We start from the raw sequence: 56,095 nt of genomic DNA on the forward strand, positions 1-56,095 counted from the left end.
GTGCGGACCCGTCGCGCTGCCTGGTGATCGAGGATTCCACCCATGGCATTCATGCGGCGCGCGCCGCCGGCATGCGGGTGATCGGCTTCACCGGTGGTTCACACACCTACCCGACACATGCCGACCGCCTGACCGATGCCGGCGCCGAAACGGTTATCTCGCGCATGGTGGAACTGCCGCAGATGGTCGAGGCTTTGAAGAATTGGCGCGAGCTCGCCTGAGGTTTACGCTTCAGGCCCGCTTCGTCAGCGGGAAACGTTCTTTCAGCAATCGCAGCACGGAATCGGCGCCGATCGGCGGTCCGAAATAATAGCTCTGGCCATATTGGCAGCCCATCTCGCCGAGCTTGATTGCGTCCTCTTCGCTCTCGATGCCCTCGGCGACCAGGGTCATGCCGAGTTCATTGGCCATGGAGACGATGGCCTTCAGAAGCACGTCGCGCTTTTCGCTCTGGTCCCGAACCAGCGTTCGGTCGATCTTCAGCGTATCGAACGGAAAACGCGTGATATAGCCGAGCGAGGAGAAACCAGAGCCGAAATCGTCGAGCGCCAGGCCGATGCCGATCTCGCGCAGCTTTTCCAGCACCAGCCGCGACTGTTCCGGATTTTCCATCACCAGTGTCTCGGTAAGTTCGAGCTTGAAGCGTTCCGGGTCGCAGGCGGAGCGGTCGAGCGCCCGGCGAATGTCGTCGGTCAGGCTCGAATTGATCAGTTGCGCGCTCGACAGGTTGACCGAGACGAAGAACGGCACCTCGCCCGTCTGACCCAGCCATGAAGACAGGTCGGCCGTGGCACGCTCGAAGGCGAAGATACCGAGCTCACTGATGAAATTGGCGCTTTCGGCCAGCGGAATGAATTCAGACGGCGGCACGCTGCCGCGCCTCGGGTGATCCCAGCGCATCAGCGCCTCGAAACCGGCGATCTCCGCATCGTCCAGCCGCACGATCGGCTGGTAGACCATCGACAGTTCCTTGCGCTCGATGGCACGACGCAGATCGCTTTCGAGCTGCAGCCGGTCGGATACGGCCATGCGGAAGGCGGGCTGGAACGGTTCGACGCGATCGCCGCCGCTCTTCTTGGCACGGTACATGGCAAGTTCCGCGTCGTTGAGCAGACCTTCGGCGGTGGTTGCCGGATCCGTCCAGGAGACGACGCCGATCGAGGCTGTGAGGATGATCTCCTCATTGGCAAAGTTGATCGGCACGGAAATGGCCTTGGCCACGGCCTCGGCAAAATCGGCGATCCGAGCGGGATCGCTTTCGGAGACCAGAATGATGCCGAACTCATCACCCGCGAGCCGGCCGAGCGTATCCTGGGGCTGCAACAAGCGGCGCAGGCGGCGGGTGAGCGCGATCAGGATATTGTCGCCGGCGGCGATGCCGAGCGCGTCGTTGACCTGCTTGTAGCGGTCGATGTCGATGCTGAGTACGGTGGGCCGCATTTCGGCTTCCCGCGAAGCCAGCGCCAATAGCGACTGCAGGCGATCGAGGAAGAGCTGGCGGTTGGGCAGACCAGTCAGATTGTCGTTGAGCGCGTCGTTGAGCAGCCGTTCGACAATGTTCTTCTGTTCCGTCACGTCTTCGACAATGCCGACACAGCGCGAAATCTCGCCATTGCCTGACAGAACCGGCCGGGCGCGGATCGAAAGCCAATGATATTGGCCGTCCTCGGCGCGGACGCGAAAATCGTGGCAAAGCCGGCCGCGCTTTTGCGCCAGCAGGATGTCGAGCGTGGCGCGGAAGCGGTCGCGATCATCGGGATGCAGCCGCGGCAACCAGTTGCGCGCCGGTCCGTGCAGTGATCCCGGCAGTGCACCGAGCTTGACGGCGATGTCGGGAATAGTGGTGACGCGATCGCGCGACACATCCCAGTCCCAGATCGTCTCGCCGGAACCGGTCAGCGCCAGCGACTGACGTTCGAGATCGGAGAACAGGCCTTGCTGATAAGCGCCGCCGGCAAAGGCATGCTGCATGACGGTGAAGCCGATGAGCAGCACGATCAGCACGAGGCCGAAGGCCAGCGCCGGTTGGACGATGTCGTTGTCGAGTTCGCCGGTTATCGTCAGCCAACCGCCGAACAGCCAGGCGAGCACCACCAGCCAGGACGGGATCAGCAGGATGGCGCGATCATAGCGATGGAAGCCCAAGAAGATGATCAGCACGCTGCCGACAACTGCCGTCAGCGCGAAGGAGAGCCGGGCAATGCCGGAGGCAATCGACGGATCATAGATCGCCACGCCGAACAGCGTGCCAAGGCCGAGCACCCAGGCAAGCGTGGCATAGGCAAGATTGGCATGCCAGCGACTGAGATTGAGATAGGTGAAAAGGAAGATCACCAGCCCCGAGGCGACCGCAACTTCGGCGCCGGCGCGCCATATCCGCTCGTCGAGCGTGCGGTCGCCGAAGAGCTGTTCGAGGAAGCCGAAATCGACGCAGACATAGGCGAGCACCGCCCAGGCAAGTGCCGCCGTCGCCGGCAGCATCGACGTACCCTTGATGACGAATAGATTGGTCAGGAACACCGCGAGCAGGCCGGCAATGCCGAGCACGATGCCGCGATAGAGCGTAAACGCGTTGACCGTATCCTTGTAGGCCTCGGGTTCCCAGAGATAGAGCTGCGGCAGCTTCGGCGAGGTGATCTCGGCGACGAAGGTGATCACCGAGCCGGGATTGAGCGTGATCGAGAAGACATCGGCATCATTGTTCTGCACCCGGTCGAGCGCAAAGCCTTCACTCGGGGTGATCGCCAGGATGCGGTCGGAACCGAGGTCCGGCCAGAAAATCTTGGAATTGACCAGGCGGTAATGCGGCGCAACGATCAGCCGTTCGAGCTGCTCATCGGAGACATTGGCAAGCGCGAACACCGCCCAGTCGCCATTGTGATGCTTGGACGTGGCGCGCACTTCGATGCGGCGGACGATACCGTCGGTGCCGGCCGCCGTCGATACCTGCAGTGCCTCGCCCTGATTGGCGTAGATTTCGGCCACGCTCGTCAGGTCGAGCGCCTTGTCTTCACGTGAAATCTTCACCGGTTCCAAAGCGAAGGCGGAAAAAGGCAGAATCAGAACGACCAGAAACAACAGTGCAGCAAGGCACCCGCCCGTGCCGGGGGCGCTCGGCTTTTTTGCAGTTATGGTCAAACTATTCCGGCCCCGTACCTGGTGTTCTTATTGGCGATCAGCGCATAGAGAAGATGATCGCGCCATTCGCCTCTTATTTTCAGATAGTCCTGCATGTATCCTTCGCGCTGGAATCCGGCTTTTTCAAGCAGGCGGATGGAGCGTTCGTTTTCCGGAATACAGGCAGCCTCGATCCTGTGCAAGTTCAGTCGTTGGAAGATGTGCTGGACAGTGACGTTAACGGCGGCGCTCATGTGCCCCCGCCCGGCATACCGCTCGCCCATCCAATAGCCGATCATGCAGGATTGCGAGGCGCCGCGGCGGATATGGCCAATGGTCAGGCCACCGAGCAGGTCATCGGTGCGGCGTGAGAAAAGCAGGAGCGGCAGTGCAATGCCCGAGGCGAATTCCTGGTTGGAGCGGATGACGCGATTGCGGAACGCCGCCTCCGTCAAGGCATCCGATTCCCAGGCCGGCTCCCAGCGCTCGAGAAAGGAACGGCTCTCGCTGCGCAGCGCATACCAAGCCTTGTAGTCTGAATTGCGTGGCAGCCGGAAATAGTGTTCCGGGCCTGCAATCTCCTCCGCCGTTGTTTGCCTGGACAGGAAGCCGAACACCGATCGCGCCATCCCTGACCTACCGAGGGCCTATTCCGCAGCGGTCTTGTGCGCCGATGCACCGCCGAGCACATGGGTAAGGTCGCTATAGGACGTCAGGTGTGCGACTGGCCCGATGGCCGAAAGCGTTGGCGTGGTGTTGAAGAACAGACGACCGGCGAGGTCGGTCAGGCGATCAGGCGTAATGTCGGCAAGTCGCTGCATCAGTTCATAGTTCGGGATCGGTCGGCCATAGAGCATCATCTGTCGGGCAATCTGGCCAGCGCGGGCGGCCGGGCTTTCCTGGCCCATAAGCAGTTGAGCACGGATCTGGGCACGAGCGCGGTCGATCTCTTCCTGCCTGATGTTCTCGGCCGATTTGCGGAGCTCCTCGACGAGGACCGGCGTGAGTTCCGGCAGATTCTCGCTGCCGGTTGCCGCGTGGATGCCAAAAATGCCGGTATCGGAGAAACCCCAATGAAAGGCGTAGACCGAATAACAGAGGCCGCGGATTTCGCGCACTTCCTGGAACAGGCGAGACGACATGCCGCCGCCGAGGATATTGGCGAGGATTTGCGAACAGTAGAAGTCGCGCTGATGATAGGCCTTGCCCTCGAAGCCGAGCAGCACCTGCGCATCCATCAGGTCGCGATCCTCGCGAACTTCGCCGCCGAGATAGCGTGCCGGCTCGATGATGAAGGGCGCGGTCGGCTTGGTCGGCAGGTTTTCGAAGCGCTTTTCGACTTCCGCCACCATGTGTTCATGGCGGACGGCGCCGGCGGCGACGACGAACATGCGGTCGGCGACATAATTGCGCCCTAGATAGCGGCGAATCTCATCCGACTTGAAAGCCATCACGGAGCCGGGCGTGCCGAGGATCGGACGACCGATGGTCTGGCCGCGGAAGGYGGTTTCGGAGAATTTATCGAAGACGATGTCATCCGGCGTGTCGTTGGCGGCGCCGATCTCCTGCAGGATGACATTCTTCTCGCGCTCGAGTTCCTCCTCGTCGAAGACCGAATTGGTCAGAATATCGGCGAGGATGTCGACGGCGAGCGGCACATCGTCGCTCAGCACGCGGGCATAATAGGAGGTGGATTCAGTGGACGTGGCAGCGTTGACTTCGCCGCCGACATTCTCGATCTCCTCGGCGATCTGACGCGCGCTACGGCGTGTCGTGCCCTTGAAGGCCATGTGTTCGAGGAGGTGGGCCAGGCCGTGCTCGTCCGCAGCCTCGTTGCGCGCCCCGGATTTCACCCAAACGCCGAGAGCGACGCTATCGAGATTACGCATCTCTTCAGTGACGACGGTCAGGCCTGAAGGAAGCGTAGTGGACTTTACATTCATGAGCAATTACGGCGCCGGTCAGTTCCCGATCCGGGCATGCTCGGCGATGAAATTTTCCACCGTCTTTATGTCCGCATTGAGCACGTCGAAGCGCTCCTCCCTAATCATGAGGTCATCGAGCCACGATGGCAGTGCGGGACTAATACCGCAAGCTTTTTCTACAGCCAAGGGAAATTTTGCCGGGTGCGCCGTGGCCAGCGTCACCATAGGGGAGTTGATTTTCTCGGTCTTCTTGGCGGCAGAATAGCCGATCGCCGAATGTGGATCGAGCACGTAGCCGATCTCTTCATTGACCTTGCGGATGGTGCGGTTCACCTTCGCTTCAACTACACTCACCGCCTTGAAATCCTTGCGGATGGCCTCGAGCGCCGTCTCTTCTATGGTGAACGAGCCCGACTGCTTGAGCCCATCCATTGCCGCCCGCACCTTGGCTGGGTCGCGGTCAAAAGCCTCGAACAGCAGGCGCTCGAAATTGGAAGAGATCTGGATGTCCATCGACGGCGAGGTCGTCGCCTTGACTCCCTTCATCTCGTAGCGGCCGCTTTCCAGCGTGCGATCGAGAATGTCGTTCTCATTGGTGGCGATGACCAGCTTGCCGATCGGCAGGCCCATGCGCTTGGCGGCATAGCCGGCAAAGATATCGCCGAAATTGCCTGTTGGTACCGTGTACGAAATCCTGCGGTCCGGGCCGCCGAGTGAAATCGCCGAGGTGAAATAGTAGACGATCTGGGCCATGATCCGCGCCCAGTTGATCGAATTGACGCCGGCAAGCTGCATGCGGTCGCGGAACGGCGTGTCGTTGAACATCTCTTTGACGAGGTTCTGGCAGTCGTCGAACGTGCCCTTGACCGCGATGGCATGCACATTGGCGTGCTTCGTCGTGGTCATCTGCCGCTGCTGCACCGGCGAGACCTTTCCTTCCGGGAAGAGGATGAAGATATCGGTGCGCTCGCGGCCACCAAAAGCGTCGATCGCCGCACCGCCTGTGTCGCCCGAGGTCGCGCCGACAATGGTGGCGCGCTGGTCACGCTTGGTGAGCGCCCAGTCCATCAGGCGGGCGAGCAACTGCATCGCGACGTCCTTGAAGGCCAGGGTCGTGCCATGGAAGAGTTCGAGGATGAAGGAATTCGGGCCGGTCTGCACCAGCGGCGTGACGGCCGGATGGCGAAAGGTGGCATAGGCCTCGTCGATCATCTTCCTGAGATCGGCAGCCTCGATCTCGCCGCCGACGAACGGCGTCAGCACGGCTTCGGCGATCTCCTGATAGGTCTTGCCGCGCCAATCGCGAATTTCCTTTTTGGAGAAATGCGGCCATTCTTCAGGTATATAGAGCCCGCCGTCGCGTGCCAGCCCCGTCAGCAGGGCATCCGAGAATCCGAGCACCGGGGCCTGGCCCCTGGTCGAAACATACCGCACCTATCCACCTCGTCCGTCCGTTGTATCAGCCGCCGCGGAAGCTATCAGCAAGGCCACGGGTCGACTGTTCCCTTTGCGCCCGCGATGGCCCCGAAAATGGCTGAATCTTTGTTGTGGCCAATCGATTTTTTATTTTGCCGCTGATATAGACCAAACCTGCAGGCCATGAAAAGGTCTGATTGCACAAGATAAAAAGCGGCGACAATCCGTCGATTTCGTGAATTCAACAAGGGGGGCGCCAGTGTCCGGCAAATACCTCAGGATGCTTTCTTCGCTGACGGCCGTCGCGCTCGCAGCAAGTTGCTCAACAACCGAAACATTCAGTTTCAGCAAGAAGAAGGACGAGGCGCCGGCGCCGACCGATTCCAAAACGCCGGTCGTGGTGCAGGGCCAGTGCCCGTTCGTCTATCTGCGCGAGGGCACCGCGGTCTACGCCCAATATGCCAACCAGCCGAAGAAGCGCATCAAGAAGAAGAAAGACGAACCTGCGCCTCCGCCACAGGCCAACGATCCCAATTCGCTGGTCATGCAGGCGACGCTCGACCAGACGACACGCCAGTGCTTCCAGACCGCAAATGGGCTGACGGCAACCGTCGTCGTGCATGGCCGCCTCGTCATCGGCCCCGCTGGCAAGCCGGGCTCGGCCTTCACGCTGCCGATTCGCGTCGCCGCCACGGATGGCGAAAACACCGTCTTTTCCGAGCTCACGCAATTCCCCGTGCAACTGCCCCCGGGCCAGAGCACGATGCAGTTCGTGTTCACCAAGGAAAACGTCTCACTCAAGGAAGTCGACCCGGGTGGCTTGACGCGCATGTTTGCCGGGATCGACGAAGGGCCGTACAATACCAAGTGAGATGTAGAGCGGAGGAGGCTGGCTCCTCTTCTTAGCCGTGCCCGGCTTCCATGGACAGCATGGCGGGCTGGATGCCCATCAGCGCCAGCGCGCGATTGTATTTGCCTTCGAGACTGCGTTCGAAGATCAGGTCCTCGTCGGCGGGGCAGGAGAGCCAGCCATTGTTGCCGATCTCGGCCTCGAGCTGGCCGGCGCCCCAGCCCGCATAGCCGAGCATCAGCGTCGCCTTGCTCGGTCCCTTGCCGCGGGACATGGCGCGAATGATGTCCACTGTCGCGGTCAGGCAGATTTCGTCGCTTACCGGGATCGAGGACTGCGTCAGGTAATCATCGCTGTGCAGCACGAAGCCGCGGCCGGTTTCCACCGGGCCGCCCTTTTGGATCGGGATATCGCGGGTCGAATCCGGCAGCAGGATCGCATCCTCATCGGCAATCACCTTGAGGTGCAGCAGGATGTCGACGAAGGAGAGCTGCTGCGGCTGGTTGATGATGAAGCCCATGGCGCCTTCGCTCGAATGGGCGCAGATATAGACCACGGCTTTGGAAAAATTGCTGTCGCCAATCCCCGGCATGGCGATCAGGAACTGACCGTCAAGAAAACCACGCTCGCCTTTGTTCTTCAGCGTCTTGATATCAACCATGCGGACAGCCTATCAATTCACGGTGAAATGAAAAGGACGAAGATGCATTTGGGGCCTTTTTTTCGTAAACACGGAGACGTAAAAGACAGACCTTGAAATGCATGGATCGAGGATGCGCATGAAAAGCATTGCGGCATATGGGGTTGCGCTTGTCGCCCTGCTGACAGCCTCCACCGCGCTTGCCGCCATCAGCGATTGGGCGACATCGGAAGGCGGACGCATGCGGCTTTCGGCGCTCAGCGATGACGGCAACGGAAGACTGACCGCGCTGCTCGAAATCCAGCCGGCGCCCGGCTGGAAAACCTATTGGCGCAATCCCGGCGATGCCGGTGTGCCGCCGCAGATCGATCTCTCCGGCGCGGAGAACCTCAAACTGGTAAAGGTCGATTATCCGACGCCGGAGATCGGCATGGACGAGGCTGGCCGCTTCATCGGCTATCATGCGCCTGTTGGCATCGTGCTCGAACTCGAAAAGCCCAAGCCCGCCGAACCGTCAAAACTCTCCGCGGATGTGTTGGTCGGTCTATGCAGCAATATCTGCCTGCCGTTTCAGTCGCATTTCGATCTGTCGCTTACCGATTCCAGCCGGCCTCAAGCTGACGAATTCATGAACATTCAGATGGCCAAGGCGGCGCTACCCGAACTGCCATCCGCCGATTTCGAGATCATCAAGTCCGGGCTCACGGCAGGCGGCGCCTCGTTCGAAGCGACCCTGACCATTCCCGGCAAGGAGATGCCGGATGTCGCCATAGCGCCCTCCGAAGGGCTGCTGTTGGGCAGGCCCACTGTCATCGTCGATGCCGGCAAGGCCACGGTGCGCTATCCGGTCAACCGGCTGCCGAAGGAACTCGCCGGTGCGACCGTGACATTGCTCGTCAAATCTGCGGGGCGGGCGATGGAAGCCACGCTCGCCCTGAAATAACCCACCACCAAGCCAAGCCATCCACCAACCGAACCGAGGAGAGAATCCGGTGACCATTGCAATCGGAGACAAAGTCCCTGCCGTCACGCTCAAGGAAAAGACTGCCGATGGTGTCAAGGATATCGGCATCGCCAGTCTGCTCGCCGGCAAGACTGTCGTACTGTTCGGCGTGCCGGGTGCCTTCACGCCCACCTGCTCGCTCAATCACCTCCCCGGTTTCCTCGAAAACCGCGATGCCTTCTTCGCCAAGGGCGCCGACGAGATCGCCGTCGTTTCCGTCAACGACCATCACGTGATGAATGCCTGGGCCAAGGCCTCCGGCGGCGAAGGCAAGATCCGCTTCCTTGCCGACGGCAATGCCGTGTTCACCAAGGAGCTTGGACTTGAAGTGGATCTTTCCGGCGGTGGGCTTGGCCTGCGCTCGAAGCGCTACTCGATGCTGATCAAGGACGGCACGGTGGTGCAGCTCAATGTCGAGGAGAAGACGGGCGAAGCGGAGATCTCAGGCGCTGCAACGCTGCTGGGCCAGATCTGAAGTCAGCTTCCCTTCCAGGCGGTCCTCGCTCCTGTTCGGGTGCCGCCGCCATTTCGCTGATTGAACATCCATTCAATATGTGAAAACATGCCGCAATCATTTCTGTCACTTGCGGAGACTTCATCATGGCGCGGCACGATGTGATCGTTATCGGCGGCGGCTTTACCGGGCTGTCGGCAGCGACGGCACTTTGCCAGGCCGGCCGTGATGTGCTGCTGATCGAGGCACGCGACCGCGTCGGCGGCCGTGTCGAATCCCGTATACTGGCCGATGGAACGCGTATCGACACCGGCGGGCAGTTTCTGTGCGAGGATATGCCTGAGGTGACGGCGCTCGCCAAGGCGCATGGCAAGACCTTCGTCAGACCCCACTTCGACGGCGACATCGTCTTCCAGCCGCCGATGTCGCTGGAAAGAGGTTATGCGGCGCTCGCAGGGGTCGATGCGCTACGCGAGCGGATGCGGGCCTGGGATCTCGCCGACCCCGCCGTCCAAACAATGACGGTGGCGGAATGGGTTGCGCGCCAGGATGTCGACGACGACGTCAGAAACGGCTTCCTCAGGCTGGTGGACGGGTTGTGGTGCCGCTCGGCTTCGGAAATCTCCTTTCTCTATCTTGCATCGAGCGACCGGCGCATCACCAACGAAATTTTCGAACTGGAATTCTTCCTCGCCGAAACCATGCATGCGCTGGCCGAGGACCTTGCAGCGACGCTGAGCGACCGGCTTCTCCTGGGTTCGCCGGTGACGCGCATCCGCCATCACGGCGATGGCGTCGAAATCTTTTGCGGCGATCGCTGTTTCGAGGCTGCATGCGCCATCATCGCCGTGCCGCCGGTGATGGCGCGGCGGATCGTTTTCGAACCCGCCCTCCCCGCTCGTCTGGCAGGCGCACTCAAAGCCTGGGGCAGCGGCGCCGTCGTCAAGATTCTCATCCGTTACCCACGGCCGTTCTGGCGGAAACGTGGCCAGAGCGGCTCGATCATGTGGCGCGAGCCGAGAGGCTTCTTTGCCTGCGATGTCTCACGCGGCGATGGGGAAGGTGCGATCGTGGTTTTCATCGGCGGCCCCGCGGCTAGCCGATGGCATGAAGAGGGCGAAGCCGCATTGCGCGCCTTTCTTATCGATCAATTGACGGTGGCGTTGGGTGAGGAAGCGAGCAGACCCAGCGAGATCGAATTGCGCGATTGGGTGGATGATGCCTGGACCGGCGGCGCCTATAGCGACGTGATCGTCGACCTGCATTCGGCCGATGCTGAAGATGTCCTGCGGGAAGGACTGCCAAACCTGCAATTCGCCGCATCGGAATTGGCCTTGTCTTTTCCTGGCTATATCGAAGGCGCTATCGTCGCCGGCAAGGAAATCGTGCGTAAGTTGCAGTCATTCCAATGACCGGCTGAATCCTTCACGGCTCGAGATAAGTGTCTGGCAAACATCAAAGATTATTCATTAATCATACAAGATGCCTACGCTGCTGCTTAATTATATTTCAATAATAAATCCCGACATTGAGGCCTGTCAGGCATTCCATACGGTCGTATTTCCTCATGATTTCTGTTATAAATTGCATCGTCGAGCAGCACAATATCTGGCTCGTGCTCGTAGCCGCCGTGGTCTGTGTGGCCGGCTGCTGGGCTGTTGTCAGGCTACATCGACGCGGCAGCGGCACGAGCGGTGCGGAGGCCATCGGATGGCAGTTCCTGGCGGCGACAGCGGCGGGTGCCTCGATCTGGGCAACGCATTTCATCGCCATCATCGCCTATGAGCCAGGCACGCCGGTCTCGTTCGACCCCGTTCTGACGATCATCTCGCTCATGGTTGCCCTGATCGGCTCGTTTGCAGGTCTGATGGTGGCCGGCATGATCCATACCCGTTGGGCGCCTGCCGCGGGTGGCGCGATGGTCGGCTTTTCGGTCGCCACCATGCACTATACCGGCATGATGGCCTATGTGGCAGAAGGCGTGGTCGAATGGGACATTCGATATCTGGTCGCTTCCATTGTGCTTGCCGCGGTCATCACCGCATGTGCGGTGCATGTGGCGAGCCGCCGCGACCATAAACTCGACAGCAATTTGGCCGCCGTCGGCCTGCTGACGCTTGCGATCGTCAGCCTGCATTTCACCGGCATGACAGCCTTCCGGCTGACGCCGCTGGTGATCTACAAGGACTATACCAATCCGGCAGCAATGCAGGCTATGGCGCTTTCCGTCGCGCTGGTCAGCCTGATGATTGTCGGCGCCGTGCTGGCGAGCTATCTCATCGATGGCCAGACCCGGGCGCATTCGCTGAGCCAGCTCAAGCACATGGCAATGAGCGACCCGCTGACCGGGCTCGCCAACCGCGCCTCCTATAACGAGCATCTCGACGCCCGCATCAAGCTCGCCGCCAATGGTGGACAGAGATTTGCGCTTGCCGCAATCGATCTCGACCGCTTCAAGGAAATCAATGATTTGCGCGGCCATTCCGCTGGCGACGAGACGCTGAAAATCCTGGCGCAACGCATGCGCGACTTCAACGACGGCAGCCTGTTCATCGCCCGTATCGGCGGCGACGAATTTTCGATCATCATGCCGGTCGGCGACCGCAACACATTGCGCAAGACGCTGATGAAACTGCGCGCCCAGCTGCTGCAACCCTTCACCATCGACGACTGCGAGCTCATGGTCGGCGCCAGTATTGGCATCTGCATCTATCCCGATGACGCCAATGACACGACGCTGGTCAACAATACCGACCTAGCGCTCTATCGTGCCAAAACCGAGATCGCCGACAAGATCTGCTTCTTCGACAATGTGATGGACGAAGCCGTCCGCACGAGGCGCGAGCTCGCCGCCGAACTTCGCCACGCGCTCGAACACGATCAGCTCGAAGTCTTCTACCAGGTACAGACCTCGGTGTCGGAAAAGCAGATCACCGGATATGAAGCGCTGTTGCGCTGGCAGCATCCGCAACGCGGCTATATCCCGCCGTCTGAATTCATTCCGCTGGCCGAGGAAAGCGGCCTCATCCTGCAACTCGGCGAATGGGTGCTACGCACCGCCTGCACCGAATTTGCGGCGCTCGACCTGCGCGTCGCCGTCAACCTGTCGCCGATCCAGTTCCTGCATCCCAACCTGCCTGGGCTCGTCGCCGACATTCTTGCCGAGACCGGTATGAAAGCGGTGAAGCTGGAGCTGGAACTGACGGAATCAGCGATCATCCACGACAAGGAACGCACGTTGATGCAGTTGCAGGAGATCCGCAAGCTTGGCGTCACGATTGCACTCGACGATTTCGGCACCGGCTATTCTTCACTCGACACGTTGCGCGCCTTCCCCTTCGACAAGATCAAGCTCGACCGCACCTTCATGGAGGAGCTGGAGACCAGCGAGCAGGCGCGCTCGATCATCCGCGCCGTGCTGGCGCTCGGCAAGAGCCTGGCCATCCCGGTTCTGGCGGAAGGCATCGAAACCCGCGACCAGCTGGCGATCCTGCGCGCCGAAGGCTGCGACTCCGCCCAGGGTTATTATCTCGGCCGGCCGGCACCGCTTGCGACAATCTTTCCGGACCTGGAAGACGCCAATATCGGGCGGTTGCGTGCCGCAGTCGCGGACCTGAGTGACGAAGGGGATGCCGAAGACAAGGCTGTGGCCTGACATCGAGAAAGCGAGTATTGCAACAAGGGCAGACTGCCGGTCGAACATAGCGGAGAGCGTTGGATGGATAGGACGACAGCCATCGACACGCCGAAAGAGCACGAACAGGCGATCGACGTGATCGGCCGTATCATGGCGCTTCAAACACCCGACGATGCCGATCTTGCCATGCTGGAGACACTGGCTATTCGCGTCGCGCGCTACGAAGAAACCATGTTTCCTTTGGGGCAGCCGACGGTATTGGAAGCCATCCGCTTCCGCATGGATCAGATGGATCTCAACCAGGCCGGGCTTGCGGAATTGATCGGGTTTCCCAAATCGCGGATTTCCGACCTCTTGAGTGGGCGGCCGCCGCTGTCGCTGGAGATGATCCGTGCCGTGCATGAGAAGCTTGGCATTCCCACAGATATCCTGATCGGCAAATCGAAAGCCGCTAACGCCTCTTGAACGGCTCCATCCCCTTGCGGGCCAGTTCATCGGCACGTTCATTCTCCGGGTGCCCAGCATGGCCCTTGACCCAGTGCAGCGTCACCTTGTGCTTGTGCTGTGCCTCTTCCAATGCCTGCCAGAGTTCGACATTCTTCACCGGCTTCTTGTCAGCGGTCTTCCAACCGTTCTTTTTCCAGCCAAAAATCCATTTTGTGATGCCGTCCTTGACATAGGCGCTGTCAGTATAGAGGTCGATCTCGCAGGGCACTTTCAGCGCCTGGAGCGCCGAAATGGCGGCCATCAGTTCCATGCGGTTGTTGGTAGTCTCGGCCTCGCCACCGAACAATTCCTTCTCGACATCGCCGTAGCGCAGGATGGCGCCCCAGCCGCCCGGGCCAGGATTGCCGGAACAAGCGCCGTCGGTGAACACATCGACATGCTTCATGCGGTCACCGGCAGAACAAGGCCGTATTCGGCGGCGTTTTTCACATGCTGGTGAAAGCGCAGCTTGCGCATATATTCCATAGGGTCTTTCTTGGTCACCAGTGCGCCGGCCGGCGTCATGATCCAGTCGTAGAGGCGAGTGAGGAAGAAGCGCAGCGCCGAGCCACGGCAAAGCAGCGGCAGTGCCGCGATCTCGGCTTCGGAGAGCCGGCGGGCCGACTGGTAGCCTTCGATCAGCGCCATGCCCTTGGTCATGTTGTAGGACCAGTCCTTCTCGAAGCACCAGGCGTTGAGGCAGACCGACAGGTCATAGGCGAAGAAGTCGTTGCAGGCAAAATAGAAGTCGATGAGCCCTGATAGATGATCATCCAGGAAGAAGACATTGTCCGGGAACAGGTCGGCATGGATCACGCCGGCAGGCAGACCGGAAGGCCAATGGTTTTCGAGGAAGGCGAGTTCAGTGCGGATTTCGGAAATCAATCCGGGTTCGATCTCATCAGCGCGCGGCTCGGATTTCTCCCAGAGCGGCCGCCAGCCGGAAACGCCGAGCGCATTTGGCCGTGGGATCGTAAACCCCTCCCCCGCCAGATGCATCTGGGCAAGAGCCGCACCAACTTCGCGGCAATGCCGCGCCTCAGGCTTTCTCAGCCACATGCCTTCAAGGAAGGAGATCAAGGCCGCCGGCCGGCCAGCGAGCGCTCCGAGCAATTTTCCGTCACGGCGCGCCACCGGCAGAGGGCAGGACAAGCCGCGATCGGCAAGATGCTGCATCAGGCCGAGGAAAAACGGCAGGTCGGCCGGATCGACACGCTTCTCATAAAGCGTCAGGATATAGGGAGCCGTGCTGGTATGCAGAAGGAAGTTGGAATTTTCGACACCCTCAGCGATGCCCTTGTAGGACATCAGCGCGCCTGCTTCGTAGTCGGACAGGAATTTTGCGAGTTCGTCCTCGGTGATATCGGTGTAGACGGCCAAGTTCTCGTTCCTGTTCCAGTTCTTGAGACGTTGAGCTCAACATTGCATGCGGGATGGTCGGTCTGATCTACCCCGTGAACTTTCTTCGTTAAAGCCATAAATGCGACGCCAACGAGGAATGAAGCAGCGTAGATCGAGGCGTGGATGGCCAGTCGCTTTTTCTGTTCAGCAAGCCTCGGATCAAGCCATGCCTTACCGCGAACCTCATAGGACCTTGATAGCCTCTGGGCGCCCTTCAGCGGTTCGTCGGTAGAAAGCTGCCGTGTCTGTTTATTTACGCTCGAAATTATCCGAGCCAGAGAAATCCACGCGATAAAGAACGATCGCACCAATATAATGAACCAAGCGACCACCACGACGAAAAAAATGACACCAATTATTTTACCCAGGATTTCCAAGGAGGTGGTGTCCGTGATCGTCAGCCATTAACCCACGCCATGTCCGCATGGGTCAGCTCGATGTTGCGCAGTTCGCGGTTGACGAGGAAATGCTCGTTCTCCTCGGCCATTTCCGCCAGCTCGACCGTGGTGTCGTAACGGGCGCGGAAGGCGTCGATGATTTCGTTGACTATCACTTCGGGCGCGGATGCGCCGGCCGACAGCCCCACCGTAGCGAGCGTGCCGTAGGCGTCCCAATCGATCTCGGACGCGCGCTGGACGAGCGCCGCATGTTTAGCGCCGGACTTCAGCGCCACCTCCACCAGTCGCTTGGAGTTGGAGGAATTCGGGGCGCCGACGATCAGGAAGAGGTCGCAGCCGGGTGCGGCGAGTTTGACCGCCTCCTGGCGGTTGGTGGTGGCATAGCAGATCGAATCGGCAGCCGGCTCCTGCAAGGCCGGGAAACGCTCCTTGAGCTTGGCGATCACGCCTTCGGTGTCATCGACCGAGAGTGTCGTCTGGGTGACGAAGCCGAGCTTTTCGGGGTCTGCCGGCTGGTAGCGCTCGGCATCTTCGACGGTTTCGAGCAGCGACACAGCGCCATCCGGAAGCTGGCCCATTGTGCCAATCACTTCCGGATGGCCGGCATGGCCGATCAGGATCACGTGTCGGCCAAGACGCTGGTGACGTAGCGCCTGCTTGTGCACCTTCGACACGAGCGGACATGTCGCATCGAGATAGAAGAGATTGCGTGCCCTGGCGTCGGCAGGCACGGATTTCGGTACGCCATGCGCCGAGAAGACCACCGGTTGAGCGCGATGGGCTTCAGGAATCTCACCGAGTTCCTCGACGAAGATCGCACCCTTGGCCTCCAAACCTTCGACGACATAGCGATTGTGGACGATCTCGTGGCGGACATAGACGGGCGCGCCATAGGCTTTCAGCGCCAGCACGACGATCTGGATGGCGCGGTCGACGCCTGCGCAAAAGCCGCGCGGAGCGCAAAGGCGGATGGTGAGCGGATTGTTCGTTTCGATCATCTGAGCTGTTTCATCGTGGATTGAGCGGTCTGCGGCTTGCCGCAGCAGTCCGTCATATCAAAATAGGGATTGTCGAAGCCGACGGTAATAACCAGCGCAACAAGTGCCGGCAAGCCCTGGACATAGAGGATGCGCCGCGACACGGTCGCGGCGCCGAACAATGCGGCGATCACAACGCAAGCGAGAAAGAACATCTTGATATAGAATTCGAAAATACGGCTTGGTTCCATGAGCGACCAGAAGAGGCCAGCAGCGAGAAAGCCGTTGTAAAGGCCCTGGTTGGCTGCCAGGACCTTGGTTATTTCGGCACGTTCCGGCGTATTGCGAAAGATTTTCAGGCCTGTTGGCCTCGTCCACAGGAACATTTCGAGATAGAGAAAATAGAGGTGCAGCAGCGCGACCGCCGCCACAAGCAAATCTGAGAGAATGTCCATGACCTGCCTTCCGCTCACTCTTTCATTCTGATCTAGCGCCCCTTGCGGCGCATGGCCAGCGCCGAGATCACCACAAGCGCCGCCGCAAGCCCATACCACGTGACGGCATAACTGAGATGATTGTTGGGCAGGTCGATCTGAGTGACGCCACCGAGCGGAAGGCCGCCGGGATTCGGCGCTGAGCCAGCGTCGACGAAGAAGGGCAGTACCTTGGTGCCGTCAAGACCGGCGCTTGCGGCCATCGCGGCCATGTCCTTCCAGAAGAACAGGTTCTTGGCAGGCTCGTTGTCCGGCACCATGAAGGACGGCTTGACCGTCAGCTTGACACGCGCAAGCCCATTCACCGTGACGTCGCCTTCGATCTCGCCCGCCTTGCGTTTTGCCGGATCCTTCAACTCGTCTGGCACGAAGCCGCGGTTGATGAAGACAATGCGGCCATCGGCGAGCGTCAGCGGCGTATAGACGTAGAAGCCCGGCGCGCCGTCGCTCGTGGCGAGGAAATAACGTTCCTTGGCATGGTCGAAGCGGCCGGTGAGTGCAATCGCGCGATAGTCAATGTCGACACCCTTGGCGATGTCCGCAAGCGCCTGATCGGCCGCGATTGGTGCAGCGGTGCGACGCGCATCGATCTCGGCAATCAGGCCTTCCTTCCACTGCAACCGCTCGACCTGCCAGGTGCCGAGCGAGATGAGGATAAGGAAAGCCACGCCGAGCGCAATGAATGTGCCGATCCGGAGCGACGGCTTGACGGCACCCTCAGCCACGATCAATCTCGCCCTGGCGCGCATTGTTGCGGTATTGCAGCGCGATCAGCACGGCTTTCATCACCCGAAGCAGCCAGAGGCTGAGCACGATGGCCAGCGGAATCCAGATGATCAAATGCAGCCAGAGCGGCGGACTGTAGGTCACCTCAACCCAAAGGGCGAGGCCGACGACGATGAAACCGATGATCATGATGACGAACACTGCCGGCCCATCGCCGGAATCGGCAAAGGAATAATCGAGCTTGCAGGCCGTGCAGGCTGGCCTGAGCTTGATGAGGCCATCGAACAGCCTGCCCTGGCCGCAGCGCGGGCAGGAACAGGTCAGGCCGGCTTTGATGGGATCAATGGGCGCATATAAGGCTTTGTCTTCGGTCACGGTCTGATTTCTATCGGCGTGTTGTTGGGAACCATGTCCCATATTTCCTGCATCTCGACGTTGGTAACCGCTACACAGCCATCCGTCCAATCAAAAAGCTGCATGAACGGACCTGCCCAGCCGAGATAGTTCGGCTGGCCGTGGATCATGATCATGCCGCCCGGATCATATCCCTGCTGTTCCGCCAAGGTGACCTGGTCGGCGTCCGGATAGGAGATATGGATCGACTTGAAAGCCATACTTTTGCCGTTGCGCCAATCGAGTCGATAAACACCCTCCGGCGTCTTCTGGTCACCTTCACGGCGTTTCTGCCCCGAGGCATTGCCTCCCAGCGACACACGGTAGACGGCCATGACATGCCCTTCGCGCAACAGCACCAGTCGTCGCGCAAATTTTTCGACCACCACACGATCGGCTTTGAAGAGGTCGACTGGAATGCGGGTCGCAGAGAGCGCCAGAAGCAGAACCGAAAGACAAACGAGCATCAGCAATCTGCCACCGGAACATTCAGGCCACTGCATGCTATCTCCCCCGCGCTCGGCGTGAGAAAAGCTTGAAAGCAGTTATGGCCGAAATCGTGGCATACTCAATGTGCGATGATATCCTGCCATTCCGGATGCCGTTCCACCTGCGCCTTGAAGAACGGGCAGAGCGGGATGACCTTCCAGCCACCGGCTCGGGCGGCTTCGACCGCATGCAGCGCGAGTTCGCGACCGACGCCCTGGCCGCGATAGATGTCCGGCACTTCGGTATGGTCGATGATGATCAGCCGCGGCGAGGCGCGGGAGAACGTCATCATTGCCTCCTGGCCCGGTTCCCCAGTGACGTAGCGTCCGCCCTTGGCACTGTCCTCGTCGCGTATGTCCATATCGATCTTCCTGATGCACAAATGAAAGGCGCCCGGTTTCCCGGGCGCCAAGTGTAGAGCAAATTGCTTGTTCCGATCAACCGGCCGCCAGCGGCGCGCCCCAGCCGCCCCAGACATAGACGGCGAAAAATAGGAACAGCCAGACGACGTCGACGAAGTGCCAGTACCAGGCAGCAGCCTCGAAACCGAAATGCGCCGTCGGCGTGAACTGGCCCAGGGATGCACGGATCAGGCAAACGAGCAGGAAGATCGTGCCGATGATGACATGGAAGCCGTGGAAGCCGGTCGCCATGAAGAAGGTCGCGCCATAGATCGACTCCGAGAAGGAGAACGGCGCATGCGCATATTCGTAGGCCTGGACCGAGGTGAACAGCATGCCGAGCAGCACGGTCAGCACCAGGCCCTGGATCAGGCCCCTGCGGTCGTTGTGCAGCAGCGCATGGTGCGCCCAGGTCACCGTCGTGCCCGAGAGCAGCAGGATAACAGTGTTATAGATCGGCAGATGCCAGGGATCGAGCACTTCGAGGCCCTTCGGCGGCCATTGGCCACCGGTGAAGGCGACGCGTGCGGCCTGGATCGTCTCGCCGGAATAAAGGCTGGCATCGAAGAAGGCCCAGAACCAGGCGACGAAGAACATCACTTCGGAAGCGATGAACATCATCATTCCGTAGCGCAGATGCAGCGACACGACGCGAGTGTGATGGCCTTCCTGGCCTTCCTTGATCGTGTCGCCCCACCAGGAGTACATCGAGTAGAGTATGACGATCAGGCCGATGAAGAACAGCCAGGGATTGGCGAGATTGCCGCCAAACATATGGAACTCGCTATTGTGCAGCCAGCGCATGAAGCAAACGGCGCCGAACATCAAGATGAACGCGCCGATCGACGCAATGATCGGCCACGGGCTTGGATCGATGATGTGGTAGTCGTGTTGTTTCTGGTGTGCGTCTGCCATTTTGTCCCCGGCTCTCCATTCCCCTTGCCCGCGGCGCATCGGCCGCAGCCAGACTACAATTTCTTTGCGTTCGAAGCCTCGTTCGCATCCGCGACCGGCTTCTGTGTCTCCTTGCCGTAGAGTGTATACGACAGTGTCAAAACTTTCATCCCCAGTGTTTCCGGCGCCGTCTTCATGTCCGGATCGACGAAGAAGACCACCGGCATGTCGCGCGTCTCACCCGGCTTCAGGGTGATATCGGTGAAACAGAAGCATTCGAGCTTGTTGAGATAGGGCCCGGCCGTCATCGGCGTGACATTGAACACGGACCGCGCGGTCTTTTCCCGCGTCGAATGATTGGTCAGGCGGAACTTCACCTCGACCGTCTCGCCGAGGCGCGGGTCGACATAGTCCTGCAGCGGCTTGAAGTCCCAGTTCAGGTCGGAGGCGACATTGGTGTCGAACTCGACGCGAATCCGGTCATTCAGGATACGGTCGGAGGCCTGTTCGACCCGTCTCACCGTGCCGTTGAACCCGGTGACACGGCAGAAAAGATCGTAGAATGGTACCGCGGCGTAGGCGGCGCCGACCATGACGCCGACGAAGACCAGGCACGACACCAGCACCGCCAGATTGTTGCGCTGCGGCTTCTTCGGGCCTGGCTCGTTAACGGACGCCAGTTCGCTCATCACTGATGGCCTCCCGGCACCATGCGGATGATCGTGATCGCGTAGAATATGATGACCAGCGCACCGAGCACGACGCCGAGCGCGACATTACGGTTGCGGCGCGAGCGCTTCTGGCGTTCGGTGAGTTCGATCGTTTCGACCTTTTCCATGGTCAGATCCTTCCGCCAACGGCGTGATAGAGGCCAGCGCCGAAGTGATCCAGCATCAGGCAGAGAAAGATCGCAAACAGGTAGACGATCGAATAAGCGAACAGCTTCTTGGCCGGTTTCATTGCCGGATCGCCATCCGGCATCCGCCGACAGAGGACCGAATACCAGACAAAGCCGACGCCGAGCAGGCCGGACACGGTGCCATAGACCGGCGAGGCGAAGCCGAGAATGGCCGGAGCAACGCCGGCGACAGCGGTCAGCACGGCATAGACGAGAATCTGGTCCTTGGTGACCTTCTCACCCGCCACATTCGGCAGCATCGGCACGCCGACGGCGTCATAGTCGCGCATCTTGAACAGTGCGAGCGCCCAGAAATGTGCCGGAGTCCAGAGGAAGATGATGAGGAACAGCGAAATGCTTTCAATCGACACGCCACCGGTGACGGCTGCCCAGCCGATCATCGGCGGGAAGGCGCCCGCGGCGCCGCCGATGACGATATTCTGCGGCGTCCAGCGCTTCAGCCACATCGTGTAGATGACCGCATAGAAGAAGATGGTGAAGGCCAGCAGCCCGGCTGCGAACGTATTGACGGCAAGGCCGAGCACCGCGACGGAAAAGCCTGACAGCGTGATGCCGAAGGCCAGCGCCTCGCGCGGCTCAATGCGGCCCGCGGGGATCGGGCGCTTGGCGGTGCGGCTCATCACGGCATCGATATCGGCGTCATACCACATATTGAGCGCGCCCGACGCGCCCGCACCGACGGCGATGCAGAGGATGGCGATGACGCCGATGACCGGGTGGATGTGGCCAGGCGCCACGATCATGCCGGCCACCGCCGTGAAGATGACAAGCGACATCACCCGCGGCTTGAGAAGCGCGAAATAGTCCTGGAACGTCGCCTCTGATATCCTCAGCGGTTCCGCACCGGTCACAGTGTTTTCGCTTTCCAATAGTGCCATTTCAGTCTCTACAGATAGTCATATCAGTGAGAGAACCGCCACCGGCGGTTCCCTAGATTTCCTGCGCTTACTTGATGCGCGGCAGCTGTTCCCACTGGTGGTAGGGCGGCGGCGAAGAGAGCTGCCATTCCAGCGTGTCGGCGCCAACACCCCAGGGATTGTCGCCAGCGACACGCTTCWTGGAGAAGGCCTCCCAGATGCCGGCGAAGAAGATGACCAAGCCAACAGCCGAGATATAGGAGCCCATGGAGGAAACAAAGTTCCAGCCAGCATACGCATCCGGATAGTCGATGTAGCGGCGCGGCATGCCGGCGAGACCGAGGAAATGCTGCGGGAAGAACACCAGGTTCACGCCGATGAAGGTGACCCAGAAGTGCAGCTTGCCGAACGTCTCGTTGTACATGTAGCCGGTCATCTTCGGGAACCAGTAATACCAGGCGGCGAAGATGGCGAACACGGCGCCGAGCGACAGCACGTAGTGGAAGTGCGCGACGACGAAGTAGGTGTCGTGGACAACACGGTCGAGGCCGGCATTGGCGAGCTGCACACCCGTGACACCACCAACGGTGAACAGGAAGATAAAGCCGATCGCCCAGAGCATGGGAGTCTTGAACTCGATCGAGCCGCCCCACATCGTGGCGATCCAGGAGAAGATTTTCACGCCGGTTGGCACCGCGATGACCATGGTGGCGAAGACGAAGTAGCGTTGCGCCTCAAGCGACATACCCACCGTATACATATGGTGAGCCCAGACGATGAAGCCGACGCCGCCGATCGCGGTCATGGCATAGGCCATGCCGAGATAGCCGAAGACCGGCTTCTTCGAGAAGGTCGAGACGATGTGGCTGATGATGCCGAAGCCCGGCAGGATCAGGATGTAGACTTCCGGATGACCGAAGAACCAGAACAGGTGCTGGAACAGGATCGGGTCGCCGCCGCCTTCAGGAGAGAAGAAGGTGGTGCCGAAATTGCGGTCCGTCAGCAGCATGGTGATGGCGCCGGCGAGCACCGGCAGCGACAGCAGCAGCAGGAAGGCGGTGATCAGCACGGACCAGGCGAACAGCGGCATCTTGTGGATGGTCATGCCGGGGGCGCGCATGTTGAGGATCGTGGTGATGAAGTTGATCGCACCGAGGATCGACGAGGCACCGGCGATATGCAGCGAGAAGATCGCCAGGTCGACAGCCGGGCCGGAAGAGCCTGTGGTCGAGAGCGGCGGATAGAGCGTCCAGCCACCGCCGACGCCGTGGAAGCCCGACGTGCCATCGGTGAACATCGACAGGAGCAGGAGAAGGAAGGCCGGCGGGATCAGCCAGAAGGAGATGTTGTTCATGCGCGGGAAGGCCATGTCCGGCGCGCCGATCATGATCGGCACCATCCAGTTGGCGAAGCCGCCGATCATCGCCGGCATGACCATGAAGAAGATCATGATCAGCGCATGCGCAGTGACGAAGACGTTGAACATCTGCTTGCCGGCATCGACGGCTGCGTTGGCGTCAACGCCATAAACCATCTGCGCCAGACCGTGGAAGATCTGGATGCCAGGCTCCTGCAGTTCCATGCGCATCAGTACGGAGAGCAGGAAGCCGACACAGCCCGCGAAGATCGCGAAGATCAGGTAGAGCGTGCCAATGTCCTTGTGGTTGGTCGAGAACAGCCAGCGGGCGGCGAAGCCCGGCTTGTGGCTGTGACCGTGATCATCATGCGCAACGTGCGCGTCATGATGATCATGAGCGGAATGGGTGTCGTGTACGGAATGGTCGGCCATGGCGGTCACTTCCTCGAAAAACTTACTTCGCGGCAACGTCGACGGTCTTCTTCGGACCATCGACGGCGGCCATGAGCGCCTTGTAGGCGGACGGCAGATCGGTCGCAGCAGCGGCAAGCCAGGCATTATATTTGGCTTCCGGCACGACACGGATGGCGATCGGCATGAACGCGTGATCCTTGCCGCACAATTCCGAACACTGGCCGTAGTAGAGGCCTTCCTTCTCGGCCCGGAACCAGGTCTCGTTCATGCGGCCCGGAACGGCGTCGACCTTGATGCCGAAGGACTGCATGGCGAAGGAATGGATGACGTCGCTCGGCTCGGAAGTGACGATGACGCGTACGGTCTTGTTGAGCGGCACGATGAGTTCGTTGTCGACGGCGAGCAGGCGGGGATATTTTTCAAGGTCCGTCTTGCCGGCTGCCGCGCGGTCGGAATCCTGCAGGATGTTGGAATCGAAGGAAAGGCCCTTGGCTGCCGGATATTCATAGGTCCACTTCCACTGCGTGGAGGTGACCTTGATCGTCAGGTCCGGCTTTTCCGGCTGGGTCAGTTCCATGGTGAGCAGTTGGAAGGAGGGAATGGCGAAGGCCAGCAGGATGACGACCGGACCGACCGTCCAGAGGATTTCGATCAGCGTGTTATGGCTGGTCTTGGACGGCACCGGGTTGGCGCTGGCGCGGAAGCGGATCATGACGATGATGAGCAGCGCGAGGACGAAGAGCGTGATCGGAACGACGAACCACAGCGTATAGTGATTGAACCAGCGAACCTCTTCCATCACAGGCGTGGCCGCCTGCTGCAGGTCCAGCTGCCATGGCACCGGCTTGTCGGCATAGGCCGCCGACGCAGACACGAGGCCCGTGAAGGCTGCCAGCGCCGCTAGAACTTTGTTCTTCACGAATAAATCTCCCCACTTCTTTGACCAGGATCAACCCGACCATACAGAATCCCTCTACGGCACCTTAAAACCATAGTTTCAGGCCTGCCGCAACAGCAGCAGCCCCCGTTTAATGCGGCATTTTTGCACAAGATCAAGACCCAGTGACAAAAATTCCAGGTTTTTCAAATGCAAAGCGATTTCTCAAATCGGACAACAGCTTGCCGTGCTTTTGCCCAAGTCGCGGCTATGTAGCTAGACGGTCTCGGCGAAGCTGGTTTCGCCACGATTTACGCTGGCGGCGTTTCGTTCTAAGCAGGTTCGGGAAAAGTGCCTCGCGGTTTTCCGACAAGAACCTGCGACAAGACGAAGGGCTCCAAGCGGATGAATCGTTGGCTTGCCAACGAAAGTCTGCTTAGAGAGCCTGACGAACGAACGGCGCCTTGATTCGAGGTTTTTATGAACGTCCGCCTTTTCCTGCGGCTTGCGGTTCTCGCAATTGCATTCGCGGCCTCTCTGGCGGGATCGGCGCGCGCCGCCGCGACGAACACCGCACCGAAGCAGTATGGCGCCTGGTCGATCGTCTGCAACCGGCCTACGGGTGCAGCGGAGACGCAATGCGCGCTGATGCAGAACGTCATCGCCGAGGATCGCCCGGATGTCGGGCTGTCCGTGGTCGTGCTCAAGACCGCCGACCGCAAGGCGCGCATCCTGAGAGTCCTGGCGCCGCTCGGCGTACTGCTCGATCCGTTCCAACCCACCGATGGCGGCCTGGGGCTGATCGTCGACGGCAAGGATCTCAACAAGACGCAATTCATCCGCTGCTTCTCCGAAGGCTGCTATGCGGAAGTGGCTCTGACCGACGACCTGCTCAAGATCTTGCGCGCCGGCTCGACGGCGGTATTCTGGATCCGCGACCAGCCGAAGACGGCGGCGAAGGACGAGCGCATCGGCATTCCGGTGGACCTCAAGGGGTTCGCCCAGGGCTATGACGCGCTGCCATGATTTTCAGGAGAGAGATGAACCGCACGTCGACGAAACCTGGCATTTTTGCAGCGGCCTTTCCGTTCCGGTCAGCCGCGATCGCCCTCTCCGCGGCCATGCTGCTGGCGATAGCGCCCTCGCCTCTTTTGTCGCTGAGTAGCGCGTTTGCCGCCAACAGTACCACGACCGCGGCTCCCGCCCAGGACAATGCCACGCCCGACCAGACGGAAAAAACAACCGTCAAGGAAGAAAAGCCGGCACCCTTCCGCGACGCCGACGGACGGTTATTCGGCTCGCTCAAATCCACCACCGGCGCATGGTCGACAGTGTGCAACCAACAGGACAAGACGGCCTGCCTGCTGATCCAGCGCGTCGCCTCGGAAGAGCGGCCGGAAGTGGTGCTGTCGGTGGCTCTTCTGCGCTATGTCGATCCGGCGAGCAAGAAGTCGGTCACGGTCCTCAGGACAGCCCTGCCACTCGAGGCACATGTCTATCTGCCGGCCGGCGTCGGCCTCTATGTCGACGGCGTCGATCTCGGGCGGTCCTATTTCGTCCTCTGCTCATCGCTCGGCTGCTTTTCCGATGCCGTGCTGAGCGACCAGGTGGTCGACAAGCTGAAATCCGGCAAGCAGGCGGTGTTCACCGTTTTCCTGTCGGCAGAGGAAGACGGCATGGGCATTCCGGTGGACCTCAAGGGAATTTCCGACGGGCTGAAATCCCTGTAACGGAATGGGAACCGCTTGATCCTGTTTCGACAGGACCCTATTTTAGACGCCTGTTCACGCCATAAAGGCATTTGCCATGACATCCGATCTCCTCGCCAATTTCGACCTTTCCGAAGGCAAGCTGCAATCCTTCGTCGCCGACACGCTMAGCGATGCCGACGATGGCGAGCTCTATGTCGAATATGGCGAGATGGAATCGCTCACCTTCGACAACGGTCGCCTGAAAGGTGGCAGCTTCAACACCGACCAGGGTTTTGGCCTGCGCGCGGTGGCGGGTGAGGCTGTCGGCTACGCGCATTCCGGCGAATTGTCCGAAGGCGCGCTGAAGCGGGCCGCCGATGCCGTGACCGCCGTCACGCGTGGCCATTCCGGACAATATGCGGAAAGCCCGCAGCGCACCAATTCCCGTCGCTACGGCACCGAAAATCCGATCGGCGCGCCCTCCTTCGAGGAAAAAGTCGCGCTGCTGACCGAGATCGACGCCTATCTGCGCGCCAGGGACGAGAAGGTGCGGCAGGTGACGGCCTCGATCAACGCGTCCTGGAAGATCGTCGAGATCGTCCGGGCCGACGGCACGCGGATGAAAGACATAAGGCCGATGACGCGGCTCAACATTTCCGTCGTCACCGGTGAAGGCTCGAAGCAGGAAAGCGGCTCCTATGGTTTTGGTGGCCGCCGGCCGTTCGGCGAATTCCTGACCACAGAAAGCTGGCAGTATGGCGCCGACGAGGCGCTGCGCCAGGCACTCGTCAATTTGAGCGCCGACGACGCGCCGGCCGGCTCGATGGATGTCGTGCTCGGCTCCGGCTGGCCGGGCGTGATGCTGCACGAGGCCGTCGGGCATGGCCTGGAAGGCGACTTCAACCGCAAGAAGACTTCGGCCTTTGCCGGCCTGATGGGCGAGATGGTGGCGGCCAAGGGCGTTACCGTGGTCGACGACGGCACAATCGATGGCGCACGCGGCTCGATCAATATCGACGACGAAGGCACTGCGGCGGCCTATAACGTGCTGATCGACGACGGCCGGCTGGTCGGCTATATGCAGGACCGGCAGAACGCGCGACTGATGGGCATGGCGCCCACCGGCAACGGCCGGCGCGAATCCTACGCGCATGCGCCAATGCCGCGCATGACCAACACCTATATGCTGTCCGGCGACAAGACGCCGGACGAAATCATCGCCGCGGTCAAGCGCGGCCTCTATGCCGTGTCCTTCGGCGGCGGGCAGGTGGACATCACGTCAGGCAAATTCGTGTTCGGCTGCACCGAGGCCTATATGATCGAGAACGGCAAGATCACCGCACCGGTCAAGGGCGCCATGCTGATCGGCAATGGTCCCGACGCGATGAAGCGCATTGCCATGATCGGCAACGATTCCAAGCTCGACACCGGCATCGGCAATTGCGGCAAGGGCGGCCAATGGGTACCGGTCGGCGTCGGCCAGCCGCATCTCTTGATGAACGACGTGACGGTGGGAGGGACCAAGGCCTGACGTCTGTTCAGGCGCCTGGCGTAAACCGCCATTTACGGGCGATTGCGGCGTGCAGATCGACGCCATGCCGATGAGCCAGCAGCAGGACATGACCTAGCAAGTCGGCCGTCTCGTCCGCAAATGCGGTGCGCAGCTCCTGATCGCTCAAACCTTTCTTCCGGCCGCGGCCGCTCAGGCGGTTTGCGGCCTGTGTCAGTTCACCGACTTCCTCGACGAGTTTGAGCAGGAACCAGTCATCATCCCGGACGATGCCGTTCTCAGCGGCATAGTTGGCGGATGCGGCCTCAAACCGCTGCGACAGATCGGACAACATCGGAATTTCCTTCGGTTTCGCTGGGAGATTTTTATGCTCGGTCTCGTCTTTTGCGCTCATGCACGAACAGATCATCTGCCTCAACAGGCCGAGGCGCAATGTAGGAAAATTACAAGAAGAATTGTGTCGGTGCTACCGGCCCAGCCATCCCCTAATCAGGGGGGTGCGTTCAAATGTCGCCATAACAGTAAATTTTCACAAGCCATTGTTTTATAATATAGTTTAACAAAATTCCGTGATTGTTAATTATTCGTAACAAGGCGTTTTCGCCACCTTCTTGCCGCAATTGCAAGGCCCCGTGCGCACGGGGACATCGTTGGAGTTTGGGATGAATCTCGCTTTGCACCGGCGAGCTTCAGCTGAGCACGAAATGTTTGGCTAGGCATAAGGGCGTTATATGTTGAAGATGCGGACCATCCGAAAGACCAACAGAGATGTTGGCGGGATACACATCGAAAAAACGGACACGACCGGCGAGGAAAATCAGCGCCGTAATCAAGTTTTTCTGCCGATCTGGCGAGCCAGCACGCAGCTGTTTTCCTGGCGCGTGACGGGAAGTAGTCAGGGTGTGGCCTTGCTCGGCGGGCCGGCCCTGCAGCCTGAGCATGTCAGGGTGGGTGGCTTCGGCTTCGTCCATCCGGATAGCGGCGCTCTCGCTGCGAGCATCGTTGCCACAGGCAGTGTCGCTGAGGCACATCTTGTTGGGCTGGGCGACAAGGAACTCGTCTTCAACGATGCCGGCACGGCCTTCATCATGTATGCGCAGCAGGGACGCCGTCTCGTCGCACTGTTCGATCCGGTCGGACCGCAGGATACATGGCCTGAAATGCTCGACAAGTTCGTGCGGCTTGCCACGTCCAAGGGCGCAGTTCCGGTGTTCTATCAGGCATCGCAGCGTTTCATGCTGCTTGCAGGCCAGCGCGGCTTTGCCGGCTACAAGCTCGGTGAACTGGCCGAGGTCAATGTCGAACGCTTTTCCATGAGCGGCGGCGAATGGGCCAACCTTCGACGCGCGATCAATCGCGCCGTTCGTGACGGGCTCGAATTCGACTGGGTGGAGCGGCAGGATATAACCAAGATCCTCCACGAGCTTGCCGACGTGTCGAACGCCTGGCTCAGCGAAGGCAATGCGCGCGAAAAGCAGTTTTCGTTGGGCTGGTTCTCGCCCAGCTATGTGCTGGCTCATCCGTCCGTCGTCATCCGGCAGGAAGGCCGGATCATAGCCTTTGCCAATGTGCTCTGTTCGGGCGACGGGCGGCATGCCTTCGTCGACTTGATGCGTTTCGTGCCCGGCGCCCATCGCGGCTCGATGGACCTTCTGATGGTCAAGTTGATCGAAACGCTGAAGGCCAAGGGCTATCATAGTCTCAATCTCGGCATGGCGCCGCTTTCCGGCCTGTTGAAGGGCCCAGGCGCGCCGCTCTGGGATAAGCTTGGCAATGCGATGTACGAGCGCGGCAACCGCTTCTACAACTTTGCCGGCCTGAGAACATTCAAGCAGAAATTCGACCCGGAATGGCGCCCGCGTTTTCTCGCCGTGCCACGCAAAGCCAATCCCTACATGACGGCAGCGGCAACGGCGGTCCTGATCGCCGGCGGTGTCAAAGGCATTTTCACGCGATGAGACGGCTGGGCCTTCTCGGAGCGGCCCTCGGGCTTGGCTTCGGTGCGATGGCGGCCAATGGTGCGGTTCAAGCGCCACAGCCGCTATCGTCGGTACCCTCGCCGATCATCTCGATGCCGCAGGGCAAACCCACGGCGACGATCGTGATGATCTCCGACAAAAGCGGCTGGTCGAAAGACAATGCGACGCTTGCCGCAGACCTTTCGGGCAAAGGTGCGCTGGTCATCGGCATTGACCTGTCGCTCTATGTCAAGGCGGTCGAAGCGGAGGCGCGGCCATGCCTCTATCCGATGTCGGCGATCGAGCGGCTGAGCCGGCTCAAGCAGAAACAGGCGGGCAGCACCGGCTACCAGGCGCCGATCATCGTCGGCACCGGCGCCGGCGCCTCCATGGCGCTCTATCTCGCGGCACAGACTGCTGATGCCACGATCAGCCAGACGATCGCCGTCAATCCGGATCCCACTTTCACACTCTCGAAGCCGACCTGCCGGGCGCAGGCGCAACCGCCCCTGGCAGCAGCAAAGCAATACGGTTTCGATCCGGCAAAGCATCTGACCGAGCGCGTGCGCGTGGTCCTGGCGGATGACAAGCTGATGGCCTCTCCGCCGGACCTTTCGGCGTGGAAAACGCTCAATCCGGAGATCGAAACCGGCACTGCGGCCGCTACGCCCCAGGCCTACTTGCAGGGCGAACTCGCCCAACTGATCAACGAGACGCAGACGAGCGAAGACGAGTTGCCGATCGACGTCACCGACACGCCGCCGAAAAGCGATGTGATGGCCGTGATCATTTCGGGCGACGGCGGCTGGCGCGACATCGACAGCCAAGTGGCGTCCTATCTGCAGGCCAAGGGCATCCCTTCCGTCGGCGTGGACTCACTGCGCTATTTCTGGTCCGAACGCTCGGCTGGGGAAACGGCGGCGTTGGTCGACCAGTTGGTCGACGCCTATTCGCGCCGCTTCGGCACGCGCTATGTCGCGCTGATGGGCTATTCCTTCGGCGCCGATATTATCCCATCGACCTATCTCGCGCTGCAGCCACGCACAAAGGCGCGAATCAAGCTGATTTCGCTGATGGGGCTTTCACACGAAGCCGACTACGAGGTCTCGGTGCTCGGTTGGACCGGTGCCAAGGGCGCAGGTACGGCCGGCGACCCCTCAGTCGACGCGAAAAAGATCGACACCAGCCTGATCCAATGCGTCTACGGCGCCGACGAGGAAGACACCGGCTGCCCGGCGCTTGCGGGCACGAAGGCGGAGCTTCTGAAACTTCCCGGCGCTCATCACTACGATGGCGATTATGGCAAGCTGACCGACCATATAATCGAAGCGCTTTTGCGGCGCCTGCCGCACGGTGACGCACGCGACTGAAGCCAGTGCAAGCTCCTCCCAGAGCTTGCTACGCCATCGCCCCGCCCAGCGCCTTCTCCTTCAACTCGCGGAACTTGGCCGAGGCCTCCGCGAGCCTGCGGTCCCATTCGACATTCGGTGTCTGGCCTTCAATGACGCGGAAATAGACATCCATCAGTGCGGCAATGGCGAAAGGTTCGAGAAATGCCGCCTTGAAGGCCCAGGCGAAGACGATCGCCGCAACGAAGGACCAGCCGGCGATGTCGCCCGGCAGCAGAAAGAACAGGCCTGCCATCGGCGCCAGCATGACGATGAAGATGACGATAGCGACGACCCAGAGCATGATGCTCAGCCAGATGGCGTTCTTGACCATGGTCTTGCCGTTCTGGGCGTAGAGCACCAGGCCCTGGCGCGACGTCTCCCATGGATTGCGGCTGTTGAGCTTGATATTGTAGCCTAGGATGATCTCATCGACATAGGTGAGCGACAGGCGGATCACCGTGTTGATGAAGGCGACCAGCCCGTTCAATCCCGGCAGCGGCAGGAAAGCGGCGATGCCACCGATCAGACTGGTGATGGCGGCGATGCAGCCCTTGACCAGCTGGTCGAGCGCGAAGAGCACATTGGCCTCGCCGAAACGGGCGGTGACGACACCCTTGGCATAGTCGATCTGGCTCTTGCCCTCCGGCAGCGCCCTGCCCTGCATCAGCTCGACCATGACGGCGATGTGCCCGGCCTTGAGGATGTAGAGAATATATTCGCGCACCCAGTAGACGGCGACCGAGACCACGCCGAAACCGATGACACCGCCCCAGAGGCTGAAGGCGGCAGGATCGTCACTGACGTGACCGACGCCATAGCCGACCAGCGCGCCTGTACCTGTCGCCACCAGATAGGCAATGGTGATGCCGAAATAGACGATCATACGCATGATGATGAACGGCAGGGTCTGGAGCATCAACCCGACAGTCCTGCCGACAGAGAAATCCCACATGCCCGTCTCCCCTCGACATGGCCGGAACCGTCATGCTCCGACTCGCTAGTCTCAGACGCAGCTAAGCCGAGCGCGATCAGCGCCGCAAGACCTTCATGATGCGACGATAGAGCGACAGCCAGAATCGTGACCAGTTCATCACCCAGAGATGCAGGCCGCCGGCGCGGAACTTGTTGGAGACCTGGTCCAGCAGCCTGGCGACAGCGGGATCCGCTTCGAGCACGGCCCCGTCATAATAGACACATTCTTCCGAGCCTTCGAGGAAGAGCCTTTCACCTGCGGGCTGGGGCACCAGCGCATCGCGATAATTGGTGAGCAGGCGATATTCGACTTTGTCGAGGATCGGCAGATCGCGCTCGATGACCAAGACGCGGCGGGCGCTTTCGACCGCACCGACGGCCGCGACGATCTTTTCCTCCGTGGAGCGTGGCAGCATGTAGTGAAAGACACGGCCGATCGCAACATCGGCGCCCTCGCTCCATTTGCCGGCGCGCAGCAGGACCAGCCGCATGAACTCGGTCATCTCGATCGGTTGCCGGTCATTGCCGCGGGCATCGTCGGAATGCGGCAGCGGTGCGATCCTGAGGATGTCGCTGACGAAAACGTCAAAAATATCCCGCTCCTGGCGGCGGATTTCATCATAGAGCAGGATCGACAGCTCGGCGTCCTCAAGATCGCGCAACACCTTGATCTCACTCATGGGGTTGAGGATGCTCGAACTGCTCGCGCGCTCGATATGTTTCTGGCTGAAATCCGGGAAGGACGCCCGCGTGCCGGTGCGGACCTGCTGCACCCAGAAGGAATAGAGCATCGAAATGGGATCGCGTGCGCAATAGACGATATGCAGCTTTTGCGGCGCCACGATCTCCTGGAGCTTCTTCAGGTGTTTCGGCTCCCAATGGCGGAAACCTTCCGAAGAGAGAAGAATGTTGAGATCCTTCTCTTTCGCCTTGGCGGCGATCTGCTTCAACTCGCGGGATTTGGCACTTTTCTCATCGAGCACCTCGTCGGGATTATCAGAGAGATCGTGATGGGCGACGCGCACGCGCACGCCGGTCTGGGGATAGTACCAGCCGGCCTGTTCGAGCGCCTTGATATTGTGATGGAAATTATATTGCAGCCAGGTCGTGGCGGTCTTGTGCGGCCCGACATGCAGGACAAGCATCACAGCAGTTCCGTCTTCTCGATCTTGATGCCAAAGCCTTCGAGGCCGACATAGTGACGCTCGCGCGACGACAGGATGCGGATCGAGGCGATGCCGAGATCTTTGAGGATCTGGGCGCCGAGGCCGATTTCCAGCCACTCGCTCTCTCGCTGCTTGGCCTGGGCGTGTTCTTCGATACCCTCGCGGCCATGGCCGAGCTTGCGATTGTGATCGGTGGCGCCGACGCCGACGGAGCCTTCGCGCAGGTAGATGATCACGCCGCGGCGCTCTTCGCCGATACGCTTCATGAAGCGCTCGACGGGCCGGTCCTTGGCGAACACATCGCCGGCGACATTCTCCATATGGAGACGGACCAGGACGTTCTCGCCATCGCGGATGTCGCCGAAGACCACCGCCAGATGCTGCATCGGGTCCCAAGGCAGCGAATAGGTATGCGCCTTGGCCGGACCATATTCGGTCTGGACATCAAAGCTGGCGACACGGTCGATCAGCGTTTCCTTACGCTGGCGATAGGCGATGAGGTCGGCGACGGAGACTTCCTTGAGGCCGTTCTCCTTGGCGAAGGCCGCGACCTGCGGGCCGCGCATGACCGTTCCGTCGTCGTTGACGAGTTCGGAAATCACACCGATCGGCGGCAGGCTGGCGAGTTTGCAGAGGTCGACGGCCGCTTCGGTATGGCCAGAGCGCATCAACACGCCGCCCTCGCGCGCCACCAAGGGGAAGATATGGCCTGGCCGGACAAAATCGAAGGCGCCGGCATTCGGGTTGGCGAGATTGCGGACGGTGAGCGTCCGATCGTCGGCGGAAATGCCTGTCGTCGTGCCGTGTTTGAAGTCGACCGAGACGGTGAAAGCCGTTGTGTGGGCCGAGTCGTTTTCGGCCACCATGGCGTTGAGGTTGAGCCGGCGCGCCTCTTCCTTCGGCATCGGCGTGCAGACGATGCCGGACGTGTGGCGAACGATGAAGGCCATCTTTTCCGGCGTGCAATGGACCGCGGCGACGATCAGGTCGCCTTCGTTCTCGCGGTCGTCGTCGTCGGTGACCACGACGATTTCGCCATTTTCAAACGCACGGATCGCGTCGACGACGCGCTTCTGGTCATAGGCCATGAAACTTATTGCCCCTTCGTCAGCCGGCCGGTCTGGCCTCGATCCCTCAGATAGTGATCGGCAATAGCACATGCCACCATCGCCTCGCCGACAGGAACGGCACGGATTCCGACGCAGGGATCGTGCCGGCCCTTGGTGCGGATTTCGACATTTTTGCCGTCGGCGTCGATCGACTGGCGCTCGGTCAGGATCGACGAGGTCGGCTTGACGGCGAAGCGGGCGATCACCGGCTGGCCGGTGGAAATGCCGCCCAAAATGCCACCGGCATTGTTGGACAGAAAGAGCGGCTTGCCGTCATTGCCCATGCGCATCTCGTCGGCATTCTCTTCGCCGGTGATCTCGGCGGCGGCGAAGCCATTGCCGATCTCGACGCCCTTGACGGCATTGATGGACATCAGGAGAGAAGCGATATCCTGGTCGAGCTTGCCATAGATCGGCGCGCCGATGCCGGCCGGGACATTCTCGGCGACGACTTCGATCACCGCACCAACCGAGGAGCCGGCCTTGCGAATGCCGGAGAGATAGTCCTCCCAGACCGGGACGATCGCCTTGTCCGGTGCAAAGAACGGATTGTTGTCGACCTCTGACCAGTCCCAATTGGCGCGGTTGATCTTGTGCGTGCCGATCTGCACCAGCGCACCGCGCACCACGAGGTTCGGCACGACCTTGCGCGCCAGGCTGCCGGCCGCCACCCGCGCCGCGGTTTCGCGCGCCGAGGAGCGACCGCCGCCGCGATAATCGCGGATGCCGTATTTGACATCATAGGTGTAGTCCGCGTGACCGGGCCGGTACTGACGGGCGATCTCGCCGTAATCTTTCGAGCGCTGATCGGTGTTCTCGATCAGCATCGATACCGGCGTGCCGGTGGTAATCAATGTCTCGCCATCGGCATCGGCCATGACGCCCGACAAGACCTTGACGATGTCGTCTTCGCGGCGCTGGGTGACGAAGCTCGACTGGCCCGGCTTGCGCTTGTCCATCCAGTGCTGGATTTCGGCGAGCGTGAAGCGGATGCCGGGTGGGCAGCCGTCGACGACACAGCCGAGCGCCGGGCCGTGGCTTTCGCCCCAGGTCGTAACGCGAAAAAGATGACCGAACGTGTTATGCGACATGAAACTCTGCCTGACGGTGGGCGGCTCGCGCCACCCGAAACGGATATCCGGCGGCACTCATAGAACCTCGAATGCGAAAATTGAAGCGCTTTCGTGCGAAATTCATCGACGCTGCGCCAGACGCCCATCCGTATGGACGCTGGTTGCGCAAACAACGGACGGCACGAATTTCCGGACATTAAGATTTACGGCCGGCAAAAACCCCATTCCGGGAAAAATTTTGACACATTCAAAGGGGTAAATCCCGATATCAGTGATTTGCGGGGGCAAGGGAGAGACAGACGTGCATATTTTATTCGCAGTTCTCATTGCCCTGCTTGGTTTCCTCATCCCCATGGCGAGCTTTGCCCAAAGTGCCGATACCGAAGGCACGGTGGAACATGTCGACGAACATCATCAGACCGTGACGCTCAGCGACGGCAAGCAATATCAGGCATCCGATGCCTTCGATTTCGATGGGCTGAAAGCGGGCGTGAAGGTCGTGGTGTTCTATACCGACACGGACGGCAAGCGCATGATCAACGACTTACAGATCATTCAATAGGTACGATTCAGTTCCGATTAACAGGCGGCTGCTAGGCTCACGCGAAACATCCTTTTCGCCGGTGGCCGCCCATGCTCGCTCAGTTGAAGACGATTGCCACGCCGTTGATCAAGCGGGCCGTGATCACCACCGGCCTCGAGGCGACGCCGTTGCTGGCGCCCATGCTGGCCAGCGCACGCGGCCGCGGGGCGATCTTCACGCTGCATCATGTCCGGCCACGGCCCGAAAGCGAATTCCAGCCGAACGACATCCTCGACATTACCCCCGAATTCCTCGAAACCGCCATCCTGACACTGAAGCAGGAAGGCTATCGCTTCGTGCCGCTCGAAGAGATCCGAACGCGGCTCGCGGCTCGCGGCTCGGAGCGCCTCGCCGCATTCACGCTCGACGATGGCTGCCGCGACAATGCCGATTTCGCCGCCCCCGTCTTCACCCGGCACGATGTGCCGTTCACGATGTTCATCACCAAGGGTTTCGTCGAAGCGACACATTCGATGTGGTGGGAAACGCTGGCCGTGTTGCTCAACAAGGTCGAGCAACTGGAATTCGACTTCGGCGCCGGCGAGGAAACGCTGGCGACGGCAACATCTGCGCAAAAAGCGGCGGCATTTTCACGGATTTCCGATTTCATCAACTCGACAGATGAAACCGTGGCGGTCGCCCAGCTCGATCAGGTTGCGCAGCTGGCTGGCGTCGACGCGCTCGCCCTCACCGGCGATTTGACGCTGCGCACCAACGAATTGGCAAAGCTCGCCGATAACCCGCTGGTCGCCTTTGGCGCACACACGATCAGCCATCGTGGCTTGGTGAGGCTTGCCGCAGATGAAGCCGAGCGCGAGATAGCGGGGTCGATCGCTTGCGTGGAAGCGATCAGCGGTCGCCGGCCGAAAAGCTTTGCCTATCCCTATGGAGACGGTCGCTCCGTCTCAGAACGTGAGCGCAAGATCATCCATTCGCTCGGCATCGATATTGCCGTCACCACACGGCCGGGCACACTTGGCCAGGCGCATGTCGACGATAGCACGGCCGTGCCGCGCATCTCGCTCAACGGTCAATACCAGAAGGCTCGTTATATCCGGGCATTGGCGTCGGGCGTGCCGTTCAAGCTGATGGGATGATCAGCGACGAGTTGCCGACGATGTCGAAGCGACGAATCATGCCGCCCTCGATCTCGAAGCGGTGATGCACGATCTGATCCGCCAAGAACTTGCCGTCGAGATCGCACACCACCTGATGCACTTCCACGACACTGCCGTTCGGCTCGTCGGTGATCGACAACGGCTCCACATGCGGGTCGATCATCGCCCATTGGCGCGTCCAATAGTCTCGCACGCCTTCGCGGCCACGGACATGTCCGCCATCCATGCCGTTTGCCCATTCGACATCGTCGGTCATCATCGCGAGCACCGCCTCCATGTCCCTGGTATTGAAGCGGCGGTAGAGCGCCGCGAGGAAATCCGCACGCTTGCTCATAAGATCTCCGTTCAGGGATACATTCTGATCTTTTCCCAGCCCTCGCCTGCACGGCGGAACTCGATCCTGTCATGCAGCCGGAATGGCCGGTCGTGCCAGAATTCGATCGATATGGGCTTCAGGCGAAAACCTGACCAATGGGGCGGACGCGGAATCGCGCCGATGCCGAATTTCAGGGTATATTCGGCGACGGCCTTCTCCAGCGCGTACCGGCCTTCGAGCGGCCGCGACTGTTTCGATGCCCATGCGCCAATGCGGCTGCCGCGGGCGCGGCTGTCGAAATAGACGTCCGCCTCCGCATCCGTCACCGGCTCGACATCGCCGCGGATACGAATCTGCCGGCGCAGCGATTTCCAGTGGAATACCATTGCCGCCTTTTTCTGACCCAGAAGTTCCGTGCCCTTGCGGCTCTCGTAGTTCGTATAGAAGACGAAGCCGTCGGCGTCGAAGCCCTTGAGCAGGACCATGCGGACATTCGGCAGGCCGTCGGCATCGACGGTGGCGAGCGCCAATGCGTTGGGATCGTTGACCTCGGCGGCCTCTGCATCCTTCATCCATGTGCCAAACAGGGAAAATGGCTCGTTTTCATCCGTAAAGTCACCGCTTTTTAACTCATTCTCGCTCATGATCCGCAAAAGCCTATGCCAGTGTTAAAGTCGATCGGGCGTACCTGTTGCCAGACATATCAAAGCCGAGTGGGAGCAAAAAGGGGTTTATCACCACGGCCACCCGCTTAGCAGCGGTGGTGATCGTGCCCGTTTGCGTTTCCGGCTGCATGGGCAGCGGTTTCGTGGGGGGCCTGGGTCCTTCGCCGGACAAGAGCCTGACGACGAGTTCGATCGACCAGACCTACAAGGCCCCGTCGGACAGGGATTCGGATGAGGCGACGGTGCGCAATGCGGTGAGTTCGGCCGATTTGTCCAAGCCCGGGCCGGTGCAAATCCCCTGGGCGAACACATCGACCGGCAGTGCAGGCGTGATCAACCAGATCACGCAGGAAGACAATGGCAGCTATGTCTGCCGCAATTTTACGACGTCCCGCCATTCCTATAACGGGATTTCGAATTTTTCCGGCAAGGCCTGCCTTGTCGGCAGCAGCGAATGGCAGATGGTTAGTTTCAAGGAAATCGGCTGACGGTCCGAAGGAAGGATGACGGACATGACGGCCAGCATGCAAGGGGTAGATTGTTGTGCGTGACCCTTATTCCATACTCGGCGTCAAGAAGAATGCCGACCAGCAGGAGATAAAGTCGGCATGGCGCGCCACCGCCAAGGCGCTGCATCCCGACCAGAATCCGAACGATCCGGACGCCGCCCGACGGTTCACGGAGGCGGGTCGTGCCTATGACCTGCTGAAAGACCCGAACAAGCGTCGCCTTTTCGACGAGGCGCGCGCGCGGGCGAGCGGCGGGGAAAAGACGTTCATGGAGCAGCGTGAGGAAAGAGCACGCGCTGCCGCGGAAGCCCGCGCCGCTGCCGAAGCAAGAGCGGCGGCTGAGGCACGCGCTCAAGCGGAGGCGCGCGCCCGCGCGGCTGCCGCAGCGCAAGCCGCTGCCCAAGCTGCGAAAAATGCCCCGAAGGAAGATGTCCCTCCCCCGGAGGAAGTCGTCTCCAAGATTTTCGGCACCAGCAAGCCGGAGATGAGGGAAGCACCGCATCAGCCAGAAAGCAAGGCGCCCAAACATCCCGACGATTCGCAGGCTGCTGAAGCGGTGTCAGGCATGGAGCCTCCGCGCCATGGCTCGGCGCTCGACCYGATCAACTATCTGTTCCGGCGCTGGACCCGGCAGGCGCCGCCGGAAAGGGCGCCCGATCTCTGCATCGATGTGCATGTGTCGATCGAGGATATTATCGGTCGCATCGGCCAATCCGTGCTGCTGCCGGATGGCGCGCCGTTCACGCTGAAAATGCCCGATGACGCCAGAGACGGCACGCAGATCCGCGTCGAAGGCCGTGGTCACAACCTGCCGAACATCAAGCGCGGCGACCTCGTGGCGACGCTCCGGATCAGGCCGCACAACTGGTTCCGGCCGCACGGCTACGACCTCATCACCCATGTCGACATCGATATCGAAAATGCCGTACTTGGCTGCGAAGCCACGGTCGAGACGCCGGATGGGCAGACGAAGGTGACGATCCCGCCATGGACGGGTTCGCATTATCGGATCACCGTTGCCGGCAAGGGTCTGCCGAAGGGTCATGGCATGCGCGGCAACCTGATCGCCGAGGTCCAGGTATTGCTCTGGGATCGTCCGGACCAGAAGGTGATCGACCTGATGCGATCCTTGCGCGAAGGCCTGTATCTGTGACGGAACGATGACGGAAATTGTTGAAAAGACGGACACACTTGGCTGTTTTCGCTTACCCATACACCGAATCTTGCGGCCTCTGACATTTGGTGACTTCACCAGTGCTTGAACAGCCGGTCCGGCTGTGCCATAGGCGAACCAGAATTTCTGTTTCTGGAGGGCTTCATGGTTCAATCTGCCGGATTGATGGCGGGCAAGCGCGGGCTGATCATGGGCGTCGCCAACAACCGCTCCATCGCCTGGGGTATTGCCAAGGCCATTCACGCGCAGGGCGGCGAAATCGCCTTCACCTATCAGGGCGATGCCCTCAAGAAGCGGGTCGAGCCGTTGGTCGCTGAAGTCGGCGGCGTGCTGGCTGGCCATTGCGACGTCAGCGACGAATCGACGATCGATGCCGTTTTCGCCGAGCTTGCCGAGCGTTGGGGCAAGATCGATTTCCTCGTGCATGCCATCGGCTTCTCCGACAAGGACGAGTTGACCGGCCGCTATGTCGACACAACAGCCGATAACTTCACCAAGACGATGCAGATCTCGGTCTATTCCTTCACCTCGGTGGCGCGCCGGGCGGAAAAGCTGATGACCGACGGCGGCTCGATGCTGACGCTGACCTATTACGGCGCCGAGAAGGTGATGCCGAACTACAATGTCATGGGCGTCGCCAAGGCCGCCCTTGAAGCGTCGGTGCGCTATCTCGCCGTCGATCTCGGTCCGCAGAACATTCGCGTCAACGCCATCTCGGCCGGCCCGATCAAGACGCTCGCCGCCTCCGGCATCGGCGACTTCCGCTATATCCTCAAGTGGAACGAATATAATGCGCCGCTCAGGCGCACGGTGACGATCGAGGAAGTCGGCGATGTCGGCCTCTACATGCTCTCCGACCTGTCGCGCTCGGTGACCGGCGAAGTGCACCACGCCGATAGCGGCTACCATGTGATCGGCATGAAGGCTGTCGACGCACCGGATATCGCCGTCATCAAGGATTGAATGCAACCGGGGTCGGGCCGTGACCACTTACATCATCCGTCACGGCCAGACAGCCTGGAATGCTGAATATCGCCTGCAAGGCCAGCAGGATATACCGCTCAACGAGACCGGCCGTTACCAGGCAACCGAGAACGGCATTGCGCTGAAGCGGGTCGCCGGCGACCTATCCCCCTATCATTTCGTTTCGAGCCCGCTTGATCGAGCGCGTGAGACGATGGAGCGCGTCCGGATCGCCGCCGGGCTCGAGGCCAAGGGCTACAGCATCGACGCGCGCCTCAAGGAGATTTCCTTCGGCGACTGGGAGGGCTGGACCAATGCCGAGATCGCCGCGACGGAAGCAGACCGGGTCGAGGAACGCGAAACCGGCAAATGGGATTTCATTCCACCGGGCGACAATGCCGAGAGCTACGAAATCCTGTCCTGGCGGGTCGGCTCCTGGCTGAAGGAGATCGACGGGCCGACGGTGGCGGTCTGCCACGGCGGCGTCATCCGCTGTATCTTCAAGCTGACAGGCGCGCTCGACAAGCAGGAAGCCGCCCGGCTCGATATCCCCCAGGACAAACTGTTGCGCTATGCCGATGGCAAGCTGGAATGGCTCTGAGCCCGTAGCTTCCAACTTTTATTGGGGGCATCGCCGCCACTTCAGATCTTCGTTTGCGATCCCCCGAATTTTTCTCATGATCCTCATGAAGCGCACTGCCGCCTATAGAAGGAGAGGAAGCAATGGGGAAATTTACGGGGATCGCGATGCTGGCAGCGCTGGCGGCGTGGAGCTTTTCAAGCACTGCGCAGGCACGCATGAACGAGGACGAGTGCGCCGAACAGGTCGCGCAAGAATGCGGACCGATGCCGCTCACCAAATGCTTCGACGATCAGAGCATGTGGGACAAGATTGCGCCGGAATGCACCAGCTATGTGCAAACCAATCTGGAAAACGCGAACGACGCAAACCAATGATCAGGAGCGCGCGGGCGTAAACAGCTTCGTATCGGCAAAGCCTTCCGCGACGATGGCCGTGCAGAAATCCTTCCACCCACAGTTTTCGCAAGCCCGCCGAATCGCGCCGCCGGCAAATTCCTGACGCATGATCGCAACATGTTCGCGGTCGAGCACGAAGGGTTCGCCGGAGCCGAGTGGGATCAACTGCTTGACTGCATCACTTGCGAGCAGGTCGACGTCCAGTGTCGAAGGCGTGGAACAATCGTGGTTGCATGTTTTATGGCCCTCCTCCGTCAGCCCGGCGCAGATATCGTCCGGTCCATCGACGAGAATCACCGGACGGCCTCGGCCGATCTCGTCTACCAGTGCCGTCATGTTGTCGACGAAAGCCGGTGTGTAGCCATAGCCGCGATAGGTCAGGATGCACAAAAAATGATGCCCGCGCAAACGCACGGGCATCGCATCCGACAGATTGTCTGGAAGCTCAGAGGCTGGCAAGGTTGGAAGCACCCTTGATGACACCCTTGCCGATCAGGGCAGCGAGCGCGAGCTTGAGCAGATCGCCGAGGATGAACTGATAGAGACCGGCCTTCAACGCATTATCGAAACCGATGAGATAGCCGAGGACGGCGACGCCGAGGGCGAAGACGATCACTTCACCGACGAAGAGCGTTGCGATCATGCCGAGCCAGGTCTTGGTCACGCCGCGATCAGCCATGAACCCCATGACGGCGGCGGCGAAGAAGAAGCCGACGAGATAGCCCGACGTATACGGCTTGGCGATCAGTTCCGCCAGGTTGGCATAGCCGGTATAGACCGGAAGGCCAACCGCGCCTTCCAGCAGATAGAGCGCCACGGCGGCGGCGGCGAGACGGAAACCGAAGGTGACGCCGATCAGCATGACGGCGAGCGTCTGCAACGTCATCGCAACCGGGTAGAAGGGCACGGCGATCTGCGACAGGACAGCCAGGAAAATGCTGCCAAGCACGGTGATCACGGCCTTGCGCGCCAGCGTGCCTCCAACAATGTTTTCCAGGGTTTGAGCGCGGGATGCGAGGGCGGCCTGAGCCATACGGAGTGCTCCTTCATTAACGAAATTCAACCATCTGTCCCGCACCTGCTAAATGTTGTCAATCCATCGTGCGGCAATGCTAATCGATTTTGCGCAATCGACGATGCGGCTTCTGTTGACAGAGATCGGTCACGACCGAACCCTGTACGCCCGGCGCGAAGATGCAGCAGCTTCGCTCGAATCCAAGGGACATCATTTGTGATCGCTTCCCCGCGTGCTATCGTTGATGCGTTGTACCACGGATAAGACAACCCAACTGGATGACCGGTAAGCAGGATATAGATAAGGCGGCGCTTCTTGAAGCGTTCGATCGCCTCGGCACTGCCTCGATTGAGCACGGGACGATGATCGACATCATGGTCTATGGCGGATCGGCCCTGATGTTCGCTAGCAATTTCAGGTTCGCCACCGGCGATGTAGACATCGCCCCCTTGGGAGAAGCACGGCCCGCCTGGTTCGAGGACGTGGTCTCGCAGATCGCTGCAGATATGGGATTCGTGGAGAAGGAGAATTGGCTGAATGACGCAGTCGACTTTCATCTCAGCCGACTGGCGACAAAGGAAGGCGATCACTGGGAATATGGAACTTTTCCACGCGGCGGCGAGACGGCCGGCCTCAGAGTGTTTGTCCCGACCGCCGAATATATGCTGGCGCTCAAACTGAAAGCCATGCGGGTTTTGGACCCTTCGAAAGGCCCCCAGGAAAAAAGCGATATACAAAACCTCTTGTTCGTCAACGATGTTCGCGATGTCGACACGGCGATAGGCATTCTCGGAAAATATTTTCCCGTGTCCGCCAAGCACGAAGACAAGCGCTTCCTGCTGAAGCAATTGTTCAGTTTCGACAGAAAGGACGAGGATGCGCCCGTTTACCCTACGCGAGGTTTCTGAAAGGGTTGCCAGCGGCGAAGATCCGGTGAAGGAATTTTCCGAATTCCTGGACCACTTCTACGATCGGGCAACCCAGTCTGAAATGGTCGCCTGCCTTGCAGATGCGCCGGTGATTCTCGAAGACGAAAAATTGAACGCACTCTATGCCGCCGCGACGGATTACCTGTCAAAAAGGTACCGGCTTGGCACCTTGCCGGGCTGGATCGGCGAGCCGGTTCGAACATTGCGAGAACCCTGGTTTACCTCTTCCGACGAAAACATTCGTGAATATTTGACGTTTACATCCCCGGCCGAATTCCGGTCACGAAATATTTTTACCGAGGCGGCACCGCTGCGACGGGCGAGGACATGGCAGGCTGAGCAGCGGCTGGCCACGTCCGGTAAGCCGCAAGCCGAAACATCGAAGCTTAAAATCAGTTGAACCAGCTTCCGATTCGGGTTCAGTTTCCCGCCGGTAAGTGCTAACGGCTTGGCGGTTACTACGATCTCGAACCGGCGAATATTGTCGACAGCTGGCCTTGCTGTCCATCACCGGGTTTGCCGCGCAAGGGATATAGAACGTCATGACAACGCGTCTCTACGAACATTCCGTCTTCCTGCAGCACCAGGTTCCCGAAGGCCATCCAGAGCGGCCGGACCGGCTGCGCGCGCTCAACGCGGCGCTCGAACATCCGCATTTCGCTGCGCTCGAGCGCGTCGAGGCACCGACGGCGAGCGAAGACGCGGTTCTGCTTGCCCATCCGGAGGAGCACCTGTTCGCGGTGATGCGCGCCATGCCGGAAGAGGGCGTCAAACAGATCGAAGCCGACACCCATGCCGGCCCCGAAAGCCTGAAGGCAGCGCTAACGGCCATCGGCGGTGCGATGATGGCCGTGGACGACGTCTTTTCAAGCAAAGCGGACAACGGCTTCGTTGCCGGCCGCCCGCCGGGCCATCATGCCGAGCATGACAAGGTGATGGGCTTCTGCCTGTTCAATACGGTCGCCATCGCCGCCCGGCATGCGCAGAAGACACATGGGGTCGAGCGGGTCGCGATCATCGATTTCGACGTCCATCACGGCAACGGCACGCAGGACATCTTCTACAAGGATCCGAGCGTGCTCTACTGCTCGACGCATCAGATGCCGCTCTATCCCGGCACCGGCGCCAAGGATGAAACCGGTGTCGGCAATATCGTCAACGCGCCGCTCAGGCCCTATGCCGAAAGCCATAATTTCCGCGAGGCGGTCATGAGCCGCGTTCTGCCGGCGCTGGAAAACTTCCGCCCCGACCTCGTCATCCTGTCGGCCGGCTTCGACGCGCATCACCGCGATCCCCTGGCCCAGATCAATCTCGTCGGCGACGATTTCGACTGGATCACCGGCAAGATGATGGAGGTAGCGGGCAAATATGCCGGCAACCGCCTCGTCAGTGTCCTGGAAGGCGGATATGATCTCGAAGGGCTGGCCGAATCGGCTGGTCTGCATATCGCGCGACTGATGAAGGGTTGACTATGACGGGTGCACCGGAACGGGCCGAGGTTTCGAGCCTCTCTTTCGAACAGGCCGTGGCCGAACTGGAGCAGATCGTCACCCGCCTCGAACGCGGCGACGTGGCGCTCGACCAGTCGATCGAGATCTACGAGCGTGGCGAGGCGCTGAAGAAGCATTGCGAAGCGCTGCTCAACGCTGCCGAGGCGCGAATCGAAAAGATCCGGCTCGACCGCAACGGCAAGCCGGCCGGTACGGAGCCGCTGGACCAAGGATAGCAATCCGTCTCTTCCGGCATTCCAGGGGTGACGGATAGCAACCGTTAGTCACCCGCCTTCGCTATCCGGGCCGAAAATCTCCCGCAAAGCGCGAATCATCCGGGTAATTCATCCCTGCCCCGGACAATTGCGGCACCGAACTGATGATTGACAGTTCATTAAGCATGCCTTGCTAAATTTCGTGGCACATACTTTATTGTGGGGACGAGCATGGCATCCATTCAGCGTAAAATCATTGTTGCAAGTGTGGCTATTTTTGCGCTGGCGGGCGGTGCAACGGGCGTGGGCATGTGGGCGGCGTCCACGCTCAGCGACAACGGCGCCGACGTCACGCGCTCGGCGCAGGTGCTCAGAAATCATATGCAGGCCGACATGATGCACGATGCCCTGAGGGCCGATGTGCTGGCAGCCATCCTCGCCGCTAATCCGGCCGCGGGCATCTCCGCTGATCAGGTCAAGGCGGACCTCAAGGAGCATGTTGCCTCGTTCCGCGACATGATCGCCGCCAACAAGACGCTTGCCGCCGACAAGGCGACGCAGGATGTGGTCGCCGGCATCGAGCCGCCGTTGCTCGTCTATATCGACAGTGCCGGCAAGATGGTCGACCTCGCAGGCAAGGACCCGCAGGCGGCGCTGAAATCGCTGCCGGACTTCATGAAGCAGTTCTCGACGCTCGAAGGAGTCATGGAACAGGCCGGCGACGAGATCCAGAAGGTCTCGGAAAATGTTTCCAGCCAAAGCGCTGCCATGCAGGCCAGCATCAGTCTGCTGCTCAAGATCATTCTCGGCGTGACGGCGCTGTTTTCGATCGGCCTCTACCTGCTGATGCGCAAATCGGTCACCGGGCCGATGCTGGCGCTCTCCAACGACATGCGGCGACTTGCCGACGGCGAGACCAACATCAATTGTACCGGCATCGGACGGGCCGACGAGATCGGCAGCATGGCGGCGACGGTCGAGGTGTTCCGCCAGGCTGCCATTGCCAAGAAGCAGATGGAACAGGACGCGGAAGGCCTGCGCCAGCAGGCCGAGGCCCAACAGATCACCACGCGCCGGCAGACGGAAGAAGATGCTTCAGCGCGGCTTCGCGCTGCGACGTCAGGCCTTGCGGCAGGGCTGAAGCGGCTTGCCGACGGCGATCTCGCCTTCCAGCTCGACGAAGCCTTTGCGCCGGATTTCGAAGCGCTGCGGCATGATTTCAATAGCTCGGTGCGGCAACTGGGTGACACCATGCTGGCGATCTCCACGGGCATATCGGCGATCGATAGCGGCACACGCGAAATCTCCGCCGGCGCCGGCGACCTCTCCAAGCGCACCGAACAGCAGGCCGCCGCGCTTGAAGAGACGGCGGCGGCGCTCGATGAGATCACCGTCAACGTCACGAATTCCAGCAAGCGCACCGAAGAAGCGCGGACCGCTGCGACTGAAGCCAATCAGAGCGCCGGACACTCCGCTCAGGTCGTCTCGCAGGCCGAAGAAGCAATGCAGCGGATCGAGAATTCCTCGCAGCAGATTTCCAACATTATCGGTGTGATCGACGAGATCGCCTTCCAGACCAACCTCCTGGCGCTCAATGCCGGCGTCGAAGCAGCGCGCGCCGGCGAGGCCGGCAAGGGTTTTGCGGTCGTCGCCCAGGAAGTGCGCGAACTGGCGCAGCGCTCCGCACAGGCAGCCAAGGAGATCAAGGGCCTGATCCGCAATTCCTCGACCGAGGTCGAAGGCGGCGTCAAGCTGGTGCGCGAGACGGGCATTGCGCTCAAGACGATCGGCGAGCAGATCGCCGGCATCAACCAACATATGCAGGCGATCGCGACATCGGCCAAGGAGCAGTCGACCGGGCTGGCGGAAGTCAACACGGCCGTCAATTCCATGGACCAGACGACGCAGCAAAACGCCGCCATGGTCGAAGAATCGACCGCCGCTTCGGCGACGCTTGCCCAGGAAGCCGCAAAGCTTCGCGACCTGATCGCCCAGTTCAAGCTCCGCCATGCCGCTGCCGCGCCGGTCGCGGCACTGCGGCAGGCCGCCAGGGCCATGGCGGAGCCGGCACGTCCGGCCGCCGCCGTCAGGCATGCGCCGGCACCCGCGCCGAAGAAGGTCGCGTCGGGCGGCGGCGCTGCCGCGTCGGATAGCTGGGAAGAATTCTGAGACCGATCGGTCTCCCCCGTTCCTAAATAGCCCCGACCATTTTCGGGGCTATTGTCTTTCATGAAGACATTGAGTTGACCCTGTCATGAACCGTCCCTAAACCATGTCGCGTGAACAAGAATTCACGCGACATGGTTTAGCTATTTGTTTGCGCATGTCTTTTTCGCGAAACCGCCGCACACTTTCGTGAGACATGCATCGGCCGGCGGCAAGACAAGCAGGAGGACGATATGAACCGCACGGCCCTGACCCTCGCGCTGATCGCAAGCCTCGGCGCGGCAAAGGCTTTCGCGAACGACACCACCGCCGAACTCAAGACCGGCGGGCTGGAATTCACCCATAGCGACGACATTACCATGCAGGAGGAGAAGCTTTACATTTCTCCGAAACAGGTGACTGTCGACTACGTCTACCGCAACACGTCCGACAAGCCTGTCGACACTTACGTCGCCTTTCCGATGCCCGACATCGAGGGCAGCCTCGATCCGATGATGGATGCCGGCGACACGTCGAGCGACAATTTCCTCGGCTTTTCCGTGGTCCAGGACGGCGCTGCGATCACGCCCAGCCTGCAGCAGCGTGCCTTCTGGCGAAATATCGACGTTACCGACGTGCTGCTGGAGCAGCATGTGCCGCTCAATCCGCTGAGCGACAAGACAGCCTCTGCGCTCAAGGCGCTGCCAAAGGCGGCGCTGAATGATCTCGTGGTGCGCGGCCTGGTCTATGCTCAGACTTCAGGCGACGGCACGGACCAGCAGACGGACTGGGTGCCGATGTGGACGCTGAAATCCAGCTATTTCTGGAAGACTACCTTTCCCCCCGGCAAGGACGTACATGTCTCGCACAAATATAAGCCGAGTGTCGGCGGCACCGTGGCGATCACCTATCTTGATGAGAACAACCAGCCGCAGGGCGAGCGGTACGACGAATATGTGAAGAAATACTGCGTCGACGACCCCTTCAACAGGATCGCGCAAAAATCCCAGAAGGCGATGCAGGACCAGCAGCCCTATCTCGTCGAACACTGGATTTCCTATGTGCTGAGCACCGGCGCCAACTGGTCGGGTCCGATCGGCAAGTTCACGCTGATCGTCGACAAGGGTGATCCGAAGAATTTCGTCAGCTTCTGCGGCATCGGTGTGAAAAAGACTGGTCCGACGACGTTCGAAGTTCATGCGACGGACTTCACGCCGGAAAGGGATCTGGATATCCTGCTGCTGACCCCTTCGAACTACCAGTGAGGGCTGCTTCGGGAGGCAAGCATGATCAGAATTTCCTTGTTCGCAGTGGCGCTCGGCCTCAGCGCCGCTCCGGCCTTCGCCAATGACACGACCGCCGAGCTCAAGACCGGCGGTCTGGTTTTTACCCGCAGCGGCGATATTGAGATGCAGCAGGAGACGCTGTTCATTTCGCCAAAGGAGGTGCGTGTCGACTACGTCTTCCGCAACACCGCCAAGGTGCCGGTCGAGACCTATGTCGCCTTCCCGATGCCCGGTATAACCGGCAGCCCGGACAGCATGGTCGACGCCGGCAATACGGCGAGCGACAACTTTCTCGGCTTTTCTGTCGTGCAGGACGGCGTGGCAATCAAGCCGAACCTGCAGCAGAAGGCCTTCGTCGACGACATCGACATGACCGATATCCTCAAGTCCGACAAACTGCCGTTCAATCCGCTCGGCGACGCGACAGCCAAGGCGATCAAGGGTCTGCCGAAGACCGCGATCGAGGAGCTTCTGTCGCGCGGGCTGGTGATCCCCTACACTTATGGCAGCGGCTCGGACGAAAAGACCGATTATGTGCCGGTCTGGACGCTGCAATCCGCTTATTGGTGGAAGACCACCTTCCTGCCCGGCAAGGACATTCGCGTCTCGCACAAATACCGTCCGAGTGTCGGCGGTACGGTCGCCACGACCTTCCTCGATGCGGACAACCAACCGAAGGGCGAGCGCTGGGACGAATATGTCCGGAAATACTGCGTCGACGACGTGATAGCGAAGCTTGCCCGGCAATCCAACGATGACATGAATGCCAACAAGCCGCATCTGGTCGAGAACTGGATTTCCTATGTGCTCAGCACCGGTGCCAACTGGGAGGGGTCGATCAGCAAGTTCAAGCTGATCGTCGACAAGGGCGACGCGGCCAACTATGTCAGCTTCTGCGGCAAGGACTTGAAGAAGACCGGGCCGACCACGTTCGAGATGAATGCCACGGATTTCACCCCGGAACGGGACCTCGATATCTTGCTGCTGACGCCGACACAGGCACCATAGGCATCACGGCGCAATCGCGCATCAGAATTCCTTGGTAAAAGGTCAGCCGGCGACGCCGAGACCGACACCCTTTTCGCCGAGCATGCCGAACACGGTCTTGACGATGCCCTTGCGGTCGAGGCCCGCCATGGCGTTCATCGCCTCGGGCTTGGCCTGGTCCATGAACGTGTCGGACATGACCAAAGGGCGGACCTTCAGCCGGCCGTCGAGATAACCTTCATGCGCCAGCATATGCAGGACGTGGGCACCGAAGCCGCCGATTGAGCCTTCTTCCACCGTCACCAGCACTTCGTGATGCCGGGCGAGCTGGCGAATGAGATCCAGATCGAGCGGCTTGGCGAAGCGGGCATCGGCCACCGTGGTCGAAAGACCGGCTGCATCGAGGTCTTCCGCCGCAAGCAGACAGTCTCCAAGACGGGTGCCGAACGAGAGCAGCGCCACCTTGCTGCCCTGCTTGACCACCCTGCCCTTGCCGATTTGCAGGATTTCGCCGCGCACCGGCATTTCGACGCCGACGCCCTCGCCGCGCGGATAGCGGAAGGAGATCGGACCACCGTCATAGGCGGCTGCCGTGCGGACCATATGCTTGAGTTCCGCCTCGTCGGCCGCTGCCATCACGACGAAGCCGGGCAGCGTCGCAAGATAGGTGGTGTCGAACGAGCCGGCATGGGTGGGGCCGTCGGCACCGACATAGCCGGCGCGGTCGATGGCAAAGCGTACCGGCAGGCTCTGGATCGCCACGTCATGCACGACCTGGTCATAGGCGCGCTGCAGGAAGGTAGAGTAGATCGCCGCAAAGGGTTTGTAGCCATCGGCGGCGAGGCCGGCGGCGAAGGTCACCGCATGCTGTTCGGCAATGCCGACATCGAAAATGCGCTTCGGGAAGATCTCGGCAAACTTGTCCAGGCCGGTGCCATTCGGCATGGCGGCGGTGATGCCGATGATCTTTGGATCGAGTTCGGCCTCCTGGATCAGTGCCTCGGCGAAGACCGAGGTGTAGGACGGTGCGTTCGGCTTGGCCTTGGCCTGGGCGCCGGTAATGACGTCGAACTTGTTGACGCCATGATATTTATCGGCGGCTTCCTCAGCCGGCGCATAGCCCTTGCCCTTCTGGGTGACGACATGGATCAGCACCGGGCCATTGCCGTTGTCGCGGACATTGCGCAGCACGGGCAGGAGATGCTCGAAGGAATGACCATCGATCGGGCCGATATGGTAGAAGCCGAGTTCTTCGAACAGCGTGCCGCCGGTGACATAACCACGTGCATGCTCGACGGCGCGGGTGATGGCGCGGTCGATCTTCTTGCCGAGATAGGCAGTGAGCTTCTTGCCGATCTCGCGGAAACCGAGATAGGTGCGGCCCGAGGCGAGCCGCGCCAGATAGGCGCTCATCGCGCCGGTGGGCGGAGCAATCGACATATCGTTGTCATTGAGGATGACGATCAGCCGCGCGTCGAGCGAGCCGGCATTGTTGAGCGCCTCAAAGGCCATGCCGCCGGAGAGCGCCCCGTCGCCGATCACGGCGATGACATTGCGCTTGGACTGGTCGAGCTCGGCAGCCACCGCCATGCCGAGGCCAGCGGAAATCGAGGTCGAGGAATGGGCCGCACCGAAGGGGTCATATTCGCTCTCAGCACGCCGTGTGAAGCCGGAGAGCCCGCCTTCCTGCCGAAGCGTGCGGATGCGGTCGCGGCGACCGGTGAGAATCTTGTGCGGATAACACTGATGGCCGACATCGAAGATCAGCCGGTCGTCGGGCGTATTGAACACCTTGTGAATGGCGATGGTCAATTCGACGACACCCAGGCCGGCGCCGAGATGGCCGCCGGTGCGCGACACGGCATCGATCATTTCGGACCGGAGCTCGGCGGCCAGCTGCGGCAGGTCCTTGTCGTCGAGTTTCCGGAGATCCTCCGGATAATTGACTTGATCGAGAAGCGGCGTCTGCGGCATTGAGCTCACGGTTTATCCTGTCCACCGGACCTTTTTGACATCCGATGCTATTTATCTGTCCTGTCGTCCTTTTCAACCGCAAAGGACGCAGAAATTAAGGCATAGGGCGCCAGATTACAGACAATCTCCATCGAGGGCAAAGGTAAATGCCTCATTTTTCAGTGATTAAACCGTTTTGCACGGCGTTTTGTTCAAGATGATGTCAAGGCGTCGCGAACCGCCCTCACCGCGGCAAGCGAGAGCTTCGTGCGCTCCGGATTGGTGAAATCGGGCCAGGTTGAAAGCTTTACGGCGGTGAATTCTGCAGCCTGGTCCATGTAGAGCATCTGGCCGAAGACGCCTCGCGCCAGCAGCACCGGTCGGTCGACATCCTCGATCCAGAATTGGTTGTGATAGGCGCCATTCGGCAGCGTGACACGGTAATCGCCGGTGAACAGTGGATGCCGGCCGCCATTGCGGGTCTCGGCCACCCATTCGGACGGTACGATCTGGCGGCCGTTGAACGCGCCGCCATGGGTGATCATGTCAGCGAACCGGCCATAGTCGCGAAGCGTCGCGTTGAAGCCGCCGCAGGCGAGCGCATAGCCGGCCGAATCGACGGTGAATGACGCATCCTCACCGGCGCCGAGCGGAATCCAGAGTTCCTCGCTGACGAGTTCGGCCAACGGCTTGCCCGACACGCGCTGCAGGATGAAGGCCAGAACGTCGGTCTCGATCGATCGGTATTGGAACAGCGCTCCGTGCGGCCGCTCGCTCTCCTCGAGCGACAGGATGAGCTGCCACACTGTTTCGGGCCAATGATCGCCCTTGCGCTCCTTCCAGCCGCAGGCGGCGTCGAGCCAGGCACAGTGCGAATCGACTGCTGTGTAAGTCTCGTCGAAGATCACGCCGGTGGTCATGTCGAGCACCTGCTGCACGGTGGCACCGCGATAAGCCGTCGCGTCCAGTTCCGGCAGATAATGCGTCACCGGTGCTGCGGGATCGACAAGGCCGCGATGGATGAGAATGCCGGCGACCGCGCCCGTCACCGACTTGCCAACCGATTGCGACAGATGCAGCGTGTGCGGCCGCATGCCGTTCAGATAGGTTTCGGAAACGATCCTGCCCTTGTGCAAGACGAGAAAACCGTCGGTGAAGGTCTCGTCGAGGAATTCGGCGATCGTCCAGGCTCTGCCGTCGTGGGGGAAGCCCAGGCCGCCTATCTCCTGATGCGCTTGCGGCAAGACCGAAGCAGGCTCCGCGCCACGCCAGACCTCGGTCGTCGGTACGAGGTCGCGGACATTGAGAAAGCTCCAGCGATTATAGGGCGCGCGGTCCCATTCGGCTCGAGGAATCATCGGCGCGCCCGGATTCTTCGGATCGCGGAAGGAATATTCACTCGTCATCTGTACCTCCGTCGTCTACGACGCTCTGATCCTAAAACGTTTTGCGCGCAACGAGGAAGCGGTCACGGCGAAGAAGGCGGATTGGAACCCTGAGCCTTTGCAAAAAATTGCTTTGCGCCGCGAAACAGGGCACAGGGCTTGCGAGTTTGCGCGATCATGGATCTGCCGTCCCAAGATCGCCGGAATCCTTCGGGAGTTTCGACACCAACGGCGAATTCTTGAGACTTCATTCCTATCCGAGGTGCGATTTCGTGACGGCAGAGAAGACAGGACAGCAGTTCAGGACGATCATCGAGCGCTATTTCTGGCTATTCGTCCTGTTGATCCTCATCGTTGGGCTGCTCTTCCGGTTGCCGGGGATAGGCAGCCGTTCGCTCTGGATCGATGAACTCTATACCGAATGGTTCTCTTCCCAATCGTTCACCGTACTCTGGCACGAGGTGCCGTTCTACGAGACGCATCCACCGACTTACTATACCTTGCTGAAGCTCTGGAGGATGCTGTTCGGCAATTCCGAACTGGGCCTCAGAAGCCTGTCGCTTACGGCCAGCCTGGGGACGATCTTCGCCATCGCGATATCGGGCCGGTTGACCCGGTCGGGGTGGATCAGCGCAAGCGTCGGCCTGCTCGGCGCGGCGTTCCTCGCCGTCAACTATGCCAGCATCCGCGAGGCGCAGAATGCCCGCCCCTATGCGCTGCAAATGCTTGCGGCGACGGTCGCCGTGGTGGCCGCAATCGTGCTGGTCGAGCGGCTTCGGCAAGCCAAGACTGTCAGGCCCGTCAATATCTGGATTGTGCCGGCACTCGTCCTCGGCGTCGCGGGCGGTGCAGCGCTCTGGCTGCACAATACCAGCTTCTTCATCGACATGGGTATCTGGTGCGGGCTGATCCTGTCGCTTATCTTCACGCCAGCCGAACAGCGGCTGAGGAATTTCGTTATTTTCTGCGCCGCGGGTGTGCTGGCCCTGATGGTCTTTGCACCCTATGCGCCGCTGTTCCTCATGCAATCGCGTGCATTCTCCGGCCTGGCCTTCTGGCTCGAACCAAAGCCGCGTGATCTCTACAGTGCCTGGATGCTGTTTCTCGGATCGCACTGGTTCGCAGTGATACTCTCGCTGGCACTTCTGACGCTTGGCCTTTATCGTCTCGCCAAAGGCGCGCCAGCGCAGGCGGTGCTGGCGGCAGTCATCCTGCTGGTGCCGCTTTATGCCATGCTGGCCTTCACCTTCTGGGTGAAGCCGGTCTATATCCAGCGCCTGTTCGCCTGGACAGTGCCGCTCGGCTTCCTGGTGATCGCCTTCGGCATTCTATCGGCAACGCGTGCGGCATGGCTCCGGCCGTTGCTCGCCATTGTGGTCTTCGCTTTCCTTATACCCACTGCGGCGCTGGACTTCAGCAAGCCGATCGACGATTGGAAGTCGCTGATGGCGATCATCGCCCGTGACGCCCAGCCTGGCGACATCGTCATCGCTACGCCCGCGGAAGGCGTTATCGCCGTGGATTATTATGCAAAGCGCCAGGCGCATTTCCCGCCGGTGGTCTGCATTCCCGGCTGCTATCCGCAGCGCAACCTGCCACGCGTCTATGGCAGCAATCTGGGCGCACCGAAGATCATTCCGGCGGATACGGCGCTGGTCGACCAGGCACTCAAGTCGCATGGCCGTGTCTGGCTGGTCCAGGTATCGGTGGCACTCTACGATCCGGCCGGCATCATCAAGAACAAGATTTTGGCGTCCCGCAAATTCGTGCGCTACTACGGCAATTCGCTCGCCAAGATCGAGCTATATGACCTGCCATCCGGCATCACACCGCCGGCAAAGGAATGAATTCCGCCTCGTCGCCCGGGACAATGTCGAACTTGCCGGTACGCCATTCCTCCTTGGCCTGCTCGATGCGTTCCTTGGAGGAGGAGACGAAATTCCACCAGATATGGCGCTTGGAACCCAGTGCCTCGCCGCCGAACAGCATGACATGGCAAGGCTCGTCGCCGGTCACCAGGTCGACCGTGTCGCCAGGCCGGAAAATCAGCAATTGATCGGCCTCGTGGCGAATGCCAGAGACGGAAAGCGAACCCGACAGGATATAGGCCGCACGCTCCTCCTGACCGGCGTGGAAAGGGCAAGCGGAATTGGGTTCTATACGCAGATCGACATAGAGTGTCTCTGACGGCACGGGCACAGGCGAGACCAGACCTTGCCACTTGCCGATCACCACACGGCCGGAAAAACCGCGATCGGAAAATTCCGGCAGTGTCTCGATGCTCGCATGATGGAAGCGCGGATCAATTTCTTCATGGCCATCCGGCAGAGCCAGCCAGGTCTGCAGGCCGGACAGCGCGAATTCGGTGCCGCGCAATTCCTGTGGCGTGCGTTCGGAATGGACGATGCCGCGGCCCGCAGTCATCAGGTTGACGTCGCCGGGCTTGATCACCATGCCGGTGCCGAGGCTATCGCGATGCGTCATCTCGCCATCGAACAGATAGGTCACGGTCGACAGCCCGATATGCGGATGCGGTCGCACATCGACCGCCTGACCCGGTTTGAGGACGGCCGGCCCCATGCGATCGAAGAAGATGAACGGCCCGACAAGACGGCGCCGGGAATTCGGCAGGGCGCGACGGACCTCAAAATTGCCGATATCGGAGGTGCGCGGGATGACCAGCAGCTCGACCTGATCGGCCGCATCATGATCGCCCGCTTCGGGATCGACGCCGGGGAAGAAGGACATGGCTGACTCCGTTGAAAGTCGTCGATATTCGATAGCCGATCATGGCACAGATCGTTATGAGTTTGAAACCGTCGAAATTATCCAGGAAAGAAATGCCCGACCTCATCCGCCTCGACCAGCTTCTGACCCGGCGCGGCCTGTTCGACAGCCGGTCGCGGGCGCGAGACGCCATCGACCGGGGAACGGTGACGGTCGATGACAAAGTGGCGAGCAAGGCCGGAGCGATGGTTTCGTCGGATGTGGAGATTGTAATCGATGATCCGGCGCAAGCCTATGTCTCGCGGTCGGCGCTGAAGCTGATTGCCGGGCTCGATCATTTCGGGCTTTCTCCGGAGGGCTATGATTGTCTCGATATCGGCGCCTCCACCGGCGGCTTTACACAGGTGCTGCTGGAGCGGGGCGGAGCGCATGTGGTTGCCGTGGATGTCGGCCATGATCAGCTTGATGAGCGACTGCGGGGTGATGCTCGAATTACCAATCTCGAAGGCGTCAATGCGCGGGCACTCGACCTCGCCCACCTCGGAGGAAGGGAAATCCGGGCGGTGGTTTCGGATGTCTCGTTCATCTCACTGAGGCTGGCGCTGCCGCCGGCGCTGGCGTTTGCGGCATCCGGCGCGTGGTGCGTCTTGCTGGTCAAGCCG

Annotated in this window: 57 protein-coding genes and 2 pseudogenes (1 of these 59 cut by a window edge); 28 read left to right on the top strand and 31 right to left on the bottom strand. The window is 60.5% G+C overall.

The features are described 5' to 3' along the window. Positions 1–221: pseudogene (locus AC1DYF_RS26690) on the top strand (HAD family hydrolase); the annotation flags it as partial. 10 nt (positions 222–231) lie between these two features. Here the strand turns inward: AC1DYF_RS26690 and AC1DYF_RS26695 are convergent. From AC1DYF_RS26695 to thrC, 4 genes are read right to left on the bottom strand one after another with little or no spacing between them, the layout of a single operon-like run. Further along, a complete protein-coding gene (locus tag AC1DYF_RS26695) occupies positions 232–3,081 on the bottom strand; it encodes an EAL domain-containing protein (protein ID WP_477880365.1) in 2,850 nt (949 codons plus the stop codon). Between the two features lie 53 nt (positions 3,082–3,134). Next, positions 3,135–3,746 carry a GNAT family N-acetyltransferase gene (locus AC1DYF_RS26700; protein WP_477880120.1) on the bottom strand — a complete coding sequence of 204 codons (612 nt, stop codon included), beginning with the start codon at positions 3,744–3,746 and terminating at the stop codon, positions 3,135–3,137. 18 nt (positions 3,747–3,764) lie between these two features. Beyond that, positions 3,765–5,060: a M16 family metallopeptidase gene (locus AC1DYF_RS26705; RefSeq protein ID WP_477880366.1), complete on the bottom strand. Its 1,296-nt coding sequence runs from the start codon at positions 5,058–5,060 to the stop codon at positions 3,765–3,767. An 18-nt stretch (positions 5,061–5,078) separates the two neighbouring features. Continuing rightward, entirely contained in the window at positions 5,079–6,476 is a 1,398-nt protein-coding gene (thrC, locus tag AC1DYF_RS26710) for a threonine synthase (protein ID WP_477880122.1), read from the bottom strand. A 241-nt stretch (positions 6,477–6,717) separates the two neighbouring features. Here thrC and AC1DYF_RS26715 point away from each other — a divergent pair, with 241 nt between their 5' ends. Continuing rightward, positions 6,718–7,329 (top strand): hypothetical protein, encoded by a 612-nt coding sequence (locus AC1DYF_RS26715; protein WP_477880124.1) that lies wholly within the window; start codon positions 6,718–6,720, stop codon positions 7,327–7,329. A gap of 31 nt (positions 7,330–7,360) precedes the next feature. On the opposite strand, the gene AC1DYF_RS26720 is transcribed toward AC1DYF_RS26715, so the two are convergent. Then, positions 7,361–7,969: a YqgE/AlgH family protein gene (locus AC1DYF_RS26720; RefSeq protein ID WP_477880126.1), complete on the bottom strand. Its 609-nt coding sequence runs from the start codon at positions 7,967–7,969 to the stop codon at positions 7,361–7,363. Between the two features lie 118 nt (positions 7,970–8,087). On the opposite strand from AC1DYF_RS26720, the gene AC1DYF_RS26725 reads away from it, so the two are divergent. From AC1DYF_RS26725 to AC1DYF_RS26745, 5 genes are all read left to right on the top strand, one after another. Further along, positions 8,088–8,891 carry a protein-disulfide reductase DsbD domain-containing protein gene (locus AC1DYF_RS26725; protein ID WP_477880128.1) on the top strand — a complete coding sequence of 268 codons (804 nt, stop codon included), beginning with the start codon at positions 8,088–8,090 and terminating at the stop codon, positions 8,889–8,891. Between the two features lie 49 nt (positions 8,892–8,940). Next, positions 8,941–9,426 (top strand): redoxin family protein, encoded by a 486-nt coding sequence (locus tag AC1DYF_RS26730; protein WP_477880130.1) that lies wholly within the window; start codon positions 8,941–8,943, stop codon positions 9,424–9,426. Between the two features lie 125 nt (positions 9,427–9,551). Continuing rightward, positions 9,552–10,817: a flavin monoamine oxidase family protein gene (locus tag AC1DYF_RS26735; RefSeq protein ID WP_477880131.1), complete on the top strand. Its 1,266-nt coding sequence runs from the start codon at positions 9,552–9,554 to the stop codon at positions 10,815–10,817. A gap of 155 nt (positions 10,818–10,972) precedes the next feature. Beyond that, entirely contained in the window at positions 10,973–13,060 is a 2,088-nt protein-coding gene (locus tag AC1DYF_RS26740; RefSeq protein WP_477880133.1) for a putative bifunctional diguanylate cyclase/phosphodiesterase, read from the top strand. A 63-nt stretch (positions 13,061–13,123) separates the two neighbouring features. Further along, positions 13,124–13,507, top strand: coding sequence for a helix-turn-helix domain-containing protein (locus AC1DYF_RS26745; RefSeq protein WP_477880135.1), 384 nt, complete (start codon positions 13,124–13,126; stop codon positions 13,505–13,507). Here the strand turns inward: AC1DYF_RS26745 and rnhA are convergent. The 14 genes and pseudogenes from rnhA to coxB form a co-directional block, all read right to left on the bottom strand. Next, complete coding sequence (gene rnhA / locus AC1DYF_RS26750; protein WP_477880137.1) at positions 13,494–13,934, bottom strand: ribonuclease HI; 441 nt, start codon at positions 13,932–13,934, stop codon at positions 13,494–13,496. The two genes, AC1DYF_RS26745 and rnhA, sit on opposite strands and share 14 nt — an antisense overlap. Then, positions 13,931–14,908, bottom strand: a complete 978-nt coding sequence (locus AC1DYF_RS26755) for a homoserine kinase (RefSeq protein WP_477880139.1) — start codon at positions 14,906–14,908, stop codon at positions 13,931–13,933. The genes rnhA and AC1DYF_RS26755 overlap by 4 nt, the downstream gene beginning before the upstream one ends. A 418-nt stretch (positions 14,909–15,326) precedes the next feature. Continuing rightward, positions 15,327–16,325, bottom strand: a complete 999-nt coding sequence (ispH, locus tag AC1DYF_RS26760; RefSeq protein WP_477880141.1) for a 4-hydroxy-3-methylbut-2-enyl diphosphate reductase — start codon at positions 16,323–16,325, stop codon at positions 15,327–15,329. An 86-nt stretch (positions 16,326–16,411) separates the two neighbouring features. Further along, positions 16,412–16,759, bottom strand: a pseudogene (locus tag AC1DYF_RS26765) (DUF1304 domain-containing protein); the annotation flags it as partial. 32 nt (positions 16,760–16,791) lie between these two features. Next, a complete protein-coding gene (locus AC1DYF_RS26770; RefSeq protein ID WP_477880143.1) occupies positions 16,792–17,547 on the bottom strand; it encodes an SURF1 family protein in 756 nt (251 codons plus the stop codon). Then, positions 17,516–17,899 (bottom strand): DUF983 domain-containing protein, encoded by a 384-nt coding sequence (locus AC1DYF_RS26775; protein ID WP_477880145.1) that lies wholly within the window; start codon positions 17,897–17,899, stop codon positions 17,516–17,518. The genes AC1DYF_RS26770 and AC1DYF_RS26775 overlap by 32 nt, the downstream gene beginning before the upstream one ends. Beyond that, the gene (locus AC1DYF_RS26780) at positions 17,896–18,420 is read right to left on the bottom strand and encodes a L,D-transpeptidase family protein (protein WP_477880147.1); all 525 of its coding nucleotides are present in this window, start codon (positions 18,418–18,420) and stop codon (positions 17,896–17,898) included. The genes AC1DYF_RS26775 and AC1DYF_RS26780 overlap by 4 nt, the downstream gene beginning before the upstream one ends. Positions 18,421–18,485: 65 nt before the next feature. Next, positions 18,486–18,767, bottom strand: coding sequence for a GNAT family N-acetyltransferase (locus AC1DYF_RS26785; protein WP_477880149.1), 282 nt, complete (start codon positions 18,765–18,767; stop codon positions 18,486–18,488). A gap of 76 nt (positions 18,768–18,843) precedes the next feature. Beyond that, positions 18,844–19,722, bottom strand: coding sequence for a cytochrome c oxidase subunit 3 (locus AC1DYF_RS26790; protein ID WP_477880150.1), 879 nt, complete (start codon positions 19,720–19,722; stop codon positions 18,844–18,846). Positions 19,723–19,775: 53 nt separating this feature from the next. Further along, positions 19,776–20,390 (bottom strand): cytochrome c oxidase assembly protein, encoded by a 615-nt coding sequence (locus tag AC1DYF_RS26795; RefSeq protein ID WP_477880152.1) that lies wholly within the window; start codon positions 20,388–20,390, stop codon positions 19,776–19,778. Continuing rightward, positions 20,390–20,539, bottom strand: coding sequence for a hypothetical protein (locus tag AC1DYF_RS26800; protein WP_477679694.1), 150 nt, complete (start codon positions 20,537–20,539; stop codon positions 20,390–20,392). Before AC1DYF_RS26800 ends, AC1DYF_RS26795 begins: the two co-directional genes overlap by 1 nt. A gap of 2 nt (positions 20,540–20,541) precedes the next feature. After that, a complete protein-coding gene (locus AC1DYF_RS26805) occupies positions 20,542–21,498 on the bottom strand; it encodes a heme o synthase (protein ID WP_477880153.1) in 957 nt (318 codons plus the stop codon). A gap of 67 nt (positions 21,499–21,565) precedes the next feature. Next, positions 21,566–23,266 carry a cytochrome c oxidase subunit I gene (gene ctaD, locus AC1DYF_RS26810; RefSeq protein WP_477880155.1) on the bottom strand — a complete coding sequence of 567 codons (1,701 nt, stop codon included), beginning with the start codon at positions 23,264–23,266 and terminating at the stop codon, positions 21,566–21,568. 22 nt (positions 23,267–23,288) lie between these two features. Beyond that, on the bottom strand, positions 23,289–24,167 hold the full coding sequence (gene coxB, locus AC1DYF_RS26815; protein WP_477880156.1) for a cytochrome c oxidase subunit II: 879 nt from the start codon (positions 24,165–24,167) through the stop codon (positions 23,289–23,291). Between the two features lie 438 nt (positions 24,168–24,605). Between coxB and AC1DYF_RS26820 the strand changes: the two genes are divergently transcribed. The 3 genes from AC1DYF_RS26820 to tldD all read left to right on the top strand — a co-directional run bounded on the left by AC1DYF_RS26820 (position 24,606) and on the right by tldD (position 27,347). Further along, the gene (locus AC1DYF_RS26820; RefSeq protein WP_477880157.1) at positions 24,606–25,151 is read left to right on the top strand and encodes an invasion associated locus B family protein; all 546 of its coding nucleotides are present in this window, start codon (positions 24,606–24,608) and stop codon (positions 25,149–25,151) included. A gap of 14 nt (positions 25,152–25,165) precedes the next feature. Beyond that, complete coding sequence (locus tag AC1DYF_RS26825; protein WP_477880159.1) at positions 25,166–25,855, top strand: invasion associated locus B family protein; 690 nt, start codon at positions 25,166–25,168, stop codon at positions 25,853–25,855. Positions 25,856–25,931: 76 nt separating this feature from the next. Then, positions 25,932–27,347 (top strand): metalloprotease TldD, encoded by a 1,416-nt coding sequence (gene tldD, locus AC1DYF_RS26830; RefSeq protein WP_477880161.1) that lies wholly within the window; start codon positions 25,932–25,934, stop codon positions 27,345–27,347. Positions 27,348–27,354: 7 nt separating this feature from the next. Here tldD and AC1DYF_RS26835 read toward each other — a convergent pair whose 3' ends face one another. After that, on the bottom strand, positions 27,355–27,660 hold the full coding sequence (locus AC1DYF_RS26835; protein ID WP_477880368.1) for a pyrophosphohydrolase domain-containing protein: 306 nt from the start codon (positions 27,658–27,660) through the stop codon (positions 27,355–27,357). 568 nt (positions 27,661–28,228) lie between these two features. Between AC1DYF_RS26835 and AC1DYF_RS26840 the strand changes: the two genes are divergently transcribed. Continuing rightward, positions 28,229–29,284 (top strand): phosphatidylglycerol lysyltransferase domain-containing protein, encoded by a 1,056-nt coding sequence (locus AC1DYF_RS26840; RefSeq protein ID WP_477880162.1) that lies wholly within the window; start codon positions 28,229–28,231, stop codon positions 29,282–29,284. Further along, the gene (locus AC1DYF_RS26845) at positions 29,281–30,654 is read left to right on the top strand and encodes an AcvB/VirJ family lysyl-phosphatidylglycerol hydrolase (RefSeq protein ID WP_477880163.1); all 1,374 of its coding nucleotides are present in this window, start codon (positions 29,281–29,283) and stop codon (positions 30,652–30,654) included. Before AC1DYF_RS26840 ends, AC1DYF_RS26845 begins: the two co-directional genes overlap by 4 nt. Positions 30,655–30,682: 28 nt before the next feature. Here the strand turns inward: AC1DYF_RS26845 and AC1DYF_RS26850 are convergent, their stop codons facing one another. From AC1DYF_RS26850 to aroC, 4 genes are all read right to left on the bottom strand, one after another. Next, positions 30,683–31,627, bottom strand: a complete 945-nt coding sequence (locus AC1DYF_RS26850; RefSeq protein ID WP_477880164.1) for a hypothetical protein — start codon at positions 31,625–31,627, stop codon at positions 30,683–30,685. Between the two features lie 76 nt (positions 31,628–31,703). Continuing rightward, complete coding sequence (locus tag AC1DYF_RS26855; protein ID WP_477880166.1) at positions 31,704–32,792, bottom strand: sulfotransferase domain-containing protein; 1,089 nt, start codon at positions 32,790–32,792, stop codon at positions 31,704–31,706. Continuing rightward, positions 32,792–33,901: a 3,4-dihydroxy-2-butanone-4-phosphate synthase gene (gene ribB, locus AC1DYF_RS26860; protein WP_477880168.1), complete on the bottom strand. Its 1,110-nt coding sequence runs from the start codon at positions 33,899–33,901 to the stop codon at positions 32,792–32,794. Before ribB ends, AC1DYF_RS26855 begins: the two co-directional genes overlap by 1 nt. Before the next feature lie 5 nt (positions 33,902–33,906). Continuing rightward, a complete protein-coding gene (gene aroC, locus AC1DYF_RS26865) occupies positions 33,907–35,013 on the bottom strand; it encodes a chorismate synthase (RefSeq protein WP_477880170.1) in 1,107 nt (368 codons plus the stop codon). 283 nt (positions 35,014–35,296) lie between these two features. On the opposite strand from aroC, the gene AC1DYF_RS26870 reads away from it, so the two are divergent. Together AC1DYF_RS26870 and AC1DYF_RS26875 are read left to right on the top strand one after the other, a co-directional pair. Continuing rightward, entirely contained in the window at positions 35,297–35,557 is a 261-nt protein-coding gene (locus AC1DYF_RS26870) for a DUF1344 domain-containing protein (RefSeq protein WP_477880171.1), read from the top strand. Positions 35,558–35,628: 71 nt separating this feature from the next. Continuing rightward, the gene (locus AC1DYF_RS26875; RefSeq protein WP_477880173.1) at positions 35,629–36,675 is read left to right on the top strand and encodes a polysaccharide deacetylase family protein; all 1,047 of its coding nucleotides are present in this window, start codon (positions 35,629–35,631) and stop codon (positions 36,673–36,675) included. Here the strand turns inward: AC1DYF_RS26875 and AC1DYF_RS26880 are convergent. Beyond that, the gene (locus AC1DYF_RS26880) at positions 36,659–37,030 is read right to left on the bottom strand and encodes a nuclear transport factor 2 family protein (RefSeq protein WP_477880174.1); all 372 of its coding nucleotides are present in this window, start codon (positions 37,028–37,030) and stop codon (positions 36,659–36,661) included. The two genes, AC1DYF_RS26875 and AC1DYF_RS26880, sit on opposite strands and share 17 nt — an antisense overlap. Positions 37,031–37,041: 11 nt before the next feature. Then, positions 37,042–37,656, bottom strand: coding sequence for a pyridoxamine 5'-phosphate oxidase (gene pdxH / locus AC1DYF_RS26885; protein WP_477880176.1), 615 nt, complete (start codon positions 37,654–37,656; stop codon positions 37,042–37,044). Positions 37,657–37,703: 47 nt separating this feature from the next. Here pdxH and AC1DYF_RS26890 point away from each other — a divergent pair, with 47 nt between their 5' ends. The 5 genes from AC1DYF_RS26890 to AC1DYF_RS26910 all read left to right on the top strand — a co-directional run bounded on the left by AC1DYF_RS26890 (position 37,704) and on the right by AC1DYF_RS26910 (position 41,280). Beyond that, positions 37,704–38,165, top strand: a complete 462-nt coding sequence (locus AC1DYF_RS26890; RefSeq protein WP_477880178.1) for an RT0821/Lpp0805 family surface protein — start codon at positions 37,704–37,706, stop codon at positions 38,163–38,165. Positions 38,166–38,220: 55 nt separating this feature from the next. Beyond that, on the top strand, positions 38,221–39,339 hold the full coding sequence (locus AC1DYF_RS26895; protein WP_477880180.1) for a DnaJ C-terminal domain-containing protein: 1,119 nt from the start codon (positions 38,221–38,223) through the stop codon (positions 39,337–39,339). Between the two features lie 165 nt (positions 39,340–39,504). Further along, positions 39,505–40,323 carry an enoyl-ACP reductase FabI gene (gene fabI / locus AC1DYF_RS26900; RefSeq protein ID WP_477880182.1) on the top strand — a complete coding sequence of 273 codons (819 nt, stop codon included), beginning with the start codon at positions 39,505–39,507 and terminating at the stop codon, positions 40,321–40,323. A gap of 19 nt (positions 40,324–40,342) precedes the next feature. After that, the gene (locus tag AC1DYF_RS26905; protein WP_477880184.1) at positions 40,343–40,924 is read left to right on the top strand and encodes a histidine phosphatase family protein; all 582 of its coding nucleotides are present in this window, start codon (positions 40,343–40,345) and stop codon (positions 40,922–40,924) included. A 122-nt stretch (positions 40,925–41,046) separates the two neighbouring features. After that, positions 41,047–41,280, top strand: coding sequence for a hypothetical protein (locus AC1DYF_RS26910; RefSeq protein ID WP_477880186.1), 234 nt, complete (start codon positions 41,047–41,049; stop codon positions 41,278–41,280). Here AC1DYF_RS26910 and AC1DYF_RS26915 read toward each other — a convergent pair whose 3' ends face one another. Both AC1DYF_RS26915 and AC1DYF_RS26920 read right to left on the bottom strand, forming a co-directional pair. Continuing rightward, positions 41,281–41,715 (bottom strand): DUF1284 domain-containing protein, encoded by a 435-nt coding sequence (locus AC1DYF_RS26915; protein ID WP_477880188.1) that lies wholly within the window; start codon positions 41,713–41,715, stop codon positions 41,281–41,283. It abuts the gene before it with no gap. 31 nt (positions 41,716–41,746) lie between these two features. Beyond that, on the bottom strand, positions 41,747–42,334 hold the full coding sequence (locus AC1DYF_RS26920; protein WP_477880190.1) for a biotin transporter BioY: 588 nt from the start codon (positions 42,332–42,334) through the stop codon (positions 41,747–41,749). A 260-nt stretch (positions 42,335–42,594) separates the two neighbouring features. On the opposite strand from AC1DYF_RS26920, the gene AC1DYF_RS26925 reads away from it, so the two are divergent. From AC1DYF_RS26925 to AC1DYF_RS26955, 7 genes are all read left to right on the top strand, one after another. Beyond that, the gene (locus tag AC1DYF_RS26925) at positions 42,595–43,224 is read left to right on the top strand and encodes a hypothetical protein (RefSeq protein ID WP_477880191.1); all 630 of its coding nucleotides are present in this window, start codon (positions 42,595–42,597) and stop codon (positions 43,222–43,224) included. Continuing rightward, positions 43,193–43,645: a hypothetical protein gene (locus AC1DYF_RS26930; RefSeq protein WP_477880193.1), complete on the top strand. Its 453-nt coding sequence runs from the start codon at positions 43,193–43,195 to the stop codon at positions 43,643–43,645. Before AC1DYF_RS26925 ends, AC1DYF_RS26930 begins: the two co-directional genes overlap by 32 nt. Before the next feature lie 142 nt (positions 43,646–43,787). Then, positions 43,788–44,714 (top strand): histone deacetylase family protein, encoded by a 927-nt coding sequence (locus AC1DYF_RS26935; protein WP_477880195.1) that lies wholly within the window; start codon positions 43,788–43,790, stop codon positions 44,712–44,714. A 2-nt stretch (positions 44,715–44,716) separates the two neighbouring features. After that, complete coding sequence (locus AC1DYF_RS26940) at positions 44,717–44,971, top strand: exodeoxyribonuclease VII small subunit (protein ID WP_477880197.1); 255 nt, start codon at positions 44,717–44,719, stop codon at positions 44,969–44,971. 210 nt (positions 44,972–45,181) lie between these two features. Continuing rightward, the gene (locus AC1DYF_RS26945; protein ID WP_477880199.1) at positions 45,182–47,119 is read left to right on the top strand and encodes a methyl-accepting chemotaxis protein; all 1,938 of its coding nucleotides are present in this window, start codon (positions 45,182–45,184) and stop codon (positions 47,117–47,119) included. 230 nt (positions 47,120–47,349) lie between these two features. Further along, complete coding sequence (locus AC1DYF_RS26950; protein ID WP_477880201.1) at positions 47,350–48,360, top strand: DUF4424 domain-containing protein; 1,011 nt, start codon at positions 47,350–47,352, stop codon at positions 48,358–48,360. 21 nt (positions 48,361–48,381) lie between these two features. Continuing rightward, positions 48,382–49,389, top strand: a complete 1,008-nt coding sequence (locus AC1DYF_RS26955) for a DUF4424 domain-containing protein (protein ID WP_477880203.1) — start codon at positions 48,382–48,384, stop codon at positions 49,387–49,389. A gap of 42 nt (positions 49,390–49,431) precedes the next feature. Here AC1DYF_RS26955 and dxs read toward each other — a convergent pair whose 3' ends face one another. Further along, the gene (gene dxs / locus AC1DYF_RS26960) at positions 49,432–51,342 is read right to left on the bottom strand and encodes a 1-deoxy-D-xylulose-5-phosphate synthase (RefSeq protein WP_477880370.1); all 1,911 of its coding nucleotides are present in this window, start codon (positions 51,340–51,342) and stop codon (positions 49,432–49,434) included. Positions 51,343–51,533: 191 nt separating this feature from the next. Further along, positions 51,534–52,727: a serine hydrolase domain-containing protein gene (locus tag AC1DYF_RS26965; RefSeq protein WP_477880204.1), complete on the bottom strand. Its 1,194-nt coding sequence runs from the start codon at positions 52,725–52,727 to the stop codon at positions 51,534–51,536. A gap of 251 nt (positions 52,728–52,978) precedes the next feature. On the opposite strand from AC1DYF_RS26965, the gene AC1DYF_RS26970 reads away from it, so the two are divergent. Next, positions 52,979–54,553 (top strand): glycosyltransferase family 39 protein, encoded by a 1,575-nt coding sequence (locus AC1DYF_RS26970; RefSeq protein WP_477880206.1) that lies wholly within the window; start codon positions 52,979–52,981, stop codon positions 54,551–54,553. On the opposite strand, the gene AC1DYF_RS26975 is transcribed toward AC1DYF_RS26970, so the two are convergent. After that, positions 54,531–55,454 (bottom strand): pirin family protein, encoded by a 924-nt coding sequence (locus AC1DYF_RS26975; protein WP_477880208.1) that lies wholly within the window; start codon positions 55,452–55,454, stop codon positions 54,531–54,533. The two genes, AC1DYF_RS26970 and AC1DYF_RS26975, sit on opposite strands and share 23 nt — an antisense overlap. Positions 55,455–55,546: 92 nt before the next feature. Here AC1DYF_RS26975 and AC1DYF_RS26980 point away from each other — a divergent pair, with 92 nt between their 5' ends. Continuing rightward, positions 55,547–56,095, top strand: the 5' portion of a protein-coding gene (locus AC1DYF_RS26980) for a TlyA family RNA methyltransferase (RefSeq protein ID WP_477880210.1). It continues 195 nt past the right edge of the window; 549 of the gene's 744 nt are visible here — the first part of the coding sequence; the start codon lies at positions 55,547–55,549; the stop codon falls past the right edge of the window.

Source organism: Rhizobium sp. P2_G9, assembly GCF_056403475.1.

Coding starts and splice junctions, on each gene's coding strand:
- AC1DYF_RS26700 (WP_477880120.1), bottom strand. CDS start 3,746: ATGGCGCGATCGGTGTTCGGCTTCCTGTCCAGGCAAACAACGGCGGAG.
- AC1DYF_RS26720 (WP_477880126.1), bottom strand. CDS start 7,969: ATGGTTGATATCAAGACGCTGAAGAACAAAGGCGAGCGTGGTTTTCTT.
- AC1DYF_RS26725 (WP_477880128.1), top strand. CDS start 8,088: ATGAAAAGCATTGCGGCATATGGGGTTGCGCTTGTCGCCCTGCTGACA.
- AC1DYF_RS26735 (WP_477880131.1), top strand. CDS start 9,552: ATGGCGCGGCACGATGTGATCGTTATCGGCGGCGGCTTTACCGGGCTG.
- AC1DYF_RS26740 (WP_477880133.1), top strand. CDS start 10,973: ATGATTTCTGTTATAAATTGCATCGTCGAGCAGCACAATATCTGGCTC.
- AC1DYF_RS26745 (WP_477880135.1), top strand. CDS start 13,124: ATGGATAGGACGACAGCCATCGACACGCCGAAAGAGCACGAACAGGCG.
- rnhA (WP_477880137.1), bottom strand. CDS start 13,934: ATGAAGCATGTCGATGTGTTCACCGACGGCGCTTGTTCCGGCAATCCT.
- ispH (WP_477880141.1), bottom strand. CDS start 16,325: ATGATCGAAACGAACAATCCGCTCACCATCCGCCTTTGCGCTCCGCGC.
- AC1DYF_RS26770 (WP_477880143.1), bottom strand. CDS start 17,547: ATGCGCGCCAGGGCGAGATTGATCGTGGCTGAGGGTGCCGTCAAGCCG.
- AC1DYF_RS26780 (WP_477880147.1), bottom strand. CDS start 18,420: ATGCAGTGGCCTGAATGTTCCGGTGGCAGATTGCTGATGCTCGTTTGT.
- AC1DYF_RS26785 (WP_477880149.1), bottom strand. CDS start 18,767: ATGGACATACGCGACGAGGACAGTGCCAAGGGCGGACGCTACGTCACT.
- AC1DYF_RS26790 (WP_477880150.1), bottom strand. CDS start 19,722: ATGGCAGACGCACACCAGAAACAACACGACTACCACATCATCGATCCA.
- AC1DYF_RS26795 (WP_477880152.1), bottom strand. CDS start 20,390: ATGAGCGAACTGGCGTCCGTTAACGAGCCAGGCCCGAAGAAGCCGCAG.
- AC1DYF_RS26800 (WP_477679694.1), bottom strand. CDS start 20,539: ATGGAAAAGGTCGAAACGATCGAACTCACCGAACGCCAGAAGCGCTCG.
- AC1DYF_RS26805 (WP_477880153.1), bottom strand. CDS start 21,498: ATGGCACTATTGGAAAGCGAAAACACTGTGACCGGTGCGGAACCGCTG.
- AC1DYF_RS26820 (WP_477880157.1), top strand. CDS start 24,606: ATGAACGTCCGCCTTTTCCTGCGGCTTGCGGTTCTCGCAATTGCATTC.
- AC1DYF_RS26825 (WP_477880159.1), top strand. CDS start 25,166: ATGAACCGCACGTCGACGAAACCTGGCATTTTTGCAGCGGCCTTTCCG.
- AC1DYF_RS26835 (WP_477880368.1), bottom strand. CDS start 27,660: ATGTTGTCCGATCTGTCGCAGCGGTTTGAGGCCGCATCCGCCAACTAT.
- AC1DYF_RS26845 (WP_477880163.1), top strand. CDS start 29,281: ATGAGACGGCTGGGCCTTCTCGGAGCGGCCCTCGGGCTTGGCTTCGGT.
- AC1DYF_RS26850 (WP_477880164.1), bottom strand. CDS start 31,627: ATGTGGGATTTCTCTGTCGGCAGGACTGTCGGGTTGATGCTCCAGACC.
- AC1DYF_RS26855 (WP_477880166.1), bottom strand. CDS start 32,792: ATGCTTGTCCTGCATGTCGGGCCGCACAAGACCGCCACGACCTGGCTG.
- ribB (WP_477880168.1), bottom strand. CDS start 33,901: ATGGCCTATGACCAGAAGCGCGTCGTCGACGCGATCCGTGCGTTTGAA.
- aroC (WP_477880170.1), bottom strand. CDS start 35,013: ATGTCGCATAACACGTTCGGTCATCTTTTTCGCGTTACGACCTGGGGC.
- AC1DYF_RS26875 (WP_477880173.1), top strand. CDS start 35,629: ATGCTCGCTCAGTTGAAGACGATTGCCACGCCGTTGATCAAGCGGGCC.
- AC1DYF_RS26880 (WP_477880174.1), bottom strand. CDS start 37,030: ATGAGCAAGCGTGCGGATTTCCTCGCGGCGCTCTACCGCCGCTTCAAT.
- pdxH (WP_477880176.1), bottom strand. CDS start 37,656: ATGAGCGAGAATGAGTTAAAAAGCGGTGACTTTACGGATGAAAACGAG.
- fabI (WP_477880182.1), top strand. CDS start 39,505: ATGGTTCAATCTGCCGGATTGATGGCGGGCAAGCGCGGGCTGATCATG.
- AC1DYF_RS26910 (WP_477880186.1), top strand. CDS start 41,047: ATGGGGAAATTTACGGGGATCGCGATGCTGGCAGCGCTGGCGGCGTGG.
- AC1DYF_RS26920 (WP_477880190.1), bottom strand. CDS start 42,334: ATGGCTCAGGCCGCCCTCGCATCCCGCGCTCAAACCCTGGAAAACATT.
- AC1DYF_RS26925 (WP_477880191.1), top strand. CDS start 42,595: ATGACCGGTAAGCAGGATATAGATAAGGCGGCGCTTCTTGAAGCGTTC.
- AC1DYF_RS26930 (WP_477880193.1), top strand. CDS start 43,193: ATGCGCCCGTTTACCCTACGCGAGGTTTCTGAAAGGGTTGCCAGCGGC.
- AC1DYF_RS26935 (WP_477880195.1), top strand. CDS start 43,788: ATGACAACGCGTCTCTACGAACATTCCGTCTTCCTGCAGCACCAGGTT.
- AC1DYF_RS26940 (WP_477880197.1), top strand. CDS start 44,717: ATGACGGGTGCACCGGAACGGGCCGAGGTTTCGAGCCTCTCTTTCGAA.
- AC1DYF_RS26945 (WP_477880199.1), top strand. CDS start 45,182: ATGGCATCCATTCAGCGTAAAATCATTGTTGCAAGTGTGGCTATTTTT.
- AC1DYF_RS26950 (WP_477880201.1), top strand. CDS start 47,350: ATGAACCGCACGGCCCTGACCCTCGCGCTGATCGCAAGCCTCGGCGCG.
- AC1DYF_RS26955 (WP_477880203.1), top strand. CDS start 48,382: ATGATCAGAATTTCCTTGTTCGCAGTGGCGCTCGGCCTCAGCGCCGCT.
- dxs (WP_477880370.1), bottom strand. CDS start 51,342: ATGCCGCAGACGCCGCTTCTCGATCAAGTCAATTATCCGGAGGATCTC.
- AC1DYF_RS26965 (WP_477880204.1), bottom strand. CDS start 52,727: ATGACGAGTGAATATTCCTTCCGCGATCCGAAGAATCCGGGCGCGCCG.
- AC1DYF_RS26975 (WP_477880208.1), bottom strand. CDS start 55,454: ATGTCCTTCTTCCCCGGCGTCGATCCCGAAGCGGGCGATCATGATGCG.